Below are 54532 nucleotides of genomic sequence, written 5' to 3'. Positions count from 1 at the left end.
CTTGTCGCCCGGCAGGAAGCGCCCGGTGTGGATCTGCTGGATACCGTCCGCGACCTTCGGGTACACCTCGGCCGTGGTCGGCGTCGCGTCGGTGTAGGTCACCGCGTTGAGGCCGGACACGTTGAGCAGGCCCAGCTTGTTGGCCGCGTTGTTGTTGATGACGAACGCGTCGGCCTTGACCGCGTAGTCCGCCGCCAGGTCCGCGAGCAGGATCTGGTCCATGTTGATCGGCGACTGGTCCAGCAGCTGCTGCGCGACGACCTGCTGACCCGCGATCGTTGCCACGGCCGCGGTCACCGAGTTGGTGGTCGCGTCCGTGTTCTGCACTGCGGTGTTCTGGCTGGTCTGCTCCGCCGTGGCCGTACCGGTGGCGACGCGCGGCAGGCTGATGGAGTCGGTGCCCGGGGGCAGCGCCATCGGCCGGACCTGGTCGGCGATCACACGGCCGCCGCGGGCCAGCGCGATGTAGTCGTTGATCATCCACAGGGGCGGGACGAACTCGCCGCCGGCGCCGTCGGTGGTGGTCAGGGCGCGCGCCTCCATGCCCGCCATGGCCTCCTCTGCGCCGCGGGAGATCCGCTCCAGGTGGTCGGTCACCTCGCGGTCGTTGCGGGACAGGCGCTCGATGGCGGACGAGTCGCCCTTCATCTGGGCGCGGAACAGGTCGCGGAAGTAGGAGGTCTGTCCGCCCTTGCGGTACACCGCAGGCTCCGAAGTGACGGCCACACGCTCGCGCCGCTCACCGACCTGGCGGTACTGGGCGTGGTACTGGGCGGCGCGCAGCTCGCGCTGCTCGTCCTCCTCCAGCTCCTTGATCCGGCCGCCCAGCTCCTCGATCTCGCCGTCCTTCGCGCGGATCTCCGAGCGCTTGGCGTCGAACGCGGTCTGCTCGTCGGCAGACAGCTTCTCCCGGCCGGCATCCTCGGCGGTCTTCACGACGGCGTCGAGGTCGGTCTTCAGCGCGGCCCGGGCTTCGAGCGCGGCTGTCATCTGCTTGCGCAGGTAGGCGAGCATGGCTCGCTCCCTTCATGGGGTGATGGGTTGGGGTCGCGCCCGCGTGCCGTTCGGGTGGTGGCCCAGGTGGTGGCGCTCGTGCGGGCATGCCGACGAGCGCTCCGGCGTGGACTCCGGCGCGTCAGGTGGTGCAGGCGTCAGGTGTGGCTACAGGCCGATCAGGGCGGCCTGAGCCTGGAACAGCGACAGCGTCTGCGGCTCAGCCTCGGCAGGCTGGAACCGACGCTGCAGGCGCTCGTACAGCGCCCGCGCGTCCGTCTCGTCGAGACGGTCGAAGTCGGCCGCGCGCATCGCGCCGACCGAAGTAGCAGGGTTCGCACCGAAGTTGACGACGGACACGTCGCCGCGGTGCAGGTCCACTTCGAGGATGTCGCGCTGGTCGTAGTCCGGAGACCACTGCTGGCGGGTCACCCGGAACGCGAACGACATCTCGTCGACGGCCTGGTCCTCGATGGCCGTGACCATGTCGCCGACATCGGAGCGGGAGACGTTGACGTCGGCTTCCATGTGCAGGCCCGTCGTGTCCTCCGCCAGGCGCAGCGAGCCCGCCTTGGTGTACGCCATCGCCAGCCCGCCATGGTTCAGCAGCAGCTGCACCTGCGGGTTCTCGGTGAGGGTCTTGGCGAACGCGCCCGTGCGCACGACCTCGCTGTACGGGCCGAGCCAGTCCCACATCTCGAAGGGGGCCTCGGTGACCGAGGCGTAGCCCTCGATCGTGGACACGTTGCTGACGCCCTTCTTGGCGCGCACTTCGAGCTGCACCGGGAACGCGCGCCGCTCGGTCCCGGACATCTTCGCCCGGTCACTCTTGACGCTCACAGCGTCCCCTTCCTGTCATTCACTGAGCCGCACCTTCGGCGCGGTCTCCGCGATCGGGTCGTTGCCCCACGGCACAGGAGCCTGGTCTTCCAGCTCGCGCACCTCGTTGGGTACCGCCCACTTGTTCTGCAGGGACAGAGCGTGCGCCTTGAACCTGGTCAGCAGGTCGGTGCGGGCCAGCGCGGCACGGTTGATCTTCACGAACTGGCCGGGCGGCAGCAGCGCGGTGAACATGCGCTCGGTGCGCACCAGCCACCGGTCGAGGGAGTACGTCAGCAGGTCCAGCGACCGCTGCTCGACGTTGGCGTAGGTCATCGAGCCGCCGGTCTCGTAGCCGAGGATCTCCGGCACGCCCGGCCCGTAGATCCGCGCGCACTCTGCGGCCGTGTACTTCTGGGTCTCCAGGAACTGCGACTCTTCCGGGGCCACCTGGATGGCCTGGAACTTCCAGCCCTGCCCCAGCACCACCGGCTCGCGGGTGCCGCGCAGCGCGGCCATGAACCGCTCCTTCGCGGTCCGCGCCTGCTCCGGCTTCAGTGCCTGCTCGTTGGTCAGCATGCCCGAGGGGTGGGCGCCGTCCTCGAACCACTGCTGTCCGAAGCGTGCGGCCGCAATGCCGAGCCCGATCGTCGTGGCGTGGTGCGCGACCGGGGACAGGCCCATCAGCCGGCCGGGCACCGTGTAGGCCCGCTGGTGCCACATCTCCTCGTTCGGCACGGTCTCGCCGTACACGCGCCACTGCGGCAGACCTGACTTCAGGTCGCGCCAGCCCTGCACCTCGTCGGGATGGAACAGGACGATCTGGGTGGGGCTGCCGAGCCGGTCCCGGTCGGCGACCCGGCCGTTGGTGTTGCCGCGCAGCAGCAGCGACATCAAGTACTGGTAGATCCAGTCCGCAGTGCCGTAGCCCTCACCGGACGGATCCTCAAGAACCTTCGGCAGGGGCAGCTCACGGCGAGCCGATCCGGTGCCTTCGTAGACGTCGATGGGAAGGACCGACCCCAGGGAGGCGATCAGGTCCACGGCCGCCCACACGGCGACCTTCTGCAGGCTCGCCTCGGTCCGCGCGAGGTTGACCTTGTTGAACGTCCAGGCGCTGGACGGATGGGGGATCGGCGGCTCAGGGAAGATCCCGCGCTGCTCACGACGGCTGAAGAAGACGCTCACCGGCTATCCCTCCAGTCCATCCACAGGCAGAACGCGCCGGCCATCGCGAGCCCCGCAGGCGCGTACACCTGCCAGGCAGCGCAGGACACCAGCACCGCCCCCGCCACGCCGGGCGTCTTGCGTGCTGCCCAGCCGACCGCCGACGCCAGGGCGCCCAGCATCTTTGCCCTGGTCACAGGCCCTCCCTCACAGGATGTTGTCGAGCGGGTCCACGTCGTCCTCGACGTCGGCGCCGAGACCCCACTTGGCGAGCGTGGCGGCGACCAGCGGACTGATGTCCACCGAGACGATCCGCCGCGCCCACGCCCACGCATCGCCGAGAGGACGCTTCTGCGCACCCGCCAGCGCGGACGCGAGCGGCGCCTGGTCGAGGTGGCTGAGGGTCTGCTCGGTCACCGCGTCGTAGAACTGGCCGCAGGCTGCGGCGACTTCGCGCGTCTTCGGCGACACGACCTCGACGCCGAGACGTTCTTCCAGGTCGGCGATCAGTGAACCCGCGGGGCCGCCGGCGTCGACGACCCAACAGCGCGGCTTCCACTTCTCGTGGAGCTCGGCAGCCCGGTCGAGGATCCAGCCGGTACCCGGCCGGTGCTCGACCACCTCGACGTGCGTGCCGCCCCGCCACTCACCCGCCACGGCAATCGCCGCGTGCGAGCGCTCCGGGGTCATGTCGATCGCGAACGCCACCGGGTCCGACGGCGACGACTCCGCAGCCGCCAGTGCCCGCCACGCGTCCTCGCCGACGACCTGCCACGTATCGGCCGTGTCGGACGGGTACTCGCCCACACCGAGCCGCTCGCGGGCGTAGCCGTCCTTGCTGAGAGTGGACCGCTCGTTGGCGACCTTCTCCAGCGTCAGCCGGTAGCCGACACCGGGGTTGGACTTCAGGACCGCCTCGTCGGAGGCCGCGTCGTCGTGCGCGGTGCAGTCCTTCGGGCACTCGTCGACGTGCGGGTCGACCGACCATTCGAGGTACGTCAGCGACGGGTCCGACGTGCCGGCCTCGATCGCCGCCAGCGCGCGGCGGCGCAGGCGCCCCAGCTGCACGGACGGACCGCCGATGCCGGCCGATCCGAGGTACCAGATCTGCGGGTCCTGGACCGCCGCCATGGTGGGCAGCAGGGCGTCCATCTCGTTGTCGCCGAGGATCATGTCCTCGTCCATCACGTTGCAGTGGCCGGTGAAGCCACGGCCGGAGCCCTTGCTTCGGGCGATGAAGCGCAGCAGCTGCCCCGAGTAGAGCTCGATGCTCTCCTCGCCTGTGGTCTGCCAGTACCGTTTGACACGTCTGTGCAGGTCAGGGGTGGTGCGGATCAGTCGCTCGATCCGACGGAACGCGTTCTTCGCCGTCTTGAACTCGTGGGCCGAGTGGAGGATCAGTTCCTCGCCGCCGATGAACAGGCCCCACAGCTCGCGGGCCTCGATGATCCCGCCCTTGCCGTTCTGGCGCGGCACGTTCACCGCGACCTCGAACGATGCCCAGCTGCCGTCCACCTTCTCGCCCATGCCGACGCGCAGGATGTGCTGCTGCCACGGATCGAGGAGCAGGCCCGCGCGGGCCGCCAGGTCGATCGCCTCCTGGCCCGCGCTGGACGATGCCGGGGGCGTGACCTGGATCGGGGGTTCCTGCCAGCCGTACACGCGGCTGTCAGCCACCAGCGGCCTGCTCGCGGGCAGCTGCTCGGCGCTTCTCTCGCTGCTCAGCAATGTCATCGACGGCGTCCCCCTTCATCTCGACGGGGGCGAGCCTGCGGAGGTCGGCCATGATGGGCCGGAGCTTGTCGGCGACGACGGCCTTTGCGGTCGGCGCGTCCGAGTCGTCGATCGCCTTGGCGAGGGAGCGGGCGACGGCCGCCATGCCGGGCGACGTCTGATCCGCGCGAAGATGGTCAAGCTCTTCGGTGATCATTTCGTGAACGCTCATGATCACCCCCGGCCGTCACGTTGCGTCACGTCACGCAGGGTGACCGCCGCTAAAACGGTCGAACCGAGTTCGCGCGAATTGATCTTTCAAAATCGCCGCGCAAAAAACTGGGCGACAAGGGCGTTTGGGTCGCCCGGGAAGGTCACCAAAAACTGGGTCGGCCGCTCGGGATGATCATGTTCACCAGGTCCTCGATGTCTGCGGCATCGTGCCTGGTGACGCCTTGGGCCGGCCGTTGTACCAGCGGGCGGCGACGCGCTGCATGCCGGTGTCGCGCATGGCTGCGATGCGCTGCATGGTGACCTCGCGGCCGGGGTCGACGACCACGATGCGGGCGTCGAGCCGCTTGTACTTGGCCAGGGCCTTGGGGCTGGGCATGGTGTGGATCAGGTAGACGTCGACCTTGTCGCGCAGTGTGAACGCCTCGTCCATGGCCGCGTAGCGCGCACGGTGGGCGACCTGTAGCTGTAGCGGGTTCTGGTTCCACTGCGGTGCGCCTGGCCCGGTGAGTGCGCGGGTGATGCGGTCCAGGTCGATGACGATGTCGCGTGCTGTGGCGTGCGCGTCTATCCAGCTGGACTTGCCGGAGGCCGGAGGCCCGGTCACGACGTAGAGCACTCTGCGGTCACCGCCTCCGCCTGAGCGGCCTCAGCCGAACGGTGCCGCCCCGCTGCCTCGGATCTCAATGGAGTGAGATCCGCGTCCGGTCGCAATGAACAGGCACTCGTGCTCGCCGCCGTCGATGCGCAGTTTGGGCTGCTCGGCCTCGTAGATGTTCCCTGCCGCCTCGTCGCTCTGGGCCTGAAGAGTCCCGTGCCATTCGGCGAGACCCTTCATGGGTTGATGGCCTGGCACTGGTACCGATTCAACGGTGAGCACGAGCGAGGCTTCTACCTCGTACTCGGCCCCATCTGTGATGACAATCGCGGGTCCGTCGTAGGTGGCCATGAGGCCATTCTCTCGCGCCTTCTGTGTCACCGCCATTGGCGATGACGGCCACGGAGTCACCAGTTCCGTGAGGCGCGTTGGGGTGCGGGCTGCTGTGGTGCCGGCGTCCGGTTGCCCTTGGCCGAGTTGCATCGGCGGTGCATCGGGCGGGCGTTGTCGCGGTCGAGTAGGTCGCCGCCCTTGGACAGCGGCACGACGTGGTCGACGGTGAACGACAGCGGGTGCTTGGCGTCCAGCTCGTATCCGATGTTGTGGCCGCACCGTGCGCATGGGAGACGCTGGGCTCGGAGCCAGGCGCACAGCCTGCGGTAGGGGCGCCCGTTGCGCGGGTTGCCGGCCACGGGAGCCTCCTGCCGGTCCAGATGCCGGGCCATAGCCTCCGGCGTAGCCTGATCTTGGGGGAGCGGGAGGCTGAGATGGTTGATCTTGCCTTGGTTACGCTCGCGGGTCAGGTGTTGGCCGACGATGGTTGGGGATCTTGGTCCCTGGCGCGACAGGTCGTCACCGTCGTCTTGTGCATCCTCGCTGTGCTGCTTCCCGTGCTGTCCCTCTGGGCGGTCGGATTTGGTGACCTAGGTTCCGACTCGTGCTTCATGATGCTGTTCGCCCCGGGCATGACCCTGGTGGCTGAGGTGATCGCTTGGCAGTGGTTCCTGCAGGACTGGGTGCACAGCCTCTAGGGCTTGGAACGCAACGAAGCCCCAGCAGGGGGGATTGGCTGGGGCTTCGTGTGCGTCTGTGGTGCCGCGTGAGGGCACAGTTGTTCACCGAGATCGTTACACGCTGTCTGACCTGCGGTCAAGCGGCTGCGCGTTCTGCCCTCTTGGCGAGGAGTCCGGCGACGTCGTCGACGGCGTACCAGGGCTGCCGTGGTGTGCCGCCGGACCGCTTGAGCTGGCCGCGGTGGACGAGGAGGCGGACGCCTCCGAGGCTGATGCCGAGCTGCTTGGCGACTTGGTGGGCGGTGAGATGCCCGGGCCGGATGAACTGCGACTCCATGCGCCCAGTGTGGCGCATGGGTTGCGTCAGGAGAGGCGGCGTAACGGTCTCGGCTGAAGCCCGGTGGGGCGTTGGGGTCCTCTGCTTACCTGGGATGTGGCGTGCATGTCGCGCGCGGGTTGGGGGGAGTGCCGGTGAGCGGTAATGGCTCGGACAAGGGCGTGCTGGTGGTCGTGGGCTTTCTGGCTTGCGTCCTGCTGTATCTCTTCTGTGCCTTCTTGGTAGGCATCGGCTTCGTGTCGTGGACCGGAGCCCTCGTCTGTGCCGGGGTTGTCGTTGTCCTCGTTGCGCTGGGCGGGTTGGCGGGCCGGTAGCTCAGGGAGGGAGGCGGCGGAGGGGAGTCTCAAGGGCCGTTTGCGGAGGACAGGCTGTCCTCCGCAAGCTGCCTCCCTTGCCTCCCTAACCACTGTCTTCCCAGGTCACCCATAGGGAGGTGGGCAGGGAGGCGTGTGGGGAGAACTCCCTTAGTCTTCGGTGCCTCCCTCGTCGTCATCGTCCTCGTCGCGGGCGGCGATGGCGTCGAGGATCCGGTCGAGGCCGACGTGCATCTTGCCGCCGTTGGTCTTGTACTCGCCGTGTCCGGCGTCGTCCAGGACGGCCTTCAGGTCCCGGGGCGACCATGAGCCGTACTCGACGGGGTTGAGGTCCTTCAGGCCGTGCAGCACGTCCAGGGTGAGCATCTTCGTCGCGTGTCCGAGGACGACCGCGATGTCGGTGAGCGGGTCGGCCACGTCGAACGTGGGCACCTCCCATACGCCCTCGTCGTTCCTGTACGCCTTCATGGCGCGCTCGACGACCGGGGTCACCTCGTCGATGCCGGCCTCTTTCCGCACGTAGTAGGAGCGGATCAGCCCAGGCGTCTTCCCGAAGCCCGCGGCCATGGCGGTGCCGACGTCTTCACCTGCGACGAGGGTCGTCGCCGAGTACCCGTTCTTGTGCATGCCGGTGCCGAGGATCGCGTCGTTGCCCTGGTGGTCGTTGATCGCGAACGCGACCTTGTGGGACACGGTCTTGGCGATTCCGCGCGGCAGGCTCGCCGCATCCGCGTCCGGGGTGATCCACATCAGCATGATGGCCGTCTTCCTGGCCTTCTTGGTGACCTTCAGCGCCAGTTCCTTGGCCTCCTTGCCGTACTCCCGGTGTCCGAACAGCTCGTGGACCTCGTCGAACACGACGATCCGGGGCCGCATCGACGGGTCGCGTTCTGCCATCTCGCGGGTGACCTTGGTGTCCGTGCCGAGGCGTTCCAGCTCCTGCCCGCGTCGGGACACCTCGCCGGCGAGGGCGCGCAGCGTGTCCATGGCCGCAACGACGTGCTCGTCGTCGTCGCCCTTGACCAGGCTCCGCAGGCGGGGCCGCATCGGGTCGTAGTCGTTGTTGTACGCCAGGACGTGCACGTCGATCTCGACCAGCGGGTCGAGCATCGCGCCGAGCAGCAGGGCGACGACCAGGGACGACTTGCCGGAGCCCATGATCCCGGCGATCAGGTAGTTCGCAGCCATCAGCCGGCCGATGACCTGCTCGCCGCGGGCGTTGAGCGCAACAGGGACGCCCTTGAAGAAGTCGGTCGTTCCCTCCGTCAGGAGCGGCCAGGACGGTACCGGCTTGGTGAGGACACCGGGGTCGGCAACCCACAGGTCGAGCACGCCAGCCTGATCGCGCGGCTCGGTCGGCCACACCTCGATGGGCTTGCGCATCAGGTTGTGCGCGAGGATCTGCTTCTTGTCGGCGATCATCTCGACGGGAACGCCTTCGGGCAGCTGCAGCTGCGCGTGCCACCCGTTCCCGGACCGGGTCGACGGCTGCACCCACCGGGGCCGCCAGCCCTCCTTGATGGAGGCGTTCAGCGGCGGGATGCCGAGCTTGCCGAGCGCCCGCATGATGGCGTTCTCATCAGGTACGACGTCCCGCTCGTCGCCGTCTGCGGGCAGGGCCCAGGTGGGCGCGGTCCGCTGGTTGCGGCCGACGGCCCAGGCGCCGGCCATGGCGAGGAGTGGCATCGAGTACAGGAACGGGTCCCAGATGACGCTGACCAGGAACCCCAGCCACGCCACCAGTTGGATGACGGCATCGAGCGGACCGAGCACGTCGGCCACATCGTGGTTGTGCCAGGCGATGAGGATGCCCAACAGCAGCAGTACGCCCGTACCGGCAACGACCGTGGTGAACACGGCCTTCGGGAGGCTGATGGCCATCTGCAGCATGTCCATACGCCGCTTGTGCCTGGCGAACCGGTAGGCGTAGGCGCGCTGCTCCCACTTCTGCACCATCTCCTCGTTGCCTGACGCCTCGGCGATGCGCATCATGCGGTGATGCATGGCCGTGGTGCGGGCCTCCCACGCGCGGCGGGTGAGGACGCGGATGCCGCCCCATGTGTAGGCGCCGTGGCGGACGGCGATCCGGTAGGCGGGGTTCTGGCGGTACTCGACGACGATGCGGCGGATCCCTGCGAGCCGGTTGGACGGCTTCGCGTCTTGGGTGGGACGCGGTACGTCCTTGGCGTCCTCGGTCGTCGGGGTGGCGTCCTTGGTGAGGTTGACGGTGTCGCTCATGCGCGGCCTCCCCGGTAGTCGCGCCATACGGAGCGCAGGATGAGGAAGCAGCCGGTGGCGCAGGTCGCGCCGATGGCGACGGCGACGGCCGCCAGGGCGAAAGCGAGCGCGAGGGCGCAGGCCACGCAGCCGCCGACGATGGTCAGGCCGCCGACCGTCCACCACCTCTTCGCGTCGAACGTCGACTTGGGCTCGTGGTGGTGACAGGCCGGTTGTTGGGCCTGGGCGGTCGCCGCGACCTTGGCCAGCTCGACGGCCGCGAGCGCCAGCTGTACGACGGCGGTGTTGGTCTGCGCCTCGGTGACGGCGGCCTCCGCCTTGGCGAGGGAATCGCTCATGTCGCCCACCCGCGGACCTTCCGAGCCATGGCCGGCCGCAGGGCGACACCTGCGGCGAAGGCGATGACGAGCGGGTTGGTGGCCAGGCCGAGAATGAGGGCGGGGCAGAGGACCAGGAGGAGGCCGAGCAGGGCGCCGGCGAGGATCCACTTCATGATCGGGCCTCCGTGGGGAGCTTGTCCGGGTGGAAGAGGTTGTGTCCGCGGCCCGTCTTGTCGTGGACTTCGAGGCGTCCGTCGGCGACCCAGCTGCGGACGGTGGAGGGGTCGACTCCGAAGCGCTCGGCGACGTCCTTGGACGTCAGCAGGACGGGCGTGTCTGCCATGGCAGACACCGCGTACTGGCCCGTCCCGGGCGGGAGTTCGGGCGTCCCGTCAGCGTCCTGCTCGTCGAGTCGGTCGAGGGTCACCTCGGCTTCTGACAGGGGTCCTTGCGGGACCTCTGTCGCTACCTCGGGGACGCTCGGGACGGCGTGGGACGCGGTGGCGTCCTGCGCGTCCTGGGCGAGCCGCTCGTGGAGTTGGCGCATGAGGGCGCCGAACGCAACGAGCGCTGCGGACGGCGGTACGGCAGCCACGACGTACTCCATCGGCTGTGCGCCGTATCCGACGCCGAACACGTTGAGCGCGATGGAGCCGAGGGACCCGAAGGCGGCGAGGGCGACGGCCCACCAGTCCATGCCGCTGCGGGCGAGTGAGGCCCGCAGCATGAGGAGTTCCCCGGCGATGATGAACAGGTCGACGGTGGCGGGCCAGGCCCAGGCGCGGGCGCCGTCGAGGCCACTGCCGCCGGCGATGTCGTGCAGGTGCTCATACGACAGCCAGAACGCTGCGGCGGTGAGCAGTACGGTCACGACGGCGGCGCCGATGGCAAGGCCGTCGCGGGCGTTGACGCGGTTCACCGGTGGTCACCTCGCAGGCGGGCGAGGCCGTCGAGGGCGCGGTCGAGGCGGACGGCGGCGAGGCGCAGGGCGCGGGACAGGTTGCGGCCGTCGGGGACGTCGAGGTCGCAGTGTTCGTCGAGCTCGACGTAGAGGACGGGGAACGGCTCGGGCGCCAGGGTCAGGTAGGGGGCGTGGCTGAGCTGGGCGGTCATGATGGTGGACGGCGCGCTGCGGGCGGTGACGAACGGGACGGTGATCTCTGCCCCGTTGTGGGAGATCTCGTCGAGGGTGCCGACCATGTCGCCGTCGTGCCCGGCGCACCAGGGCGGCTCGTCGATGGTGATCTCGCCGCGGTCGGTGGTCAGCAGGGTGACGGTGCCGTCGCCGTAGCGGGCGCTCTGCTGTGCCCGGTCGTCGGCGGTCCGGGTGTAGGCGCGGTTGATGGCCGCGTCGATGGTGGGGAGGATGCCCGCCTCGTTGACGCGGCGGACCACGGCTTCGGTTTCTCGGTAGAGGCTGATGGTTGCGGCGGCGGCGAGGTGGCCTTCGACTTCGCGGCGGATGTCGCGGACGGCCATGTCGTCGAGCGGGGGTGTGCCGTTGAGTTCGGCGTGGCCGATGGCGAGGGCCGTGCGCAGCTGGTCGCGGGACACTTCGACGGCGAGCCGGACGACGGCGAACGCCTCGCTGTTCTCGTCGCAGGGGAACGTCTCGGTGGGCCCGAACTGCTCCAGGTCGGAGGTCACTCGCCCTCACCCGCCTCGACGCCGAGGGCGCGCAGCAGGATGCGGAGGGATTCGGTGAGGTGCCCGTGGGCATGGCTGATGCCGTTGGGGTCGCCGAAGTCGGGCTGGCCGTACTTGGTGAGGCTGCGCCGTCCCAGGGCGATGGCGACGTCGAGGTCGCTCGGCTCGGGGGCGTGGACGCCGGCGGCGTAGGTCGGGAGCAGGTTGGGGACTGAGGCCCGCTCCTGCTGCCCCTTGGCGAGGTCCTCGCGGGCCAGGCGGTGCAGCTCGGCAACGCGGTCGGAACTTGCGGGCACGTCGGGGCGCGCGAAATGATCGGTCATGCCGACTCCTGGCTTCATCAGGTAGTTCGGTAGAGGGTCGGGCGGTGCGCGCGCCGGGTGCTCCAACACCCGTGCTGCCGTCCGGCCCTCGTGGTCTATTCGGTTGTGGAGGCGTCCGGTTCGGACGCCTTCTTTCGTTTGAGCTCGTCTCTCTTGAGCGCTTGGTCGACGGCCTGCCAGCTGCGCCCGAGTTCTCGGGCGACGTCGGCGACCGTGCCGAGTTCCGCTACGCCTTCGCGCAGGGCCTCGGCTCGTCGTGTGGCGGCATCCGAGACGAGTCCGTTCAGCTGCTCCAACAGCTTCTCTTCCCCGAGAATCCGGTCCCGCCAGGACATCGGTTCCATCCCCATGACAGTATCCAACATGGGTGTTGGATGCAAGGTGTTCACGTCGAGGGCTCGGACTTCTTCGCCCGCTGGAACGCAGCGTGGATCAGCCGCTGAGCCTCCGCCAAGTGCCGGGCGCAGATCAACAGTTCGGCGCCCGGGTCGACAGCCTCACCGGTGCACTGGTCGCTGAGACGGTTCAGGACGCGACAGCGCACGATGCGTCCAGTCACGACGCCCCCTCGGGCTGGAGTGTCCGCAGCATCAGGAAGTCGCCGGACGCGTACACGCAGGTGCACCACGGGCAGACGAGGGACGTCTCGCCGGAGCGGTGGCGCAGGACGGCCCCGCACACCACGCCGGACGCGTCCGCCGCGACGCACTGGCCGATGCGCCGGCCGCGGTCCGGCAGCGCGCCGACGATGGACAGGGCCGCGCCCTCCATCTCCCGTACCTCGCGCGCCAGGTCGCCGGCCGCCGGGTAGGAGGCGGCGATCCACTCCAGGCTCATCGAGAGCCAGCGCGCGGCGGCCAGTACGCGACGCTCGACGCTGCCCTCGATGGCGGGCTGCCCCCAGCCGCGCACGGCCTGGACGTCGGAGCGCCGGCCCTCCAGGACGAGGGCGATGCCGCCGTACCGGAGGTCGAGGACCGCCTCGTCGACGGGCAGGTTTGCCTCCGTCACCTTGACGGTCACAAACTCTGCGCCGCCGTGTACGGCCGGGGTGAGGAATCCGGCGAGCGCCTCATACAGCTTCGGCATGCGGTCGAGGCGCTCCGCCAGGGCGAGCGTGTCGCCCTGGCAGAGGTAGCCGTGCTCGAGGTCCCGCCCGCACGCTTCGCACTGGTTCACGTGCCGGCCTCCTCTCGCGTGGTCTCCAGCTTGGCGAGGGCGGCGCGTGCGGCCTTGCGGTCGCGGCGGTCGTCGAGGATGCCGAAGCCGACATGGATGAGCAGCATCAGGTCCATGCCCGCGGTGATGCCGAGGGCCAGCGTCTGAATGTCGTGGTCGCTCATCAGAACGGGGGCTCTTCCGGGTGGCCGACCGGCGCCGGGGCCGCGGCGGGCTGCTGCTGCGCGCCACCCCATCCGCCACCCTGCGCCTGGCCGTTGGCGGGCTGGGCTCCGGCCCACGGGTCATCCGTTGCCTTCTGAGCAACGGCTGCCTGCCCGCCGCCGCTCGGGTTCTTGACGACCTTGACGGTGGCGCGGGCGAGGGTCGGCCCGACCTCGTCGACGTCGATCTCGTAGACCGTGCGCTTGACGCCCTCGCGGTCCTCGTAGCTGCGCTGCTTCAACCGGCCCTGGACGATGACGCGGACGCCGCGCTGGAGGGACTCGGCAACGTTCTCTGCCGCCTGCCGCCACACCGAGCAGGTCAGGAACAGGGCGTCGCCGTCCTTCCACTCATTGGTCTCGCGGTTGAAGACGCGCGGGGTGGAGGCGATGCGGAACTTGGCGACTGCGACCCCGGCCGGGGTGAAGCGGAGTTCGGGATCGTCGACCAGGTTGCCGACGATCGTGATGACGGTCTCTCCGGACATCAGGGGGTCTCCTTGTTCGGGCGCTGGGTGGTGGAGCACCACGGGTCGTGGGCGATCTGCTGATAGGTGGGCGCGGTGCCGTTGCAGCCGTCGCAGAACGCCGCGTTCCGGCCCTGGTGCCGCAGCTTGGCGGCGTGCCGGATGGCGAGGCCGCGTTTGCGGGCGGCGGCGAACGCTGCGCGGCGCCGCTTGGCCGCCTCGGCACGGCGAGCGGCGGCGGCGATCTTCTCCGCCACGACGTCATCGACGTTCACGGCAGCCGTGCCGGGGGCAGAAGGGGCAGCCGCGTGCGCAAACTTTCGGCGGTACAGACAGAGCGACCGATCCGTGATCCGAATGCGGGGTAATGCCCGTTTCCGCTGATGTCCCTACAGGGAAACTTTCCGAAATTACCTGCCCCTTCTGCCCCCTGTGACAGATCAGTGCAGGTCAGAAAGGGTTTAGAGCGGGGGCAGATACGGCCTTTGGGCTGCCCCCAAGCTGCCCCCACCTGCCCCCTTGTTGCTGCCCCTACCTGCCCCAAAGCTGCCCCCTGTGGATAACTCCGTCCCGAGCCACGAAGGTGCAGGTCAGTGGCTGTGGAAAAGCGCAGCAGCAAGGGGACGGTGTGGGGCTGGGGGCAGCTGCTGGGGGCAGGTAGCTGCGTGGTGCTGAAGGGGGCAGCAGGACGCTGGCGCATCAACGCCCCCACCCTGCGGGCGCCATCTGCTTGGGGCCGATGGTGATGCCCGCGTAGCCGCGCGTGCCGCTGATCTTGGCTTGGCGGTAGGACACGTCGAGGCGTGCGTAGAACCTGGACGGGCGGAGCGGCTCGCGCATGGCGGACTCTTTGCACCACCGTTTGTATAGCTCGTACAGCTCGGTGCGCGGGGACCAGCCGCCCTCTTCGATGGTGAGGAAGTCGTCCTCGGCGAACTCGCCGACGAACGCGGTGACGCCGTCGGCGGTGGACCGGAACCGCTCGCCGGCCTGGACGACTTCGGGCGGCGGGGTGAGGCCGTCTCGCAGGTACAGGCGCAGGCCCTCCGCTGCCCACGCGAAGATGCCGTCGAGTTCGGCGTGCAGCTTCTCCTCAAGCCGCTCGTCGCGGTCGGGGTCTCCGGCGAGGAACTGGCGGAGGAACGGGACGACGCGGATGCGGGTCCAGATGGCGTCGTCGTCGCCGGTGACCTTCGGGTACTGGTTGGAGCACACCCAGATCACGCACTCGGGGGTCCAGCTGCGGTTGTTCTCGTACAGGGCGCGGGTGCGCTGGTCGTCGCGACCCGTGAGCCGCTTTACGAGGGCCTCGTCCATCTCTTCGCCGGGCCGTGACTCGGAGGTGGTGACGAATCTCTTGCCTGCCATGTCGTCGACGTCGTTGTTGATGGCGCCCTCGCGGCGGGGGCGGAGCGCGCCGTCGGAGGCGACCTGCCCGTACTCGCCGAACAGGCGGGTCATGACGCCCGTGAAGATGCTCTTGCCGGTGTCGGAGGGGCCGTACAGGTAGACGAGTGTCTTCTCGTTAGACAGGCCGGACAGGGTGTATCCGGCGGCTTTCTGCAGGTAGAGGCGGGTGTCCTCCTCGGGGAGGTTCATCGCCAGGAAGCGCTCCCATTGGGGCGCCTTGGCATTCGGGTTGTAGGGGATGCCGAACATCTTCGACAGCATCAGGTCGGGGTCGTGCGGGCGGAGTTGGACGCGGTCGGTGTCGAGGACGCCGTTGGGCAAGTTGAGGTACCGCCGGTCGCGGTCGAAGTCCTCGGTCTGTGCGTGCAGTTCGGGGAAGGACAGGGCGGAGGAGATGGCGCGGCCCATGGTGCGGTGATCGCGGAGCTTGGCGACGTATACGAGGAAGACGTCCCGGTCGCTGGGCAGTTGCTTGCCCTTGTCGTCGACGGGGTTGTCGGCGCTGTACTCCAGGGCTTCGGACTTGGGCAGGTCTTCGACGGTGAGGCGCATGAGGGTGCGGACGAGGGTGTCGCCGCCGTGGAACGCCCACCGGCGCCCGTCGTACACGGCCCACTCCCCACCCTTCTTGACGAGCACCCAGCGGACGATCGGCCCGTAACGGTCGATCAGGCGCTGGGCGTTGCCGATGTCGTCACGGGTCCGCATCGTCCGGGCGGCCCGCGGGGGTGGCGGGAAGGTGGTGACGGGGCGCAGCTTCGGTGCCGCGCCTGTCCACTCCTCGCCGCCCCACAGATCCTCGTCGGACGGAGAGCCGACATCGGCGGCCGAGGTCACGCTGCCTCCTGTCGCTGCTGGGTGTAGGTGAGGTAGGCGCCGGGCTGGCCCGGTACGGCGATCGGCGGCCACCCTGCCGCCGCCTGCAACTGGTGTGCCGGCTTGGGCTTGGCGGCGGCGTCGAGCTGGGCGCGGCTGCGGGTGTCGATGAGGTTGGGCGTCCGGCCCAGGTTCCTCAGCCAGGCGCTGAGTTCTTCCTCGTCGCCGTACTTCCGCCACATCTCGGCGGCCTCAAGCGCCCCGGCCAGGCGCCGGGGGTCGTCGGGGTTGAGGGCGACCCACTCGGGGCTGCCGTACTTGGGGAAGTCGCGGGACGACCATGCGATCTTGGCGTTTGCCCACAGCGCGGTCATGGCGTCCGGGTCCACGGCGGACGGCTCCGGGGCAGGGGTACTCACAATCTGAGTACCCTCGCCGCACCCGGTCGCGATGCAGTCGATGGGGTCGCGGTGTCCGCAGTCGAGCGGCTCGCAGCGGCTTGCCGCTTCACGGCGGTTCGCCAGCTGCGCTGCGGGGCCGAGGGAGTCGAGCCGGATCGCTGTGACCGGCTTCGGCTCGGGGGTGCTGTTCACGAACGGCTCTTCTCTTCGAGCTGGATCAAGTGTTCGCGGGGGTGCGGGCCGGGCACGTCGGGGGCGGTGTGCCCGGCCCGCGGTCATGCGGCCTTGCGGAGCGCCTGGGCGACTGCGTCTGCCATGGCGGTGATGTCGGCGCACCAGTGGCGGCCTGCGGCGAGGATGCTGCGAGCGCTGGGCTGGGCCTCAAGGTCCGTGCGGATCGCGTCGAGGGTCAGCTGCCGCTGGGCCCGTTCCGCGGCGTAGCGCAGACGCGTGTCGTCGGACGTGTCGGTCACGCCTGCCGCCCGAGGTGCTCGTGGCGGACGCGGACGAGCTCGGCGTGACGGATGCGCATCCCGTCGACGCGCTGCTGCAACTTGTCGATGACGATGGCGAGTCCGTCGTCGTCGAGGTCCTCGATGTAGTGGTCCTCGGTGACCTCGACGGCGGCGTGCGGGATCCGCTTCTCCTCGTCCGGGTGGACGGGGTAGGACTTGATGAGGACGCTGAGCGTGGCCCAGTCCTGCCCGTCGGTGGAGCCGCAGCCGATCGGCAGTTCGGTGGAGTTGGCCTGGTCGAAGTTGATGCACACGACGTCGTCGGCGTCCGCGGTGCCGCTGGTCATCTCGAAGTGCAGGCCGTGGCAGCCTTCCAGGCAGGTGCCCTTGAGCGGCATTCCGGTCTTGTTGTCGGCGATGAGCCAGGAACGGCGCGGGCCCGTCGGCGCCTGCTTCGTGGCGGCCTCGTAGTCGAGCGCGAGACGGACAGCCTTGGCGATGATGCGGTACTGCTCGGCGGCCTTGGCGATGACCTGGTCCGGGGTGACCACCTGAAGGTCACCCTGGCTGGGGTCGCTGCTACCGATCAGCATGGGCTGGCCGGACTCAAGGTCGTTCATGACCTCGACGTGGAAGGTGGCGCTGATGCTCTGCTCTGCGATGGCCGACGGCGCCGTTGCCGTCGCGGTTACTCTGTTCATGAGCGTGTTCCGTTTCTTACTTCGCGGTAGCTGCGGATTGCTCGACTGGAGAGGCCGGCTGGTACCCGGCCTCTTCGTCGTTTCCGGCGGACGCTCCGGCCTGGTACGTCGGAGCGGTGCCGTTCTCCTGGGGCAGGAGCCCGAGGAAGCGCTGGAGGTCTACGGACCGGGCGACGCGTCGGCGTCCCAGGGGGATGACCTCGATGGGCAGGCGGCCTTGGGCCGCGAGCTGGTACGTGGTGGATTCGGCGAGCCCGAGGGCCTTGCCGACGGTCGGCCACAGCGGGACGAGTGCGGGCTGGTCGAGGATCTCGGCGATGGACAGAGCCGACGCGGTCATGCGGCGCTCGCCAGCGAGTCGAGCCACGCGTCGACCTGCCTCCGGCGGGCACGAAGGTGCCTGCCCACACGGGTCCATTGAGGACCGATCCCTCTGGTCTTCCAGCCGTAGATCGTCGACTTCGGGATGCGAAGCTCTTCGGCCAAGTCTTCGACGGAGACCCAGGTGTGGTCGCAGTCCGTCCTCGCGGCGCTGGTCAGAGCGATGTCCTGAGTTGCCATTACTTGCCGTCCTGGAGAGTTTGGTGCCGGACGCTCCAGACTCTGCATCACCAGTCTCGACAGTGTCAAGCGTTCATGTCCAAGCGCTGCAAGATGTCCAGATCCCGCCTGGGGCGTCTGGCGCCAGTCGCTCCAGACCGCTTACGGTGAAGCTATGGCAACTGACGAAAACCCACGGCAACTGTCCGTGGTCATCGGCGAGGGTCTCCGGAAGTTCCGGGAGAGCCGCGGATTGAGACAAGAAGACATCGCCAACGCTGCGCGTGAGTACGGATTCAACTGGGGGCGCAGTAGCGTGGCGGGCCTGGAAGCCGGAAACAGGGATCTATCCATGAGCGAACTGCTAATGATCCCTTCCATCATCAAGAAACTGGGCGGCTGGGATGAGCCGCTGGTTCCGGCTGATGCGCGCTTGCAGATTAACGAATCACTATGGATGCCTGGATCCCAGATCGCCTCCCACGTATTTGCACTCCTTACGCCCACGGCGCTTCCCAAGCGACTTAATGAAGGGCCAGCCCCTGTTGCAGACGAAGTGCTGTTGCTCGGCAGCATTGAGAACGAGGAATACGGTCAGCCACGACGGGGCGTGATCATGAGGGTCAGCGTCTACGAGTACCTCTATCGAAAGATGTGGCCAGAGAGGGCGGAGACCCCTTGGGTGTCCCTGACGGTGTCCATGGAGGTGACGCGGAAGGTGGGCGACCGCATCACCACCCCTGATGGCAAGTCGGCCGATGTCGGGCTTGTGCAGGCATTCGCTTTGGGTATGTGGGGGCGCACCGTTGGCGATGAACGCGATGCTCGCGCTGAATCTCGTGGGGTCTACGAGACGAAGCGAGCACTTCAAAGCGCGCGCGGCCATGTTACTCGGGAGCTGATTGAAGAACTCCAGGAAGAGATCACAAAACGATGGACCGAAGTTCAGGAGCACATTCAATACACGCGAGAGAAGATCTCAACAGACGAAGGGATGGAGCAGTGGGATAATGAGGCGATGCGTCTGTTCCACCCCGATTGGGGTTCAGAAATGTCCGACGCGGCATCGGCGCACCTTGCGCGACGGGGCAAGTTCCTACGCAGGAAGTAATTGGAAGAGTTTGGAGGGTGATTAGGTGAAGGGCTCTACGTACCGCCGTTGCTATTGCCGCGGCGAGGACGGCAAGGCGCTTGGAAAGACGTGCCCGAACCTGTCGAGCCGCCGGCACGGGGTGTGGGCGGTACGTCAGGAACTCCCGCCGCGCGAGGACGCCACCCGCCGCTCGTTCTCCCGCTCCGGCTACGACACGGCCAAGGACGCGCAGGCCGACCTCGACAAGGTGCGCGCACTCCTCGACCTGCCTGACGGCGACGACGCCGAGGGCCAGGTCCGGATAGGCGACCTGCTCGAAGAGGTCTCCAAGAACAAGAAGGCGTCGCTGCCCGGCGTCGAGGAGACTCGCCGCCGGTTCCGCACTGGGCTGAAGCTGACGGACGTGATGACCGTGGCCGCCCTGCTCGACGAGTGGCTGGAGGCCAAGGAGAAGTCTCGCCGCGCGACGACCGTGAACGGCTACAAGTCGAGGGTCAACTACCACCTGCGCGACGGCGTCGGCCACCACCGCCTGGACCGTCTGACCGTCACACACGTGCAGGACTTCTTCGACGGGCTCGACGACCGCAACGAAGTGATCCGCGCGGAGAACGAGGCGCGGCACGAGCAGGTCGCCAGGGCCACGTGGGGCAAGCGGTCCCGGCCGCCGGCCGCGGAGGCGCAACGGCTGGCCGCCGAGCGGGCCGCGCTGGCGGAGATGCCGCCGTTCCGCCGGATCACCGGGCAGGCGACGAAGCACGACATCCGCCGGGCTCTGCGTACCGCGCTGAACTTCGCAATCGGCCGGCAGTACATCACCTTCAACCCGGCGGCCCACATCGACATCGGGTCGGCGAAACGGCCGAAGGGGATGCTGTGGACGGCTGAGCGCGTGGCGCGCTGGCGTGAGACCGGGGTGAAGCCGGGCCCGGTCATGGTGTGGACGCCCGCCCAACTGGGCGCGTTCCTCGACGAGGCCGAGCCGCACCGCCTCTACGCCTTCTACCACTTGGTCGCGCACCACGGGCTGCGCCGTGGTGAAGGGGTGGGCCAGGACTGGACGAACGTCGACTGGAAGGCCCGCACGATCGCCGTGGCGAAGGAGATCGTGACGGATGGCTGGACGCCCATCGAGACGGACCCGAAGACGGACGGGTCGGCGGCGGCCGTGAAGCTGGACCGCGAGACGGTGGCGGTCCTCCTGGCGCACCGCGAGCGTCAGGGCGGGGAGCGGGACGCCCGGCTGGAGAAGCGGCTGCCGTGGACGGACACGGGCAAGATCTTCGTCCAGGAGGACGGGACGTGGCTGCATCCGGAGATGGTCAGCGACGGGTTCCGCGAGATCGTGGCCGCCGCGGATCTGCCGCCCATCAACTTGCGGGACTTGAGGCACGGCGCGGCGGCGTTGGTAAAGGCCGGCGGCGGCGACATCCATGACGCGAAGGCGAAGCTGCGGCACTCGACGATCAGCTTGACCAGCGACACGTACATGGAGCTGTTCGAGGAGTACGAGGAAGACCTGGCGGAGCGGTCCGCTGCGGCTGTCCCCCGTGCCCGGAAGCCGGTCTCTGACACTGCCGCTCACGCATCGCTCACGCACGGGCCAGATGGCGAAGGGCAGGACGGGGGCGAAACTACCCCTGACCTGCCCTCTAGTTGAGCCCCCTGTCGGATTCGAACCGACGACCTACGCATTACAAGACCATGAGTGATCGTGTTGCGTGGTGTCTCCCCGTGCTGTGTAGTGACGTTTTTCCTGATCAGAGCATGTGCAGCAGGTTGACCCGTGCCACCCCGTGATGCACCGTCCAAAGGCGTCTGTCCACCAGCTGTCCACCGGAGGTGTTGTGGCCAGCCCACCAGCGAGCCTGGGGCCCGGCTCCTGACGACGCCGTAGCCGGTCGGCGGGGCGGACGGAAGTCGCTGTAGGACCTCTACAAGCGCCGCTTTGCTAAGGGCTTGCAGGGAATCAAAGTGTTACTTCCGTGCAAGCCCTTAGGAATCCTGTCGCGTCCCCGGTGTGAACCCCGGTTCGGTCAATAGGGAGATCTCATAGCCGCCGTCGCCCGACACTAGCGAGTCACTCTCCCAGTGCAGCTCAACCTCGCCCAGGCCCCTGTTCCGGATGAGCCAGTCGTAGTTCTTCAGCGCGGTGATCGTCTCTTCGGTCATGGGACCGAGGCTACTGAACTGGGCATTCAGACGCTGGTGTTCACCGGGATCGGGACCTGGCACCCCCCGGAAGCTGTGAGCACCCGATCGAGGGAAGTTTAGCGCCGCATCCCCGGCTCGTGCCGCTTCTTTGGATAACGTCCTGCACGGCAAGCCGCGTACTGCCGCTCACCACCGCTTCCGGGTCCACGCCGTACCGGATGCGGACGGTCAAGGTCTTTCGAGGCCCGCGTTCCGAGACTCCATTCGTCGTGTCAGCGGCAGTCGTATGAGTCGGTCCGGGGGCGTGGCCTGGTCGGCAGGGGATACGTCATGCCGAAGCACCAGTCCACCGACGCTCAGGCCGCACGCAAGGATGCCCGCGGCGGCGTCAAGTACACCTCCGCTCTCCGTACCCGTGAGGCGAAGACGATCGCCACGCCTGATGTCCATGTGCTGCAGTTCCTGGCCGAACGGTCGGGGAACCTGTACCAGCTGGTGGGCGGAGTTGCGGCGGCCCTGGCGCACAGCGGGCAACGTGTGCTGGTACTGCAGGAAGCCAGCGATAGCTGGGCATGGAACTTCGGCCGCCGCACCCGTAGGAAGCCGGAGCCGGTTACTCCGCCAGAGCCGGAGACCACCCCGGTGTGGGCGTCGGCCTCGGGCCCGGGCGCACTGGTGGCCCATACATGTGTGTGGGAGACCCGAGGGCCGGCGAGCAATCGGGGCTTCCCGGAGCGGGATCGAACCCTACTGGAAGCGACCGTGCACAAGGCGCGCTCCGACTACGACGTGATCACGTTCTTCTGCCGCGTCACGGGTGGGCCTACCCCAACCGGGAAATTGCCACGGCGTTTGTCGCCATCGGAGAAGTAAACGACTTCCCGCACACCGACTGCCGCGTCATGCTGCCCGGAACCCTTGAAGAGCAGGGCGTGCCCCTCAACCCCGAGCAGTGCTCCGCTGTCCTGCGTGAGCGCTGCCTGTCCTTCCTCTTCAACCACCTGGCCGTTCCCGTTGACGGGTTGATCTGGCAGCTGAACTGGAAACTGCCCGTAGACACGAAGTACTTGGCGGCCGTCGACAGCGACATGGACCGCGCCGGACTGCACACCCTCGGTTGGACGACCCAGGACAAGCCCGCCCTACACCAGCAGTTGCCTGAGGTTCACCAGCTCCAGGACCCGGACTTCGTCCAGCCGTACCAGCAGATCGCGGCACGCCTTCGCCTGGCTGTGGCGGCGTCAACTGGCTCCGCCACAGCCAGGCGTGGTTGATGTTCCACCTGCGCAGGGGTGTCTCGCGGCACGCCTGCTGTCATGAGGCGACGCATGACAACTGGGTGGGGCGGCTCCCTGCTCGCCAACTCCCGTGCCGACGACATGGATGCGGGCCAGAGCGACGCCCGAACCAACAGCTCGCTGACGACGACCTTGAACCGGCGGAATGACTCCAGCCGATAACTACAGGCGCAGTGCTTCAGCCGCGCCGTAACCTCTCGGACTATGAAGGTGTCTGAGAAGGGGTCAGAGGATATCTCCTACCTGGCCCCGCTCTTCAATGCGGCGGCAGCGTATCGGGCCGAAGACCATTTCATGCTGTTGCCCAAGCCCGCGGCTCGCAGCAGCCTGGCAGCGGACGACCGACCGTTGAAGTCGTGGAGCGCCGCCAAGTTCGTCCGTTCCTCCTTCACGGCCGGCCTGATACATGTCGAGGCCCTGACCAAGCTGGTGGTCGTCGCGAAGCAGATCGATCCGTACAGCCCGTGGACCCTGCTGCGCGGTGCCCAGGAGAACTTCGCCACGGCCGTGTGGCTGCTGGACGGTAAGGACCGAGCCGAGCGCCAGCACCGCGCGCTCACCTTGTGGGCCGAAGACTTTCGCAACCGCGCCCAGCATGAAGCCGATGTGCAGCACGTCGTCACGGGTCCCAAGGAGAAAACCGGCTGGCAACGTCATGAGGAGATCAAGCAGCTCGCTGACAACCTGGGTCTCCCCAAGTTGCCCAGGCCGAGCGCTGGAGACATCATCTTCGCTGCGGCCTCGGCTGCAGGGCTCAATCCCGAGCGAACCCGAGCATCGTGGCGGGTAGCCTCCGGCTTCGCCCACGGCCGCATCTGGCCCAACCTTCGCGCTTCCGAACCCCGCAGCGCCGCCCCCACAGCCGACGGCTACCTGATCGGCTTCGTGGTAGACGACGCACAGCTTGAAGCCCTGGCCAAGGCGTGCCTGAAGCTCCTGGAACACGCCGCTCGGCGGTACGAAGCCCGCAATACACCGTAGGGCAGCACTATTTCGCCCAGGTAGATGCGCTGCCGTTCGTTCAACAACTCCCAGGTCTTCAGTGCGGCTTACGAGGGATCCTGCTGCCGCTTGCCCGGGATCTGCGGCGCCGGCTCACCTGTAGGTGTGCACATCCAGGCGTCCATGACCATACGCACGGGCACGCCGTAGACCTTCGCGAGAGGAGCGAGCAACCTGCCGGTCGTCTGAACGTCCTTCCACCTCCCGCCACGCACCTCGCGACCGCTCTCCAGAGCCGCCACCTTGACTGCGGACACGCACAGCTCACGTCCGGCGGATGATGCTCGCAGCAGCTCGGCGACTCGGTCGAGGGGCAGTCCAGCGGCATAGCGAAGATCGATCAACGTCTCCGCACCGCGCTGAGCTCCGGTGAGCGCTCCAGAGTCGCACCCCAAAGCCTTAGCCAGCTGGTCCAACCGGGCCGGAGTGGGCGAGTGCCTTCCCTCCTCGTAGAAGAAGATCATCCTCTCCAACACCCCAGCCCGAGCCGCCAGCTCCGCTCGTGTCAGCCCCAACTCGTCGCGCCGGGCCGCCAGGCGGCTCGGCGCGATTCTGCGAAGGGGCGCGGGCATAACTCCATAAGAGCCAGGCTGAAGACTTCATTGCAACCGTGCCTCTGTTGTCGGCCCTACCGCCGGCACGGATCAACACTGACACCGGCGAGCCGTCCCCTGAACGGTGCGCGCCGCCTGACCGCTCCGTCATCCTTGGGTCTGCACAGTCTCCGGAGGTAAACGGTGCAGCTTCACCGCAGGAACCGCACTCTGACGGCATCTCTGTGACACCAGCCTCGCTCCACCCCTGATCGAATGATCATTCTCCGAGCGCATCAGTCGACGCGACACTTTCGCCGAGCACCGAGAGGAGCCGCTCCCTCATCCGAAGTCTGCGCCCCTCGTAGAAGTCGAGGAACCCGACGGGCTCGCTGGGGAGGAGGTCGAGGTCGTTGCGAGTGACGTACTCCTCTCGGGTCTGCACGGTCGGGAAATGCGGCCCGCCAAGCCACTCCCATGGCCAGGCATCGCTTTTCTCGACATTCGGCGTGCCGGCGAGTAGCTGGAGGTTGGGCAGGCCGTTGGCCCTGACGAGGTATTCCTCGATCTTCTCGGCGGGTATCCCCATCCGGGTCAAGGCACTCCGCCTGAACCGGGAACGCGGGAAGATGTGGTCCTCGTGGACGTCCTGACTGAGATTCAGGCCCGGGTACAGCAACGCCAGCACGGCGAAGGTACGAGCCTTGGAGTACTGCAGGTCGAGGAGTTCCTCGACCTCCTCGGGCCCGAACTGCAAGGACTTGCCGCGCGCGGCCATCGCTGACTCGATGTCAGCTGCAGGGAAGCCGTCACTGGGCGGAGATTGGCGGATGACGGTGCAGATGCGGTTGAGCAGTGTGTCCAGTCCGGAGCCCCACACCCCGCGTTTGAGGAGACTGCGGAAGACCCACGATCGGACGGCTTCACGGTCCTTGGAGTGTGCACTTGAGACGATGTAGGCGTCGTCGTGGCCGTGTGAGTGCAGGTAGTAGGCAAGTGGGATAACGACGCTGTCTGCGGTCAGCGTGCGCTCGGAGAGACCGAAGGTGGCCAGGAGCCTGGCGGAACGCAAGAGGCTGGCGCGCATTTGAGGCCACGCCTTCTCCAGTCGCTCCATGTTGGCTTGGGTGAAGTTCGATATCTTGAAGCGGAAGTCGGGCGCTTCGGTCAATACCAGGCCCGCTTTTAGTACCAGGTCCTTACTGAAGGCGAACGGGCGTCCCTGCTCCTGGTTGAGTTCGGTGACCAGTGACCGAATTTCTTCTCGGGCATCCAATTCGCGCCATTGATTGGTGGCCATGGACAGCAACAGGTCAGAGTTCGAGAGTTTGGTGCCGCCGCTGTTGACCCTGACGAAGATGTCCAGCACTCGATCAGCGTCCGTCGATTCCTCGAGATACGCATTGATGGCTGTCTTCGTCCGGACCCCCTCGTACAAGTTGTACAAGGTGTTGAAAGGCTGAGAGCCGGACAGTCTGTGCTGTTCGAGCGCCGCCATCATCGCTGGCCCGCTGTTCTCCAGTTGGAGTATATCGGCAACCTTGAACCAGGGACATTGGCCGTCCAGCTCGGACTCCGCCTCCTGCTCGGTCAGGAACTGGAGGTCGTAGGTGAGGCCGAGTTCCTCGTCTCCAGTTCTGCTGAGCAGGTTCAGATACAAGCGCTTGCGCGGATAGGCATCAGGGTTGGCGGCCCACTTACGTGGCAGGCGTTCCGCGTAGCTACCGTAGAGGCCGATATTGAGCGAGGTGAACCGCTGCTGGCCGTCGAGCACGGCTGTCACGTTCCGGCCTGCCGAGATCTGGGCAACCCGCGCATAGGGGTTCTTCTCATGATAGTCAGCGAGAAAGTCGTAGAAGGTGAACTGGGCTGCCTGTTCTGGGACGACGTTCCAGAGCAGGAACGACCCAACCGGATAGCCGCGCATCAGACTGTCGAACAGCACACATATCTGGTCAGAGCCCCAGACGAATTCGCGCTGGATCGCCGGTAGCACCCATGACCGGATATGGATGTTCTTGAGCGCCTCGGCGACAGTCATGGGCGGCAGAAAACCCACAGTTCCCACCAATCATCGAAAATGAGGATGCGTCAGAAACGACGTGTCAAGCGTACCGGCTGCGGCGTGCACACGGAGAGCTGATGCTCCCTCGCCGATGCCCTGGTCCGGAGCAGAGACGCCTCATCCTTCCGGCCGGAATAGTGCAGTACCGCCACCGATTGATCCTCCTGTAGTGATCGCAGGAGGGGGACGCTGGTGACCGACCTGAAGCTGTTCCGGCTGGATGCCGATGACCGGGACGTCGAGCTGCGGGGTTCGACGGTGGCGCTGGAGGTGGAGCTTCAGCGTCGGATCGAGGCGGGGATGGAGACGATGCTCGGCATCCGTTTCCTAGCGTCCGAGTACCCGACAGGGCCCTGGCATCGGGGCCGGATCGACACGCTCGGGCTCGACGAGAACAACACGCCCGTCGTGATCGAATTCAAGAAGGGGGCGGACGCCGGGGTGCTGTCCCAGTCGGTCTCCTACCTGGCCTGGCTGGACTCGGCACACCACGAGTTCGAGGCGCTGGTCAAGGAGAAGCTGGGCATCAAGGCCGCTGAGTCGATCGACTGGCAGAACCCGCGAATGGTCTGCATCGCGGCCAGCTTCTCGCACCACGACCGGGTCGCGGTTCAGCACCTGCACGAGCGCATCGACCTGGTGCGCTACCGCATCTTCGACGGCGGGTTGCTGGGCCTGCTGTTGGTCGAGTCCGCACCGGGTTCTCCCCATCCCGCTCTGGCTCGGCATCAGCGACGGAAGAAGAAGACGCCCGGTGCTGGCGGAGGACACGGGAAGCCGTCGATACCGGTGGCCCCGGGCGTCGTTCCGGCTTGCCTACAGGACCTGTATGCCGAATTGGACGAGTCCCTCACCGCCTGGGGTGAAGTCGAGGTGGCTCCGCTTCTGCACTACATCGCCTACCGGCGGATGGTGAACCTTGCCGAGGTGATCTTCCGCCCGAAGCACGAGGTGATCGTGGTCTACCTCAGAGTCGACCCGGACACGATCGAGCTGGAGGAGGACTTCTCCCGCGATATGCGCGGGATCGGCCACCTCGGAACGGGCGATCTGGAGGTGCGCATCTCCTCGGCGGCCGACTTGGAGAAGGCCGGCCCGCTGATCCGGCGAGCGCTCGAGCCGGCCTAAGGCGTAGGCCAGCGCGCGGCGGCGTTCCAGGTCGGAGGTCTCCGGTGCGCCTCGCTTCGCATCCTAGGATTCTTGGGACGCAACCACAGCATCGAGAGACACGGAGCACCGCACGGACAGTTCAATGGGATCTGACCCCGAAGTGTCCGGGCTTTCCTATCGTTCGAACCGGAATCCGAAGAGCCCGCCCTCGTCGTAAGCATCTGTCAGCAGTGGCTCGATGATGTAGGGCGCCGGATCGAATCCGAGACTACGGGTCTGGGTGAGCTTGTCTTCGTTGATGGTGACGATGTACTGCATACCTTCTGCCTCGGTGATGTCCACCGCCGCCTCGAGCGCTCTCGTCACCTGACGGTCATCGACTCCGTCGAAGATGTGGCTGTCATGTACCAGGAAGTCAGGGGCGCGACCCTCACGATGACCGATTACGGCCATCGTGAGGTCGAAGCAGAAGATCGACATCTTGTTGATGCCCTGGCTGACGTCGCTGCTGATCTTCGGGGTGATCTTCAGACTGCTCTTCCCGGCCTCAACCGAGAGGTAGGCCGGCCGATCGTTGCCGTACAGCCTGCTAGCAAGTTCGTGAAACAGAACGGTCGCCTGGCCGATCTGCTGTTGCCTCTCCTGTAGATCAGTGTCGACCTCCCGAACGAGGTCGATGCGCGTCGCCTCAATCTCCCGGCTGCTCGCCTCCACCGTCTGGGCGACATCCAACCGGTGCTGCAGCGCCCCTAGCTTCGCCTCTTCCTGCGCCAGGATCTTCTGCAGCGCCGTAAGACGGTCGAGCGCCCCACCTTCACTGAGGTCCTTCAGGACAGCACTCAGCTCTGTGTCGAGTCGGGCTCGCTCAGCTTTCCGGACCTCGAGATTGCGTCGGGTCGCCTCGATCTCCTCACCGAGGTACGTACGCCGGTTTTTTACCACCGCTGTGTGGAAAGCTCGTACGTCCTCGAACCGCCGTAGAGCTTGCCCGGGCAGCATGAGGCCCAGCTCGCCGTAAACCTGCTCCAGGTACTGCACCTCGGGATCAACAGCCTCGGCCACCGCCTTTTCGAGGTGGTCGAGATTCCGCCGGTCGATCACATCCTGCGTACCAAGATCTTGGATCCGCCGACTCAGCTCGTCGGCGCGCTCCTTGAGCTCCTCATACTGGGGAACGACGCGGAATGCACTGATCTCTCTCTGGAGTTCAACGATCTTCGAGTCTCGAACGGCGATCTCACCACGAAGATCAGCGGTCTTGCCGATCACCTTGCCCCAGACGGGGTCGTCCACGGCCTTCTTCAGCTGGTCTCGGGTGGCCTTCTTCGCCGCGATGTCCTGGTACCGGGCGGCAAGGGCGGAATCGAGGCCGAGCAGGTAGGCCAGATTCGGCGTCGCCTTCGCCTCTGACTGGCGCGAGAAGCTGCGCACCGCTTCATTGAAGCCATGGTCGCCAACGCGGCGGATGAGGAAGGAGAGCAGCGCTCGACCGCTGACTCCAGGGTGCTCCCCGGTGAGACCGAAGAGCCCCTTCTCGATCAGTGCCTGCCACTCGGCCAGAGGGATCTTCTGCCCCTCGTCGGCTCCAAACAGAGACCGGTTGGATGAACCGCTCAACTCTGGTTGATCCAGGAGCGGCGGACGCAGCGTGACGTGCTTGACGTCAGTGCCAGACCGGCTGACGCTCAGCTCCTGGCTCAGGCCGGGCCAGTCCAGGCCGAGTGTGAAGGTCGTCTGACGCAGCTCTTTGCGGGCCGCCAGATGCTTGTTGTCCGCTCGTGCGCCCAGCAAGAAGTGCAGTAGCTCGATCATGCTCGACTTGCCTGAGCCGTTCCGGCTGTCGGTTGATCGAGAGACTGCGGTGGCCTCGGCCACTACGAGGTTGAGGCCCGACTGAAAAGTGACCGTCTTGAACCGCTCATTGTCAGCGCTGAGTCGGCGCAGCATGGGCGGCCTTTCTGGTGAGGAGGTCGTCTCTCATGTCAACGAGATCAAGGGCGTGCAGTAGGTCCAAGGCCAGAACGAACCAGCCAAAGGAGAGGGGCGCCGGATGATCGTGTCCTCGCCGCCAATCGCGGAGACGGGCCCATGCCTGGCTGACGGTCAGGGGGCGGTCCAGCTGCATGATGATCTGGGCGCCGACAGCCAATAGCGCGCGGTCGGGGGCGATTCCCTTGGTTGGGGTGATCATGCTGCGCCTCCGTCCGCTATGTGCATCGGTCTCCAGCCCGGTGGGGGGACTTCGAAGATGTCACATTCGTCGAAGAAGTATGCGAGGACAGCCTTTGCAGCTTCATCACGGTCCCACCGCGGAGCCTCCTGGCCCAGCACGAAGCGCTGCATCTGCCAGAGGATCTCGTCCGTGTCGTCGCCATACTCGTGCCGCATCCGGCCGTAGTACGCCTGGAATCCGGCAGCTGTCTCATCCCGCTCCATCTGGTCGAGCAGCTCGCGGTAGTACTGGTCGACGAGATAGACGTAGGGCCGACCGGCCTGGAGCACCGCCCGAGCCTGCTCCGAGAGGCCGTTGAAGTCGACCTTGTATGTGGTGGGCAACGGAACGGAGGCGTCGGGAACACGCTGGCGCGCCTCGGAAAGGTGCTTCAGCAGGGGCTCTATCTCGGCCAGCCCGATGCTGTAGACGACCTGCTCCACCGGGATCGTCTCCCCGAGCAGGTTCTCCATCTGTAAGCGATCGAGATACATCGCTTCGTTCCAGAGCTTCTGGGGTCCCATCTGCTGGAAGGCGATGGGAGGGAACCTCTGACCAGCCTCCATGAGCAGCCCCGATATGACGGGGTGGATGCCTCCACGCTGGTCGTTGTGGACGAAGACGAAGGTGTCGAACTGCTCCGGGCGCTGGATGATGGCGCTCTCTACGTCGCCGTGGAACTTGCTCTTGACGGAGAACACGTCAAAGCTCTCTGGCGCGTAGCAGGCGTACAGGGTCCGGCTTGAGGTTCGCAGGCCGTCACCGCCAAGGTCACCGATGTTGCCGGCGGTTCGAATCGGAACATAGTCGCCGTGGCGTAGCTCCATCAGGAGATGGAAGAGCTTCTCGAACTCGTTGCCCGAGCTGCCCGCGACCATCATCCGGAACTTGCTGTGCGCGTACTGCCTCTGGTGCGGGAGCACCGGCGCCTCCCCTGTGCTGTTCTCTCTCCACGCACAGTAACGGCTTACCGGCTCACTGAGTAGCCCGTTTCCCAGACAACTCATGGCTGAGCAGCCTACTTTGAGGAACTCACAGGTTCCGGGAGCCACAGGAGCGCGCCAAACTGATCTAGCTGGTCTCTCCTCTCGCGATAGTCCGGGAGGGCCCGGCCTACGAGGCTCCAGAACTCTGGGGAGTGGTCACGCTTGTGCAGGTGGGCTAGCTCGTGCACCAAGACGTAGTCGATCAACTTCGCGGGAAGTTGCATCGCGGCCCAGTGGATGTTGACCCCGCCTTCTCGATTGCAGGAGCCCCACCGGTAGCCGAGTCGGCGTACTGAGATGTTCTGGAATGGCGCGCGCATCCGTTGAGCCCATGGCTCAGCGCGGGCCGGCAACCAGACGTTCCCCCGACGGCGGTACCAAGTGATGAGGTCGTCCTGGGCGTGATCCAGACAGTCTCGCCGCAGGAGGAGCCGTCCACGCACCAATCCAACGGGCACAGGAGTCTCATCCACGATCTTCAGCCGGTAGCTACGGCCGAGGTAGTGGAAGCCCTCTCCCGTGACGAATTCCTTGTCCGGCCGAAGCGCTGCTTCCTCTGTGCGTTCGTCGAGCTTGTCGTAGATCCATCGTCGCCGACTTCGCACGACCGCGATCAGCCGAGCAGTGTCCAGTCCAGCCGGGACAGTCACGGTGATTCGTGCGTCGCGCTCCACCGTCAGCTTCACACCACTACGGTCCGGTACGACAACGACATCAATCTCCAAGCGGCCGACCTGCAACCGGCCCGAATGAACTGGACCCAGCTGCTCCTCCGCCACCACGACCGCGGCCACTTCAGCTACTCCTCTGGAGGGAATAGCGGTGGTGGCCAAGGATGTCGAGCAAGCTGTCGGCGAGGTGGTCGACCTGCGAGGGGTCCGCCACTCCGAGATCGATCAAGAGGCGGAAGACGGCCGCACGCAGGTCCCCCTGGGCCACAGGGTTGGACCAGAAATTCTTCTTGCGCACGTGTTTCACCGCCTCATCTTCGATCTTCTCCGCCACAAGGACGAGACGGTCGTGAACCTCCTGGGCCAGGACGCCGTCAGTGATCGTCTCGGACACCATCTCACCGTAAAGAGCCCGCTCCAGGGGCGACAGCGCCGCCAGCCTCTGATCCCCGTGGTCGCCGCTGCCTTCATGGACAGCGATGACCTTGCTGGTCAAGCCCTTGAAGAGCAACACCTGCTGGTCCCACTGATCGGCGTAATCCCGCAGGATCTCTTCCAACCGTTCCCGCAGCTTGGTGTACTCGGCGGGGTCCTCCCCAAGGTGCACCTCGATATGACGCCGGATGGCGTGCTCCATCGTAGATGCCTGCGCCTTTGCACCAGGCAGATCGTCGACCTTGTCCCGAAAGTCCCCCGCGGTGAGTTGCCTCGGCGGTATCACCTGCTTCACGCCCAGCGCGGCGATGTGCTGGTCGATGAGTTCGCGAACCTTCTCGCCGTAGAGGGAAGCGTCGAAGTCGCCGCTGTCCTGGTAGCGATCTCGCGCCCAGGTGCTGATTTCTGAGTACAGCCGAACGTCGGCGAGGTAGTCCTTGGCCTCCTGCCGGGGCATCACGGTCTCGACGGTGATGAGGAACTTCCGCAGCGCGCTGTCGAACTGGCTGCGCAGTTCGTCATCAGCCAGGAGCTGCACACACTCCTCAATCGTCTCCTTGTCGCCGACCGGGGTAACGCCGCGCTCGCTGAACAGCATCCGCAGACGGTTGCGTCGTGGTTCCAACCTGGCGATCTCCGCGCCGAAGTCGGTGGGCGCGCCTTCAGCGTCCTCAGCGGCATAAGCGTCCATGGCCGCCTGGAGATGCTTGGAGATACCCGCATAGTCCACGACGAATCCGGCAGCCTTGCCGTCAGCCGTGCGGTTGACCCGCGCGATGGCCTGCAGCAGATCCGCTTCCTTGATCCGCCGGTCCAGGTACATCACCTGCTCGATCGGAGCATCGAAGCCGGTCAGCAGCATGGTGCGAACAATCAGGAACGCGACGGGCTTCTCCCCGTGGGCCGACTCGTCGGGGAATGCCTTGAGGAACCGTTCGACGACGTCCTCGTGCCCCTTCGCATCGGTCCACTGGGCCATGTCCTCGTCTTGATTGTGGTCCCCTGAAATGACCGGTACGAAGTCAATGGCCCTGAGTAGCTCCAACTGCCGGCGCGCGGCAACAGTGATCGCCTGCTTTGCAGTGAGCCGCTCGGCAGGCTTTTCCAAGACCACTGACGACAGTCTCTCGGCCTCGGCGACCAACTCGTCGCGGGCATGCAGCAGCGCGTCCCGGTACCGTACGGCGACCTTCCGGGAGTGGGCGACGACCTGGCCCTTGAAGCCATTCGGCATCACGCTGGAGACGTAGTGAGCCAGCATGTCCCGGGCCTTCTTCAGGATCAGGCTGTCGGCGCTGAGTACGTCACTGGTCGTGGCGTACCGCTGCTGGAGCTTGTCGTACTCCTCCTCCGTCAGTTCGGGAAAGTACGAGGCAAAGGCGTCATCAAGATCCTCGGCGTCTGTTATGGCGGCCTTAGCGATTCGGCCCTCGTAGACGATCGGAACGATCGCCCCGTCCTCCTCAGCGTCGGCGAGCCGATACTGATCGATGAACGTGCCAAAGATGTCCGCAGTGCGGTTCTTCGCCCGCATGATGATCGGCGTTCCGGTGAAGCCGATCCGGACAGCGTTCGGCAGAGACGCCATCAGGTTCTGGTGCAGCTTGGAGCCGTGAGAGCGGTGGGCCTCATCCACCAGGATCAAGACCGACTCTCCGTCATTGAGTTCGCCCCAGCCGACGGCCCGGTCGTGGGTGAGGGCATCCGCTGCAGCGGCCTGTTTCGACCTGGCGGCATCCACCTGCTTCTGCAGCATCACGAAGGCCAGGCCAGCGCCCTTCTTACGCAGCGCGGCCGGCACACCGGTTGAACGCTTCACGACGTCGGGCTTCTCGCCAGTGAGTACCGCTGTCTTCGACAACTGGGTCTGCAGTTGGGTCCGGTCCGTGACCAGCACGATCTTGAACTGGCTCAACCCCGGCGTCGACCTCATCTTGCGCACCAAGAACACCATGGTCAGCGACTTGCCAGAGCCCTGAGTGTGCCAGACGATCCCGCCCCGCCGGTCGTCCTTGCCATCCTGTCGCTTGGTCTTGCCGGTCAGCAGGCGCTCCACGGCACGGTTGACAGCACGGTACTGCTGATAGCGGGGGGCGATCTTGACCCGCCGAGTGCCGCCCTCGTCGGTGGCGACGTCCATGAAGACTACGAAGTTCTTCACGACGTCGAGTAGTTGGGCAGGTCGCAGTACACCAGCAGCGAGGATCTCCTGTGCCCACAGGGCGTCTTTACTCTTGCTGAGTTCGGCAGCAAGATCAGCCTTGGACAGGGGATACGGATCGCGCCAGACGGCGTAGTGATCGGCATGCGAGGTGTACGTGCCGAGCATGGCCTTGTCACCCGTGGTCGCCACAGTGAGCTGGACAGTCCGGAAGAGCGGCTCGCTGCCCTCGCCGTGCGTCTTGGCCCCGCGCTGGTTTGCGTAGCGGCGCAGCTGGTCGATCGCCGGGGAGAGGGAGCCACCGTGCATGGCAGGTTTCTTGCACTCGATGACAACCAGCGGGATGCCATTGACGAACAGCACCAGGTCCGGGACGACGGACTTCTGCCCCGACGTCCCCGGGACGTCCATACGGAACTGTGAGATGACGAGGAAGTCGTTCCGCTCCGGGTGCGCCCAGTCGATGTACTGCACCCGCTGGTCACGGCCACTATCCCAGGCAGGCAATCCATCGACGGTGAGGCCCATCAAAAGGAGGTCGGTGGAGTCAGTGTTGGCTTCCAGCAGGGTGGTTGAGGAGAGCCGCGTTAAGGCATTGACTGCCTGCGCAATGCGTGTCTCGTCCAGCCACTCGTTGCCGTCGACGTCGACGTTCAGCTCACGAAGCTTGCGTCGCAGGAGCCGCTCAAGAACCGGCTCCGCGAAGGAGCCCCGGAGAGATGCCCCAGGGTCCCTCGGTTCCGCTGCGCCGGGTGTGCCTCCCCGCTCGTGCCGCCACCCCATCGCCTCGAGCTGCGCGATGAGCGGCTCCTCGACGAGCAGGTACTCCAGCCCCGACTCCGACACGATGTTCTCCATCTCCCCCGGCGCGTCACCTGGTCGGTCGAGGCTACCGCTCGGCACTGACAGGCACCCGTACACGGCCGATGAGGAGGTCGTCCATGAGTGCCTGCTTTTGCGCGCGAATCTTCCTCAGTTCACGTTGAGCTACAGCTCTCTGAACTTCAAATTCATCCCAAATGGAAACAACTCTGCGTTGGGTCCCCAAATCAACTCGCGGAATCTTCAGAGGTCGGATATCCTGCAAGTTAATGTTCTTCTGCGCGCTCTGTGGAGCCAGTCTCTCCAAAACATGCCGCGCCCTATTAATGCACCTCTCCAAAAAGCGGGGCTCAAAGCCATCCCGAGCGACGACACCCACCACACTGTCAGGGAAACACATCTTCTCTCCCAGAATCGCTGTCGCACCGACAGTTGCGGCAATTGTCACAGCGACCGTCCCCTTCGGGAATTCTCGGCTCGCCGACAGGCCACGCTGGTTGAGGGTCTGGGCAGCGTCCTCAATCAGCCCTCCCTGCGCCCTCACTACGTCACCCGTCTGAATGAAAAAATGTGGCCCTCCATAGTAATCTGGATCATTACGGGGACGGATCGAGAACCGGCCACGCTCAACTGAAGCAACCTCTTCGAGCCGAGCACGCGGCGCGAACTCAAGGGCTTCGAAAAGCAATTTTTCAATTACTTGATCGCGGATGGCCGCAATCTTTGGCAACACTGCCTCACAGTGAGAGATGTGCCGGTCTACAGTAGCGAGGACCTCCGCGATTTTCCGCTGTTCGACAATATCAGGAAGCGATAGCTCCAGCGAGAAGAAGTCCTTAACTCTTACATTGAGAAGGCCATGGTTTCGTGCTCCCTCTTTCGCGATATTCAGGATTGCGTCGTTCAAGATTCCTGACTCGAAATAGTATGAAACGAAATCTGGATCTGCGATGCCAGGATCCACGCGGAAGCAGATGTAGAGCGGGGAGACCACCCCCGAATCATGCAGTTCAAGCTGCCGCACCACACCAGCGGGGTAACCGGCCGAGTAGCTCTTATTGTAGGCAAAGTCTCCACGATGAAGATGATAATATTGCGAAAGGTCTACGCTCGCTACCTGCCTGTTAAAGAAATCATCTTGACTCACGAGACCATCTTTGGCCGAGATCGTCAATACGTTTCGATCATTGCTGAAATTGCGCTGGGTGATGCGCGATGAAAAGCTACCGAGGCTGCGCATCGTCCGGCCATTCACCTCCGCGACAGGCGTCCGGTCACGCATATCCCAGCTCCTTCAGATATCCTGCCAGTCGCTCAGAGGAAGCATCACGTTGCTGCTCCAGGTTCGCGAGCGTGACCGCGTACTTGCTGCCCCAGTTTCGATACGCCACGATCAATTCCTGACGTCCCTGCGCCACGAGACGGTCCACCCTTGACCGCAAGTCGTCGTCCAGGAAGGCGAGAACCATTTCTTGCGCTTCCCCGACTGAAAGCGCTGCCGCCGCCTTCTTCAATTTATCAATGAAAGCGGCCCGCAGTTGCTTCACCTCCTCCTTGGCAGTCTTCAATTCAGCCCGAAGTTTACGTAGCTCCATCCCGCTGAGAATCTCTTCCGGGTCCTGCTCCGGATCGTCGCCTTCGTCGCCGCCAGCGGTCGCCTTCTTGGGTGTACCGGTCTTGATTTTGGCATCCAGTCTGGCGACCAGCGCCTCTCCGGCTTCTAGCTGCTCCACGTATTCGGGGATCAATGCTGGCACCAGCCGGTGGCCTCTCGCTTTGCGCTGGCCAGCTCGTAGACGCGCCAGCGTTTTGGCGTCCGCATCTTCCGGCTCCTCAAAGGCTGACTCAATATTAGCCACCCAACGCTCAACGACTCCTTGGAACCCTTGTCCGACCAAACTCTTGAGGTCGTACTGGACCTCGAACCACCAAGTAGCGATCACGCCGGAGAGTTGGAAACGATTGAGCACACCTACCGGCAGCAGGTCTCTAGTGAAGGTCGTTAGCAGTTCGGCGCGCGTCCTCATCAGCTCGCCGCTCTTATCCAAGACGAGCTCGGGTTCCCTCCCTAGGGCTACAAGGTGCTTCGCGTGCGCGCCCCACCATTCGCTGTATGCCTCCCAGAGTCCTCGCTCGTGTTGTGCCGCAAGCGATGAGATGTCGCCGACCGTCATCTCAAGTCCGGCATCCGGGAAATCGTAGTACTCGGCATCCCGCTCCTTGAAGAGCTTCGCCATATCAACGCCATACGCCTCGAACAACTTGGCCTTGGCTGCGACCTCTGCCTTCGGTACACCGCCGTGCAGATGGGCCCGTACGTCCTGCGGTTCTCTCGGCGGGGAGTTGTCCACGTAGCGGCGGATGTTGAGGTCGTAGCCGTTATCTTTCAGTTCTTTATAGGGGACGACACGAGCGAAACCTTCGATATCCTTTCGCTCACGGAAGGCGGTCTCGATCTTCTCCTCGTGCTGTGGGTCGACGGTGTTCTGGGCACGTCCCGACGTGAACTCACGGTCAGCGTTGATGAATAGCACACCGCCGCGCTTGTTCTCAGGCAGACCGTCCGAGCCGCGCAACACCAGAATGCAGGCGGGGATGGTCGTGCCGTAGAAGATGTTCGGGCCGACGCCGATCACCGCTTCCAGGCGGTGCTTCTCGATCATCTGCTGCCGGATCTTGGCTTCCTCGCCATCCCGGAACAGCACTCCATGAGGCATGACGGAGGCCGCAACGCCATCTGGTTCGAGCACCGTCAGCACGTGCTGGATGAACATCAAGTCGGCCTTCTTGCCCGATTCTGGAGCCCATCCATATGCCATGCGTTCGGGGTGCGGCATGCCCTTGCGCCTGTAATTCTGCGCGAAGGGCGGGTTGGTGAGAACGCGGTCGAAGCGAAGGAGTTCGCCCTGCGCATCCTCGTGCTTGGGATCGGCGAGAGTGTCGCCGTGCGCGATGCCCTCGCCAGTCATGCCGTGGAGGAGCATGTTCATCCGGGCCATCGCCCAGGCGCTCCCGTTCTCCTCCTGCCCGTACACAGCAAGCGTCGATGCGTCCTGGCCGTGCTCCTCGACGTACTCCTTAGCGAGGATCAGCATGCCGCCAGAGCCACAGCACGGGTCATAGACCGAGTGACCCTCCTGAGGCTCCACGAGGCGGACCATCATGCGGATCACGGACCGGGGTGTGTAAAACTGGCCCCCCTTCTTGCCGCCCTCATCAGCGAACTCGCGAATGAGGTACTCGTAAGCATGGCCCAGCAGGTCGGGGAACTCGAAGTCCTCGTTGCGTAGCTGGTAGCGGCCAAAGTGGTCGATCAGATCCCGCACCGCGGTGGCACTGAGCGGTGAGTTGCCGACTTTGCGGGTGAAGTCGATGTGATCCAGCACTCCGCCAAGGGCGAGCGAGTTGTGATCTCCCAACTCGCCGAGGGCCTTGTTCAGCAGGTCGCCGGGGTTCGCCTCGCGAGCATGATCGGCGATGTAGGACCACCGGGAGCGCTCTGGAACGAAGAACTGATTGCTGGGGTAATATCCCTTCGCCTCAGCAACCATCTCCGCCCTGCTCCGAGAGTCGCCGGCACGCAACCGCTGCTCAATGACCTGGGCGTGGACGACATCGAACTGGTCGGATGCGCGCTTCAGGAACAGCATCCCGAAGATGTATTCCTGGTACTGCGCAGCGTCCATCTTGCCCCGCAAAATGTCCGCCGCTGCGAACAGGTGCCGCTCCAACTGGGGCAGGGTCAGTCGTGCCACCCGCGCCTCCCTCTCATCGTTCGAGTCGCACAGGTCGAAGGCCGCTGGCCTGCGGATCCTTACGCGCTCTGGATTGCCACTACCGTCTTACCGCATCGCACTTACGACACCAGGCCATTATCCCGTAGCAATACCGCCGAATGTGTCGGCTCGAAGTGGCCAGGCGATCGTGCCAGAGTCCTCCAAGACCGTTGATGAACTAGTGAGCGCACTCATCGCGCTACGTCGGGCACAGATAGACAACCGCCGAACTCTCACAAACCACTGCTCGTGCTGTGGCTTCGTGGAATGGCTCATCACGTCCGGGAGCTCCGCAGTCCGCCTTGGGGATCAGGTGTCCCAGCGATACGCGGCCCGTAGTGTAGCTGGAGAGGCGACAAACGCCTCACACGGCCAGCCACGGCGCCCCCCTCGACCCAAAATCCGTCGTCTGGCACGGCCAGCGAGTCTTTACGCGCCGCGGCACGAACGCGGTTTGTCAGCGGCCACGTCGGCGCTGAAGGGACACGGGCATGACGTTCGCGTTCTCGTTCAGAGTAACCTCGTGAAGGGTCGCGATCTGGCACTCGAGCGCCTTGACGTTCTCTGCGGAGTTGACTGAGGCGACCCCCTGGACAGTGACGGCTGGAGCTGTCCCGTATGTGCTGGTCACACAACGTCCTTCTCGGTGCAGAGTTGCAGAACGACCACCAATGGGCGAGCGTCGTCGAGACGCCGCTGGAGGAGTGCATTGACGCTTCCGTCTTGAGACTGGCCGGTGATCTCCTGCAAGCGTAGCCGGATCGCGGCGCACTCAGCGTGAGGTCGGGGCTCTCGTCGCAGCAGACCTTCTGCCTGCAGCACGTCCTCATCAGCCCATCTCTCCGACCAAGTCCTCACGCCGCACGAGGAGAAGGTACAGCGATGGGTGGCCGGAGCGTCGGCGAGTCCGATGCTCCGGCCACCCATCGGTATGCGCTCTGCCAGGCCCGCTCTTCTGGAGCTCATGCTCACGCCTCCGGTCCGGCCAGGACGAAGTCCTCCTGGGTCAACTCCGCCTGGAGCCTCCGCTCGGCGACGGCGGCGTAGTGCGACGACAGCTCGACCCCCACGAACCGTCGGCCCTCGCGCAGGGCCGCGACTCCCGTGGAGCCGCTGCCGGTGAACGGATCAAGGACGGTGCCGCCCTCGGGACAGATTTGCACGAGCTGCTGCATCACCTCGCCCGGCTTCTGAGTGATGTGCATCCGGTCCTTGCGGGGCTGGGAGGCGATGAAGTGACCGGGGAGATACAGGTCGCGGTCCTTGGCCAGACTGCCCTTGACGCCCCAGGTGATGAACTCGGCCGACTGCTTGAACCCGCCCTTGCGAGGCCGACTGGCGGGCTTGATCCACGGGATGGTGCCGCTCCAGGTCCAGCCCGCCATCTGCAGGGCGTCGGACGTGGTCGGCTCCTGGCGCCAGTCCGAGAAGACGACGGCGACCGCGTGTTCGGTGGAGGCCCGGTACGCCTCGGTGAGCAGGGCGGTCAGCCAGCTCCGGTAACTCCGCTGGTCGCGGTTCTCCCCGGGGAAGTTCTGCAGGTCGTGCGCGCTGTTGCTGGTGACGTACTTGGCGCGCGCCGTACGGCCGGTGCGGTCCGAACTCGTGCGCCCGCCGGAGTTGTAGGGCGGGTCGGTGATGACGGCGTTGACGCTCTCGTCCGGGAGGGTCTTGAGCACGGTGAGGGCGTCGCCTCGGTGCAGCGTGTAGCTCATGGGGAGGGCCTCTTTCAGGGCACGGCGGGACTCGACCCACTCCGGACCGCGCTCAACAGCGTTCGTTCGGGGCGGGGTTGCGCCGGACGGTAGCCGCGATTTCCGGCCGCGCCCAAAGAACCACTCCCCGCTCCGGGGCCGAGCCTGAGAGCTGTTTGGTGCGGCCGGAATCCCCGTCTACTGTCTCGCCAAGTCACCCGGACGGAGCCCTGCTCCGCCTCCGCTGACCTGTGCTTATCCGTGTCGTCTCGTCCAACAGAGCTACGCGGAAGGCATGTTGGGCTCTTCGTTCCGCAAGCCGTGAGGAGACCGGTGTACCACCTGAGATTACGAGCGCGGCCGGCTGCCGCGCGTGACCCGAGACCGGTGTCCGGGAGCTACCAACTCCCCTGACCCGGGCCCGCCCTGGAGGCGGATTCACATCGGCGCGGTGCCGACGGCCTTGCACGAGAAGTCGGCACCGCGCCTCCTGCGAACCACGAGGAGCCACTGCGATGCAGCATGCCCTGATACCCCCGCGTCCCGACCCAGCACCACGGCCCGGCCGACATCACCGTCTCGGTGAACGGCGGCGGTGATGAAGAAGACCACCGGGGCCGTCGTCGGTCTCATCGGGTCCGGTTCGCTGCTGCTGACCGTTCCGATCCTCGCCGTCGGCGCCGGAACGGCTTCGGCCTCCTGCTCGACCAGCGGCGCACAGACTGTGGACACCTCGGCCGTCGCCGCTCAGGTGAAGGCGATCCTGGACGGCGACACACAGGAGACCGTCTCCGTGGCGGGACTGGACGATCCGGCCGAGCAGGTGCCCAACGCCAAGACGATCCAGGCCACCGGCGTCGCGATGAACATCCCGACCCGCGGGCAGATCGTCGCCCTGGCCACCGCGCTCCAGGAGAGCCGCCTGCGCAACCTCACCTACGGCGACCGTGATTCGCTGGGATTGTTCCAGCAGCGTCCGTCGCAGGGCTGGGGCACCGCGAACGAGATCCTCGACCCAGTGCATTCCGCGACGAAGTTCTACGAGGCGCTGGAGAAGGTCTCGGGCTGGCAGTCCCTCTCGGTCACCCAGGCCGCCCAGGCGGTGCAGAGGTCCGGCTTCCGGGATGCGTACGCCAAGTGGGAGCCCCTGGCCACCGCCTTGCAGCAGGCCATCGCGCCCCTGCTGCCGACGGCCAGCGGCGCGTCAGCGAACGCGTCGGCATCCGCCTCGGCCGACACCGGCAGCAATTCGCCCACTACCGCAGGCAGTTGCACGGCTGACGGAGACGGGACCGACTTCGGAACCATCCCCGCCGGCGCGGTGCCGGCCGACTACAAGATCCCCGCCGACGCCCCGGCGAAGGTCCGGACGGCGATCCGCTGGGCACTGGGCCAGCTCAACACTCCGTATCAGTGGGGCGGGAGCTGCACCAACTCCCACGGGTCGAACCCCATGGGCCGCTGCGACTGTTCCTCCCTGATGCAGCAGTCGTACAAGGCCGCCGGGCTCACCCTGACGCGGACGACGTACACACAGGTCAAGGAGGGCAAGCCGGTATCCGTCGACGCCCTTGAGCCGGGCGACCTCGTCTTCACTGAGGGAACGGCCCAAGTCCCCGAGCACGTCGGCATGTTCATCGGCCAGGGCCTGATCATCAACGCCCCGCACACCGGCGACGTGGTCCGTATCGCGACCCTCGCGTCCTGGAAGCCGCAGATTCTCGCGGCCCGCCGAGTCGTCTGACCGGCACTTCCCCTCCCCCTTTTCTCTTACCGCCGCTTTGCCCTCGCGGGCTTTGGCATGCATTGAATCGAACTGGAGTTCTGAATGTTTCTCGCCGACAAGGTCGTCCAGCTCGCCTACGACCCCGGGATCAAGCCGAACGAGGGCGGGCTGCCGGGCCTTTCCGTCCTCAAGCAGGTGATCGGTTCGGTCAACCTGTTCGGGATCATCGCCGTGGTCGGCGCGCTCGCCGTGAGCGCGGGCGTGTGGGCAGGGGGCCACTACACCGGCGGTCACCAGGCCGAGGCCAACGGCAAGAAGGGCGTGCTGGTGTGCGCCCTCGCCGCCCTCTTGCTGGGTGCCGCGAACGGCGTGGTCGCGTTCTTCAGCACGCTGGGGACGCAGGTCCACTGATGCCTGCCCACTCCGCGAACCCCGGCGGCGCCTCCCGCGTGCGCCGCCGGGCGCTGCTCGGCACCGCCGTCCTGGTGGTCCTCGTCGCCCTCGCCGGCCTGGCCGCCTACCTCACCCGTGACAGCAGGGAGACCTCCAACTCCCCTGCCACGCAGGCGCATTCGGCCGCTCCCTCTTCCTCGGCCGCTTCGCTGTCCGGGTCGTCCTCCCCGAGCGCGCACCAGCACGTCCTCCCGGTCCCGCCGGAGACCCGCGATCCGGTCGTGTTCGGGAAGGCCGCCGCCGTAGCGCTGTGGTCCTACGACACCCGCACGTACTCCCGGGCTGAGCTGCTGGCCGCGCTGCACGGGTGGCTGACCTCCGAGTCCCGGTACTCCGATGCCGCTTCGGTCGACGCGGTCGTTCCCTCGGCCGTGCTGTGGAAGGAGATGGCCGCCAACGGCCAGTTCGCCACCGCCGCCGTGAACGAGGGGCACTTCCCGGACTCTTTCACCCAGGCACTCCAGGCGGACCCCGGAACGATCACGCAGGCGTACGTCTACGCCGTGACCGTCTCCGGCAAGCAGTCGATCGCCTGGAACGGCTCGCCCGCCGGCGGTGCGGAGAGCCGTGTCACCACGCTCGCGGTCCAGTGCCGTCCCTCCCGTTCCTGCGCCCTGGCCGGCGTCATGCCGTCCGTCGCGCCCTGACCCCTATTTCCGGAAAGGAGGTAGCGCCATGAGCGTCTGCGACTACCCGCTGATGGACAAGGTGTGCGGTGCTGTCGACTTCGCCACCAACCCCGCCGGGACCGTCACCGACGGCATCGGAGCATGGATCGCGAAGTCGGCGGGCCAACTCGCCGCCAGCGCTGCGGATCTCGCCGCGAAGGCCGTCGACGAGACCACCGCCATCGATCTCAACGCCGGCTGGTTCCGGGACAACTACGAACTCCTGCTGCCCATCGGGCTCGCGCTGACCGTCGGCACGTTCTGCATCCAGTTGATGTCCGCGGCCTGGCGGCGCGACGAACGCGCCCTCGCCCAGGCGGCGATCGGCACGATGACCGGGGTCCTGTTCTCGTTCTGCGCCGTCGCCTTCACCTCCGTCGCGGTCACCGTGGTCGACGCTCTGTCCGACGGTCTGTTCCAGGCGGCCAACACCTCGGTCGACGACGCGGTCCGGCGTGTGGTGAAGGTCAGCGAACTGGGGGCGATGTACAGCCTGGGCTGGGGCGTGCCCTCCCTGGTCGCCCTCGGGTGTGCGATCGGCGGGTTCATGTACTGGGGGGTGATGGTCGCCCGGAAGGTCGGTGTCCTGGTCCTGGTCGCGCTCGCGGTGTTCGCCGGATCGGGCGGCGGCTGGGAGGTCGCCAAGCGATGGCGGCGCGGCTGGATCGAGGCCACCGCCACGCTGGTCGTCTCGAAACTCCTGATGACCGTCGTCTTCCTGATCGGCGTCTCGGCGATGGGCAAGTCCGATGCGAGCGATGGCATGGCCGCGCTGTCCGACGCGATGGCGGGCATCGTCGTGATGGTGCTGGTCCTGCTGTGCCCGTACGCCACCTACAAGTTCGTCCACTGGGCCAGCGACGGCGGCGGCCACGACGACGTGCACCGCACCGGCGTGGCCGGCCTGGCGGTCGCCGCCGGAGCCGCGAAGACCGCCAGCACTCTGGCGATGCAGACGAGGACCGGCGCCCCTGCTCCGCAGGGTCCCAGTGAGGTCCCCGGCGCGGGCAGCGACGGTGTCGCCTCCGGGATCAACCCCTCCGGCGGCAACCTCAGCAGGGAGGGCATCGACGGCGGTCCGCCCAAGCCGCAGACCCGGTTCCGGTACGGGGAGGACCCCAACGCCTCCGGCGACAAGGGCCGAGCCCTGATCCAGCGCCCCGGCATCCCGCCGCTCATCACCCGCCCCGGCGGGGACGACTCCGGAGGGTCCGAAGGAGGCGCCCCGGACGGTCAGTTCGCCGACGCGTCGGCTCCGAGCGGCAGCATGACCCGCGCCGGAAGCGCGTCGCCTGCCCCACCGCCGCCCTCCGCCGATCCGTCGGCAGCTGGTTCACCGACACCGACGAACTGGGTGTACCCCACCCAGCCGCCGTCGGAGTCCTGACCAACTCACCGACAGGGGGCGGGCTGCACTCACAGCCCGCCCCCTCACCCCGCACCGCCGATCACCAGATACGGAGTCCTGCCATGACCTCCACCACCAGAAGAGCGCCGCGCGCCTCGCTCCCCGCCCGCTCCCACCGTCTGGAACCACCATGCCCGACAAGCCCCAAGTCACCACGGCCACCGTGAAGTTCCCGCACCGCAGCAGGCGCGGCATCCTGCTCGGCCTCACCGCCCCGCAACTGATCGCCGTCACTCTCACCGGCCTCCTCCTGCTCGCCGTGATCCTCACCCGAGGCGTGGCCGGCGCTCTCGAACTCATCCCCCTCTGGGCCGCCATCGCCCTGTTCGTCTTCGTCCGCCACCGAGGCCGCACCCTGGCCGACTGGGCCCCGATCGCCACCCGCTACGTCCTACGCCGGATGCGCGGCCAGCTCATCTGGCTCACCCGGCCCTCCCGCCGCCCGGTCCGCGAAGGGCTCCTCCACCTGCCCGGTACTGCGGCCAGCCTGCGGGTGGTCACCGCCCCCGACCGCCGCTACGGCGCCGTCCACAACCCCCACACCGGCACCCTGACCGCCGTCGTCAAGGTCTCCGCCCGCGCCTACGCGCTCCTTGACCCGGGCACCCAGAACGCCAACGTCGCCGGCTGGGGACGGGCGCTGGCCGCGCTGGCCCGCACCGGCCACATCGCCCGGATCCAGGTGATCGAGCGCACCGTCCCGGACTCCGGCGACGCCCTGCGCCGCTACTGGGAGGGACACGGCCGACCCAACGCCCCGATGGCAGGCGGGATTTACAGCGAGCTGATCCAGAGTGCGGGCCCCGCGGCGGCACCGCACGAGGCCTACGTCGCGATCTCGCTGGACGCGAAGGCCGCACGGCGTCTGATCAACCAGGCCGGCGGCGGCCTGACCGGGTCCTTCAGCGTCCTGGCGCAGCTGACCTCGACCTTCGACCAGGCCGCACGCACCGCCGGGCTCAACCCCACCGGCTGGCTCACCGCCCGCGAGATCGCGGCCGTCGTACGGACGGCGTACGACCCCAAGTCCCTTGCCGCCCTGGACCGTTGGTCCACCGCCGGGCGTCCCGAGGCCGAGCCCGCCGCTGCCGGACCCGTCGTGGTCGTCGAGAAGGCGGACCACATCGCGACCGACTCGGCCGTCCACGCCACGTACTGGGTGGAGAACTGGCCCCGCACCGAGACCTCGGCAGGCTTCCTGCACCAGCTCCTGTTCACCGCCGGGATCCGGCGCACGCTCTCGCTGTCGTACGAACCGAAGGGACTGGACGCCGCCCTACGAGACGTCCAGCGCAAGAAGGCCAGCGTCATCGCGGACGCCGCCGAGCGCGCCCGGCGCGGCCAGGTCGACTCCGAGGCCGACTCGATCGAGTACCAGGACATCAAGTCCCGGGAGCGCCAGCTCATCGCGGGCCACGCGGACGTCGCCCTGACCGGCCTGCTGACCGTCTCCGCCGACAACGAGGACGAACTGCGTTCCGCCTGCGCGGTCGTGGAGACCGCGGCCGTCGGCGCCCAGCTCGACCTGCGGCCGCTCACCTGGCAGCAGGCCGAAGCGTTCACCGCCGCCGCCCTGCCGCTCGCCCTCGCCGCCTGACAGCGCGCTTCCCTCCCTCGGAAAGAGCACCCCTCCCATGTCCCGCACCGCCGGCCCGACCACGCAGGACTTCGTGCCCTTCGCCACCGCCGCGCTCGACTTCCACCGCGCGCTCAACATCCCGGGCGGGCCCCTCGTCACCACGCGCGCCGAACTGGACGCCCTGCACGCCCACCTCGTCTCACTGCACGGTCTCCTCGACGCCCACACTTGCCGCACCGGACACCTCGTCCCGGCCGAGGGCGACCACCTCCACGCCGCCCGCACGCGCGTCTGGCAGGCCGCCGACCACGTCCACACCGCCTACCACTCGGCACCCCGGCCGGACTCCGGCAAGGCTCCCGACCGCGAGGCGTGGCAGGCCCAACTGCCCGAAGGAGCACCGGAGTTGACCATCTGCCAGCGCCACCAGCGCGCCGCGCACCTGGTACGCCGCCGCACCACCCCGGCCGACCTGCAAACACCGTTCACCGGCCTCGTCCGCCACTGACCCGCCTTTTTCCGTCTGGAGAATCGTTCATGCCCCGCACCCGCGCCAGCGCCTCCCACCTGTTCGTCCCCCGCAAGGCAACACGCGCCGAACAGCGGGCCGCCCGCGCCGGTTTCGCCGCCGCCCGTCACAAGGCCCGCCGCGCCACCGCCCCGCCGAAGCACCGCGCCGAGGACACCCTCGACCCGCAACTGCGGACCACCTACCCGCCGTCGGGACGCCCCGGCTCCTCCTCCGCCCGCGGCGGCAAGCTCAACCTGCCCGCCCACCGGATGACCACCGCCACCGTGTCCGGGGCCTACCCCTTCCTCGCCGAGGGCGGCCTGGGCGCGGAAGGCATCTTCATCGGCAGGGACGTGCACGCCGAAGCCGCCTTCTGCTACGACCCGTTCTCCCTCTACAGCAGCGGCCGGATCGATGGCTTCACCAACCCCAACGCCGTCCTGGCCGGAATCATCGGCATGGGCAAGAGTGCGCTGGCCAAGTCCATCGCCACCCGGGCCATCGCCCACGACTACCGGGTCTACGTCCCCTGCGATCCCAAGGGCGAGTGGACGCCCGTCGCCCAGGCCCTCGGCGGATACAGCATCGCCCTCGGCCCAGGACTCCCCGGCAGGCTCAACCCCCTCGACGCCCCAACCCGGCCCACCTCGGTGAGCGAGAGCGACTGGTCGACCGAGGTCCGCAAGCGCCGCCTCCTGCTCCTGGCGGCCCTGGCCCGTACCGTGCTGAAGCGCGATCTGATGCCGATGGAGCACACCGCCCTGGATCTCGCGCTTGATCTGGTCGTCGCCGAGGCCGACACCAGGAACACGGTGCCGCTGCTCGGCGATATCGCGCACGCCCTCGGCTCACCCGAGCGTCTCGACCGAGCCCTCGGGGATGAGGCCGGACGCATGGGGCTCGCCGCGCAGGATCTCGCGCACGCCCTGCGCCGCCTGGTGCACGGCGACCTGAGTGGCATGTTCGACGCTCCCTCGACGGTGGCCTTCGACCCGGCCACCCCGATGCTGTCCATCGACCTGTCCCGTCTCGGCGGCTCCGGCGACGACACCGCCTTGGTCTTGGCGATGACCTGCGCGAGCGCGTGGATGGAGTCCGCGCTCGCCGACCCGGACGGTGGCCGACGCTGGGTGATCTACGACGAGGCCTGGCGGGTGATGCGGCACGTCGGCCTGCTGGAGCGCATGCAGTCCCAGTGGAAGCTCTCCCGGGGTCTCGGCATCGCCAACCTCATGGTCATCCACCGCCTCAGCGACCTGCTCAGCGCGGGCGACGCCGGCTCACGCGGCCGGGTACTGGCCGAGGGCCTCCTGGCCGACTGCTCCACCCGCATCATCTACCGCCAGGAACCCGACCAACTCGCCGCTGCCGCCTCCCTGTTGGGCCTGACCGGCGTCGAGACCCAAGCCGTCTCCGCCCTGACCAAGGGCCGGGGCTTGTGGAAGGTCGCAGGCCGCAGCTTCATCACCCAGCACATCCTTCACCCGGCCGAACGCGAACTGTTCGACACCGACGCCCGTATGGCTGCCTAACCCAACATGCCTGCTACTGAAGGGAGTTGGGGCATGACATCACCCGTACCGCGAGCAGACCAGCGAGCCCCGGCCGTGAGTCAGGGAACCGCCGCACCGGCCGCCGACTGGAACGAGCGTCTCGCCACCGCCCGGCCCCAGGAGTTCGCCGAGCTGTTCCACGAGGCGATCACAGAGGACTTCGGAGCGGTGGCCCGGCTGCACAAGATGCTCGAAACCGCCTCACAGTGGTGCCGCACCCACGACGCCCGCGGCAGTGCCGTCGAGCTGGACGTCCTCACCGACCGCCTGACCGACCTCGGCGAGGAACTGCACCTCGTAGCGCAGGACGTAGGCCACGAGATCCACTCCCGCTCGCGTCGAACGGCAGCAGCCGCCCGCCTCTCCCCCGCCGTGTCGGTCCACGGGACTCCCATCGGCCGACAGAGCGAGGCCCCCGCTCCCCTCTCACCCAACGCCGCCCGCTCACAGCCGCGTTCGCGGTGAACACCGCCACAGGAACGAGGACAACCGTGCCCACCCCTCCCGCTTCCCACGAAACCCAGCCGTCGGCGAGCACCGACCACCTGGCCTGGCGCCAGCACATCCCGGCACTGGCCTCCGCCGCTGTCGGCATCAGGCAGGCGTCCGATGCCTGGGACGCGGTCTCGGACTCCTTCTGCGACCACGACGGCTGGCCCACCTACGAGGAGGAGTATGCGGACGGCAAAGTGAAACGTGACGCCGAGGCGTGGAAACACGTCGAGGTCTTCCTCGCCCACGGCCCCGAGATACTGGCCGGCATCCGCGCCGCCGCCAATGGTGCCGACTACGTCGAAGGACCGATCAGCGACGACCTCCGGCGGCTGCGCGGAATCGACACCACCCTCGAACGAGCAGGCCAGATCCAACACGAGTGGGACCAGGTCATGGCACTCATGGAGGGCTCGCAACCCGGCTCACTGCAGCTCTACGAGAGCCGGGCCAAGGAGATCCGCAACTCCGAAGGCTGGCACCACGCGGACGAGCTGTCCTTCCAAGGCCTGGCACTCGTTCGGGCAGCCGACTACCTGGCCAACCGGATGGATGCCGACCGGCTTTCGCAGACCGACCGTGCCCAGGTCGCCCTCGCTCGATCCGACTCCGGCAACCGCGCGGTCCTGCCCGCTTCCCCGTCCGCGCCCGCAGTGCCGAATCCGCCGGTCCCCCGCCGGTCCCGCTGACGTTATTAGCACCGATCTGCGACGCGGCCGAACCAGCCGATCACCGGATCCCCGTGGGACGCCGCTACCCCGACCCGCCCCACGCGCCCGCGCCTCATGCCGTCAACCGCTGGAACGCCTGGCCACGGAGAACACTCATGCACGCTGATCTGCCCCTGGTCACCATCCAGCAGGAGGGCCCACACGTCACTGCCTGGGCCAACGGACCTTCTCTCCCTCACACCGCCGACGACGTTCCGGAACGGGAGCACGGGTACAGCCACCTCACCACGCCCCTTCGCCGGCGCGGCCTGGAGTGCACCATCGAGTACGGCCTCAGCGACTACATCATCCACGCCCAACTCCCCGACGAGAGTTCGCTGATCATCTCGCCACCCCAGGAACCACCGACCGAGCACCCACCCGGATACCCCGAGAGCTGGTTGGTGACCCGCAGTCATCCTGACGACTCCGCCGTCCACGAAGTCGTCTACGACTCGGAACCCGACGGCCCCCACGCCCAACACGGAGGCAGCGTCCCAAGCGTGCTCGCCGCCATCGACGCGCGCCTGGACCAACTCGGCCTGCCACCACGACCGGAGCCGAAACGATTCGCTCAGGAGAGCGTCGCCGACGAGGTGCTCCACCGTGCGGGCTTCGTTCCTGCCGTGGTGTTCGGTGAGCACTACCACCGGCTGCCCTCGGCCATGACCGACCCGGCCGAGCAACGGCGGGCGGTAACCCGGGCCTTCGCCATGCTGCAGTCCGAGGGCTTCGAGGTTTCCTGCGACCCCGTTTTGCTGGACTCGGGCCTGTCTCCCAGCCGGGCCTACGAAATGGGCCTCGGCGACCGGCTCGGACATCTGGCCCAGTCCATCCAGGCATCGACGCACACGAGCGAGGTAGTCGCCTCGCTGAGCGAACTGACAGCCCCCGCCGATGGCGTTCTCCAGCGGGTCGTGGAGATCCTCGATACGACGGCCGAGTGGTGGGAGGGGTTCGGCGACACGGCTGATCGCCACTACGCGGACCGTCTGCGCTACCTCGCCGAGCAGCTCGACTCCTACGCGATCGAGGTTCGAGCGATACGCGGCGACCTGGCCGACCGCCATACCGCCCGCCCCGACACAGCTCAGGTCCGGGCAGCCCAGGCCGCCCCGCCGACTGCTTCCTCGTCACGAGTGAGTGTGGCTCTGTCGCTCTCGCCGACGGCGGCACAGCGCACAGTCCCGGCACACCTGCCAGCGGCCTCGGCCTCACGCCCCGCGTTGCTGTCCACCCGTCCCCCATCCGTGCCCGGTCGCTGACCGCCTTTTCGCCTCGGAGTACGCCATGTCCCGCACCAGCAGAACCATCCCGGCCCTCGACCACCCCGCTCCCCGCACCCGCACCCGCACCCGCACCGGATGGATCAGCCATGCCCGCCCCCGATCACGACTCGCGTCCCGACATCGCAGTCGGCCACCACCCCGACTACGGCATCGTCGCCGCGAACCCCAAGCAACTCGCCGCCAGCACATGGATGTTGAAGCGTCTCGACTTCCATCCCGTCCCGGGCCACCCGACGCTGCACGCACTGGCCGACCAACAGCGCGACAGCCAGGGCCGCGCCACCCGGGCCGTCGCACTGCTACAAAAAGTCGGCTACCAAGTCGACGTGGACGCCGCGTTCGACCCCGCACTGGCCTCCGGCGCGGCTCCCGCCCATGATCGGCACCCGCGCACAGAACCCGACGTCGCGTTGGCCGAACATCCGCAGCTCGGCATCATCGCGGCCACAGGGGACCGCTCCTCCGCGCTCGGCGGCCCACTCATCCTGGAAGAACACGGCTGGCGGCATCAACCGGACCTGGGCATCTACACGCTGCCCGTCACCACCGACCGCGACGAGGCCCTGGGAAAGGTCGCCAACGCCACGTTGTCGATGCACCGATCCGACCTCCGGGTCGCAGTGCAGCCCCGCCTCGCCCAGGACGTAGCAGCACGTCGGCCCCCTGCACCCGTGACAGCCGCACGCCACGAGCACAGTCAGGGCGTCATCAACGGCAAGTTCCCCATCAGCGCCGCCGCGCTCGCCGCCAGCCCAGCTCGCGCCAGCCTCCCAGGCAAGGCGCCGGTTCCCGCTCCCGCCGCCTCCGCTCCGGTGACCCGGCCGGTCGACCCGCGCATCGCGTTCTCCCGCAACCACTAACCCAACTCCCGTAAGGAGCAGTTCACATGGCCGTGAAGACCATCTGGCAGATCACCCACTCCTGCGGCCACCAGGCCGAGCGCGGCCTGTCCGACCGGGCGGCCGATCGTCGCGCGGGCTTCGCCGAGTGGCTCGCCAAGCAGGAGTGCACCGGCTGCTGGCGGGCCGCGAGGGAAGGCGACGAGCAGGACAAGGCCGCCTGGCTGGAGGCCAGGCGAGCCGAAGAGCAGGCCGAATCCGAAGCCTGGTCGGAGCAATACCGGATGCCGCCTCTGGAGGGCAGCGAGCGGGCCGTCGCCTGGAGTGTGCGCTGTCGCCACCAGGTCCTGACCGCCGCTTACACCGCCCTGGTCCTCGAAGGCGAGACCACGGAGACGGAGTGGGCGGAGGCCGAGGAGGCCGCTCGCATCATCACCCGCGCCGGGTGGTGGATCGACCAGCGCTCCTCTGAACCCGACGACCTCACCGAGCTGCTCCAGGCCGCCACCGAAGCCGACCGGCCGACTGAGAACCCCCACTTCTGACCACCTGGTGTCCCACCGAAGCGGGGCACCAACTCTTGTCAAACTGCCACAGCGCACGCTCTCGGCCAAGGCGGCTACGAAGACGGCGCCCGCCGAGAAGACTGCCTCGAAGACCCTGAAGAAGGCGGCGCCGAGGAAGCCCGGGCGCAATGCCTGCTCCTGGAAGACGCCGGGCTCGGCGCCCCGGTGGGCTCCAGAGTTGAGAGTGCGCGCAGGTGGACATGTGGTTCGTTCCGGCTACGCCAGCGGTCCGAGTGCGACATCCGCCCCGCACTCGGTACAGGGCACAGCGCCAGGGCGGCGCAGTACCTCAAGCGCGGCGAATACGTCCAGCTCCTCAGCGTCCCGGGGCGCCTCCTCACAGTCCCAGACGTGCACGATGTGCGCGGCGGGTCGACCTCCTATGGCCGGGGTCCACTGGATCTTCCACGCCCACCGGTCGGCTGCCTGAGCTGTTGGCTCCTCGCGGCGCAACGGGTAGGTGGGGACGGCGTCGTACCGAACACCGTCGATGGGGGACGCCTGGTCAGGGGTGAGCCAGACGCGGTACTCGCGCGGCTCGACGGTCTCGGCGTCGGGGTCATCGGCCCACATGGGCAGGGCTACCCAGTACATCCACCCTGCCCTGGCGAACTGTCCTCGGGCGTGCAGCCGACCTCGTAGCTCCTGCCCATCAGGCAGGAACACCCGAACCTGGGGTGGTGGTTCAGCAAACGGCATGCGGGCCCGCTAGCTCGTGGACCGGGGACCGCCGTCCGATCCCGTCCCGACGACGCGCCCCCGCTCCCAGGCCATAAGGACACGTTCGTCCCCGTCAGCGTCCTCGGTCAGTCGGATGACAACCTTCTCGTCGCTGCCGTAGAGCCCGACCCAGTCCCGCCAGGTCCGGCGGGCTGTCGCACCGTCGGCCCACACCCCGGAAACCGCCGGCCCGCCGGTCGCGAACTGGAGTCGGACCAGGTGTGTCACGGCAGCCGCCCCAGAGCCCGGGCCTGGCGCCGCAGCTCTACCCGCGCGCCGGGCAACCGGCGGGGGCTGGACCAGTACGGGTGAAACAGCAATTGACCGGACAGCGCGTGCAAGCGGCGGCGCAGTTCGGTGGCGTGCGCGGGGCGCGGCACGGCGAGCGCCGCGTATGTGCGCTGCCAGTGCGCCTGGAGTTCGATCAGGTCGGGCGGAAGAGGGGCGTGCTCCATGACAGCAATTAGGCCATATGTTCGATTTTCTCGCCAAGCTGACGCACCCGACCTCTGGGCCCCTGGTGTCCTGTGCCATCGAAACTTGAGCGGGACCCGACTGTGAGGCGGGAGCGAGCGGAGGCGGGGCCGCGGAACGTCCGCGTCAGATCGTGCGCCGCGCCAGCCGCTGGCGTGCGGCTGATAGTCGGCGGCATCCTCACCCAAACAGTCGATGCCAGAGCGTCGCGGCTCCGGCCACATGATCGTTGATGGAATAGACCATCACCAAGGTGATGCCACCCGTAATACTGAGGCACATCATCCCCTTCTTGGTCATCTCGCCTACATCGTCATAGCCACACACATTCATGACCAAGGCCACACTGAGGATGACCAGCCCCAGCGCGACCAGGAGAAGCAGTCGAGCCGCTGCGTACGGCGTCCCCTCCGTCAGTAGGGAGGTCACTACGACGCCGCTCGCGGTGACTAGCAGCTCGACTCCCACCGCCCAGTCTCCCCACGCAGCCCGCGCTGGCTTCATCAGAACTTTCCAAGCGACTGTCCCGCAGATAAGGAGGACCGAGAAGCCAAGAAATGCGAAGAACTCGGACATGCAGGCCACACTAGTGATCAAATCGCCGAGTGCTCGGCCGCGCCCCAGGTGGCTTTTCGCAGATTGGGACGCATGATGGGGGCAAGGAGTGGAGGTGGCCCATGCCCAAGGCGCCCAAGGTGCGTGACGTGATGCGAAGGGGTTCTGCCACCGTCGACGCCCATGCTTCGCTGGTCGAGGCCTCCGAAATGCTCCGGGCGCTTCAGGTAGGCGCGCTGGCGATCTCAACCCAGACACTGATAACAGGGTTCATCACGGACCGCGAGATCGTGAACGCCATCGCCGAGGGGCGGGACCCCAGCAGCGTGGAAGTGGCTGAGCTCGCGGGTGAGATGCCAACCGTTGACGCAAGTGAAGATGTGGCTGAGGTTAGACGCCACATTGAGAGCTCGGGCGCGAGTGGGGCGGTTGTCCTGGATCAGGGGCGCCCAGTAGGCGTCGTCACCGACGTGGACCTGCGAGGTGCCGCCAGACGCTCGAACGAGCCCGTGATGCACGCCTTCAGGGCTCGTAGAGCAGTCATCAGAGCGACGATGGAGGTCTCCTCTCGGGCTGACCGCAAGGTCGAGATTGTGCTCGGCCGTAAGCCCTACCGCCGCAGGGTGGCCATCGGGCGCGTGGCAGTCCTCTCTCTCGGCCTGGTAGCCGTGCTGTTCCTCCTCGCCACCCTGCTGCTTATGGCGCTGGACGGCGATGTCACTCCCCTTGTTGCAACAGCTGTTATGCCGATCCTTGCCGTGGCAATCCCTCTCGGCTTGAGGGCTGCCCATGGCCGATGGGTCCAGCAGTAGTGCGAGGTGATTGGTCCTCTACGCCCTACCCGCTCACTGCGTTGATCAGCATCCCGAGGGCTTGGCGCACGATCTGACGCGGACGTTCCGCGCCCCACCTCCCCTCGCCCCCGCCTCACAGTCGGGTTCCCGCTCAAGATTCGGTGGCACAGGACACCTGGTGACTGAGTGCTTCAGTTGGCCGCTGTCCCGTCTCTGTCGACCTGACCCCCGTCTCAAGTGATCTGGTCTGATTCGCTCGTCATCTCAGATGATCTGGTTCACCGCGAGCGGCGGTGTC

Annotated in this window: 63 protein-coding genes (1 of these 63 cut by a window edge); 20 read left to right on the top strand and 43 right to left on the bottom strand. The window is 66.9% G+C overall.

Annotated features, from left to right (window positions below; all coding sequences use genetic code 11):
* The 9 genes from ACFWP5_RS25320 to ACFWP5_RS25280 all read right to left on the bottom strand — a co-directional run.
* Window positions 1-1014 carry the 5' portion of a phage major capsid protein gene (locus tag ACFWP5_RS25320; RefSeq protein ID WP_384160788.1) on the bottom strand. 408 nt of this gene lie to the left of the window's left edge, so the window shows 1014 of its 1422 coding nt (coding positions 1-1014); the start codon lies at window positions 1012-1014; the stop codon falls past the left edge of the window.
* A 147-nt stretch (window positions 1015-1161) separates the two neighbouring features.
* Window positions 1162-1833: an HK97 family phage prohead protease gene (locus ACFWP5_RS25315; RefSeq protein WP_384160785.1), complete on the bottom strand. Its 672-nt coding sequence runs from the start codon at window positions 1831-1833 to the stop codon at window positions 1162-1164.
* Between the two features lie 15 nt (window positions 1834-1848).
* Entirely contained in the window at window positions 1849-3000 is a 1152-nt protein-coding gene (locus tag ACFWP5_RS25310) for a phage portal protein (protein WP_384160782.1), read from the bottom strand.
* On the bottom strand, window positions 2997-3176 hold the full coding sequence (locus ACFWP5_RS25305; protein WP_384160779.1) for a hypothetical protein: 180 nt from the start codon (window positions 3174-3176) through the stop codon (window positions 2997-2999). The genes ACFWP5_RS25310 and ACFWP5_RS25305 overlap by 4 nt, the downstream gene beginning before the upstream one ends.
* A 10-nt stretch (window positions 3177-3186) precedes the next feature.
* A complete protein-coding gene (locus tag ACFWP5_RS25300) occupies window positions 3187-4656 on the bottom strand; it encodes a terminase (RefSeq protein ID WP_384160776.1) in 1470 nt (489 codons plus the stop codon).
* Window positions 4649-4924, bottom strand: a complete 276-nt coding sequence (locus ACFWP5_RS25295) for a hypothetical protein (RefSeq protein ID WP_384160773.1) — start codon at window positions 4922-4924, stop codon at window positions 4649-4651. The genes ACFWP5_RS25300 and ACFWP5_RS25295 overlap by 8 nt, the downstream gene beginning before the upstream one ends.
* 180 nt (window positions 4925-5104) lie before the next feature.
* Window positions 5105-5530 carry an AAA family ATPase gene (locus ACFWP5_RS25290; RefSeq protein WP_384160770.1) on the bottom strand — a complete coding sequence of 142 codons (426 nt, stop codon included), beginning with the start codon at window positions 5528-5530 and terminating at the stop codon, window positions 5105-5107.
* 42 nt (window positions 5531-5572) lie between these two features.
* Entirely contained in the window at window positions 5573-5872 is a 300-nt protein-coding gene (locus ACFWP5_RS25285; protein WP_384160767.1) for a hypothetical protein, read from the bottom strand.
* Between the two features lie 56 nt (window positions 5873-5928).
* Window positions 5929-6246, bottom strand: a complete 318-nt coding sequence (locus ACFWP5_RS25280) for an HNH endonuclease signature motif containing protein (protein ID WP_384160764.1) — start codon at window positions 6244-6246, stop codon at window positions 5929-5931.
* 42 nt (window positions 6247-6288) lie between these two features.
* Here ACFWP5_RS25280 and ACFWP5_RS25275 point away from each other — a divergent pair, with 42 nt between their 5' ends.
* On the top strand, window positions 6289-6552 hold the full coding sequence (locus tag ACFWP5_RS25275; RefSeq protein ID WP_384160761.1) for a hypothetical protein: 264 nt from the start codon (window positions 6289-6291) through the stop codon (window positions 6550-6552).
* Between the two features lie 118 nt (window positions 6553-6670).
* Here ACFWP5_RS25275 and ACFWP5_RS25270 read toward each other — a convergent pair whose 3' ends face one another.
* The 19 genes from ACFWP5_RS25270 to ACFWP5_RS25180 all read right to left on the bottom strand — a co-directional run bounded on the left by ACFWP5_RS25270 (window position 6671) and on the right by ACFWP5_RS25180 (window position 17906).
* Entirely contained in the window at window positions 6671-6871 is a 201-nt protein-coding gene (locus tag ACFWP5_RS25270) for a hypothetical protein (RefSeq protein WP_384160758.1), read from the bottom strand.
* Window positions 6872-7335: 464 nt separating this feature from the next.
* Entirely contained in the window at window positions 7336-9423 is a 2088-nt protein-coding gene (locus ACFWP5_RS25265; RefSeq protein ID WP_384160755.1) for a cell division protein FtsK, read from the bottom strand.
* Window positions 9420-9761 (bottom strand): hypothetical protein, encoded by a 342-nt coding sequence (locus tag ACFWP5_RS25260; protein WP_384160752.1) that lies wholly within the window; start codon window positions 9759-9761, stop codon window positions 9420-9422. Before ACFWP5_RS25260 ends, ACFWP5_RS25265 begins: the two co-directional genes overlap by 4 nt.
* Window positions 9758-9916, bottom strand: a complete 159-nt coding sequence (locus ACFWP5_RS25255; protein WP_384160749.1) for a hypothetical protein — start codon at window positions 9914-9916, stop codon at window positions 9758-9760. The genes ACFWP5_RS25260 and ACFWP5_RS25255 overlap by 4 nt, the downstream gene beginning before the upstream one ends.
* Entirely contained in the window at window positions 9913-10662 is a 750-nt protein-coding gene (locus tag ACFWP5_RS25250) for a DUF2637 domain-containing protein (RefSeq protein ID WP_384160746.1), read from the bottom strand. Before ACFWP5_RS25250 ends, ACFWP5_RS25255 begins: the two co-directional genes overlap by 4 nt.
* Entirely contained in the window at window positions 10659-11390 is a 732-nt protein-coding gene (locus tag ACFWP5_RS25245; RefSeq protein ID WP_384160743.1) for a DUF6907 domain-containing protein, read from the bottom strand. Before ACFWP5_RS25245 ends, ACFWP5_RS25250 begins: the two co-directional genes overlap by 4 nt.
* Entirely contained in the window at window positions 11387-11713 is a 327-nt protein-coding gene (locus ACFWP5_RS25240) for a hypothetical protein (protein WP_384160740.1), read from the bottom strand. The genes ACFWP5_RS25245 and ACFWP5_RS25240 overlap by 4 nt, the downstream gene beginning before the upstream one ends.
* Before the next feature lie 95 nt (window positions 11714-11808).
* Window positions 11809-12057 (bottom strand): hypothetical protein, encoded by a 249-nt coding sequence (locus ACFWP5_RS25235; RefSeq protein ID WP_384160737.1) that lies wholly within the window; start codon window positions 12055-12057, stop codon window positions 11809-11811.
* 41 nt (window positions 12058-12098) lie between these two features.
* Window positions 12099-12272: a hypothetical protein gene (locus tag ACFWP5_RS25230; protein ID WP_384160734.1), complete on the bottom strand. Its 174-nt coding sequence runs from the start codon at window positions 12270-12272 to the stop codon at window positions 12099-12101.
* Complete coding sequence (locus ACFWP5_RS25225; protein ID WP_384160731.1) at window positions 12269-12892, bottom strand: hypothetical protein; 624 nt, start codon at window positions 12890-12892, stop codon at window positions 12269-12271. Before ACFWP5_RS25225 ends, ACFWP5_RS25230 begins: the two co-directional genes overlap by 4 nt.
* A complete protein-coding gene (locus ACFWP5_RS25220; protein WP_384160728.1) occupies window positions 12889-13056 on the bottom strand; it encodes a hypothetical protein in 168 nt (55 codons plus the stop codon). The genes ACFWP5_RS25225 and ACFWP5_RS25220 overlap by 4 nt, the downstream gene beginning before the upstream one ends.
* Window positions 13056-13583 (bottom strand): single-stranded DNA-binding protein, encoded by a 528-nt coding sequence (locus ACFWP5_RS25215; RefSeq protein WP_384160726.1) that lies wholly within the window; start codon window positions 13581-13583, stop codon window positions 13056-13058. Before ACFWP5_RS25215 ends, ACFWP5_RS25220 begins: the two co-directional genes overlap by 1 nt.
* Window positions 13583-13837 (bottom strand): hypothetical protein, encoded by a 255-nt coding sequence (locus ACFWP5_RS25210; RefSeq protein WP_384160723.1) that lies wholly within the window; start codon window positions 13835-13837, stop codon window positions 13583-13585. The genes ACFWP5_RS25215 and ACFWP5_RS25210 overlap by 1 nt, the downstream gene beginning before the upstream one ends.
* Before the next feature lie 424 nt (window positions 13838-14261).
* Complete coding sequence (locus tag ACFWP5_RS25205) at window positions 14262-15809, bottom strand: phage/plasmid primase, P4 family (protein WP_384160720.1); 1548 nt, start codon at window positions 15807-15809, stop codon at window positions 14262-14264.
* Window positions 15806-16381, bottom strand: coding sequence for a hypothetical protein (locus ACFWP5_RS25200; RefSeq protein WP_384160717.1), 576 nt, complete (start codon window positions 16379-16381; stop codon window positions 15806-15808). Before ACFWP5_RS25200 ends, ACFWP5_RS25205 begins: the two co-directional genes overlap by 4 nt.
* Before the next feature lie 83 nt (window positions 16382-16464).
* The gene (locus ACFWP5_RS25195) at window positions 16465-16662 is read right to left on the bottom strand and encodes a hypothetical protein (RefSeq protein WP_384160714.1); all 198 of its coding nucleotides are present in this window, start codon (window positions 16660-16662) and stop codon (window positions 16465-16467) included.
* Window positions 16659-17345, bottom strand: a complete 687-nt coding sequence (locus ACFWP5_RS25190; protein WP_384160711.1) for a DUF6907 domain-containing protein — start codon at window positions 17343-17345, stop codon at window positions 16659-16661. The genes ACFWP5_RS25195 and ACFWP5_RS25190 overlap by 4 nt, the downstream gene beginning before the upstream one ends.
* 16 nt (window positions 17346-17361) lie before the next feature.
* On the bottom strand, window positions 17362-17712 hold the full coding sequence (locus tag ACFWP5_RS25185; protein ID WP_384160708.1) for a DNA-binding protein: 351 nt from the start codon (window positions 17710-17712) through the stop codon (window positions 17362-17364).
* Window positions 17682-17906 (bottom strand): helix-turn-helix transcriptional regulator, encoded by a 225-nt coding sequence (locus ACFWP5_RS25180; protein WP_384160705.1) that lies wholly within the window; start codon window positions 17904-17906, stop codon window positions 17682-17684. Before ACFWP5_RS25180 ends, ACFWP5_RS25185 begins: the two co-directional genes overlap by 31 nt.
* 154 nt (window positions 17907-18060) lie before the next feature.
* Between ACFWP5_RS25180 and ACFWP5_RS25175 the strand changes: the two genes are divergently transcribed.
* The gene (locus tag ACFWP5_RS25175; RefSeq protein WP_384160702.1) at window positions 18061-18996 is read left to right on the top strand and encodes a helix-turn-helix domain-containing protein; all 936 of its coding nucleotides are present in this window, start codon (window positions 18061-18063) and stop codon (window positions 18994-18996) included.
* Between the two features lie 25 nt (window positions 18997-19021).
* Complete coding sequence (gene xerC / locus ACFWP5_RS25170) at window positions 19022-20638, top strand: tyrosine recombinase XerC (RefSeq protein ID WP_384160699.1); 1617 nt, start codon at window positions 19022-19024, stop codon at window positions 20636-20638.
* 335 nt (window positions 20639-20973) lie between these two features.
* Here the strand turns inward: xerC and ACFWP5_RS25165 are convergent, their stop codons facing one another.
* Window positions 20974-21150 carry a hypothetical protein gene (locus tag ACFWP5_RS25165; RefSeq protein WP_384160696.1) on the bottom strand — a complete coding sequence of 59 codons (177 nt, stop codon included), beginning with the start codon at window positions 21148-21150 and terminating at the stop codon, window positions 20974-20976.
* A 312-nt stretch (window positions 21151-21462) separates the two neighbouring features.
* Here ACFWP5_RS25165 and ACFWP5_RS25160 point away from each other — a divergent pair, with 312 nt between their 5' ends.
* From ACFWP5_RS25160 to ACFWP5_RS25150, 3 genes are all read left to right on the top strand, one after another.
* A complete protein-coding gene (locus ACFWP5_RS25160; protein WP_384160693.1) occupies window positions 21463-22005 on the top strand; it encodes a hypothetical protein in 543 nt (180 codons plus the stop codon).
* A gap of 29 nt (window positions 22006-22034) precedes the next feature.
* Window positions 22035-22406 (top strand): hypothetical protein, encoded by a 372-nt coding sequence (locus tag ACFWP5_RS25155; protein ID WP_384160691.1) that lies wholly within the window; start codon window positions 22035-22037, stop codon window positions 22404-22406.
* Between the two features lie 228 nt (window positions 22407-22634).
* A complete protein-coding gene (locus ACFWP5_RS25150; protein ID WP_384160688.1) occupies window positions 22635-23411 on the top strand; it encodes a hypothetical protein in 777 nt (258 codons plus the stop codon).
* A gap of 68 nt (window positions 23412-23479) precedes the next feature.
* Here the strand turns inward: ACFWP5_RS25150 and ACFWP5_RS25145 are convergent, their stop codons facing one another.
* Together ACFWP5_RS25145 and ACFWP5_RS25140 are read right to left on the bottom strand one after the other, a co-directional pair.
* Window positions 23480-24004 (bottom strand): helix-turn-helix domain-containing protein, encoded by a 525-nt coding sequence (locus ACFWP5_RS25145; RefSeq protein ID WP_384160685.1) that lies wholly within the window; start codon window positions 24002-24004, stop codon window positions 23480-23482.
* Between the two features lie 241 nt (window positions 24005-24245).
* Complete coding sequence (locus ACFWP5_RS25140; protein ID WP_384160682.1) at window positions 24246-26006, bottom strand: DUF262 domain-containing protein; 1761 nt, start codon at window positions 26004-26006, stop codon at window positions 24246-24248.
* A 216-nt stretch (window positions 26007-26222) separates the two neighbouring features.
* Between ACFWP5_RS25140 and ACFWP5_RS25135 the strand changes: the two genes are divergently transcribed.
* Window positions 26223-27158 (top strand): hypothetical protein, encoded by a 936-nt coding sequence (locus ACFWP5_RS25135; RefSeq protein ID WP_384160679.1) that lies wholly within the window; start codon window positions 26223-26225, stop codon window positions 27156-27158.
* Window positions 27159-27314: 156 nt separating this feature from the next.
* Here the strand turns inward: ACFWP5_RS25135 and ACFWP5_RS25130 are convergent, their stop codons facing one another.
* From ACFWP5_RS25130 to ACFWP5_RS25095, 8 genes are all read right to left on the bottom strand, one after another.
* A complete protein-coding gene (locus ACFWP5_RS25130) occupies window positions 27315-29087 on the bottom strand; it encodes an ABC-three component system protein (protein ID WP_384160676.1) in 1773 nt (590 codons plus the stop codon).
* Window positions 29065-29331, bottom strand: coding sequence for an ABC-three component system middle component 6 (locus tag ACFWP5_RS25125; RefSeq protein ID WP_384160673.1), 267 nt, complete (start codon window positions 29329-29331; stop codon window positions 29065-29067). Before ACFWP5_RS25125 ends, ACFWP5_RS25130 begins: the two co-directional genes overlap by 23 nt.
* Complete coding sequence (locus tag ACFWP5_RS25120) at window positions 29328-30275, bottom strand: ABC-three component system protein (RefSeq protein ID WP_384160670.1); 948 nt, start codon at window positions 30273-30275, stop codon at window positions 29328-29330. Before ACFWP5_RS25120 ends, ACFWP5_RS25125 begins: the two co-directional genes overlap by 4 nt.
* 95 nt (window positions 30276-30370) lie before the next feature.
* On the bottom strand, window positions 30371-31132 hold the full coding sequence (locus ACFWP5_RS25115) for a M48 family metallopeptidase (RefSeq protein WP_384160668.1): 762 nt from the start codon (window positions 31130-31132) through the stop codon (window positions 30371-30373).
* A 1-nt stretch (window position 31133) separates the two neighbouring features.
* Complete coding sequence (locus ACFWP5_RS25110; protein WP_384160665.1) at window positions 31134-34463, bottom strand: type I restriction endonuclease subunit R; 3330 nt, start codon at window positions 34461-34463, stop codon at window positions 31134-31136.
* A gap of 31 nt (window positions 34464-34494) precedes the next feature.
* Complete coding sequence (locus ACFWP5_RS25105; protein WP_384160662.1) at window positions 34495-35709, bottom strand: restriction endonuclease subunit S; 1215 nt, start codon at window positions 35707-35709, stop codon at window positions 34495-34497.
* Complete coding sequence (locus tag ACFWP5_RS25100) at window positions 35702-38182, bottom strand: N-6 DNA methylase (protein WP_384160659.1); 2481 nt, start codon at window positions 38180-38182, stop codon at window positions 35702-35704. Before ACFWP5_RS25100 ends, ACFWP5_RS25105 begins: the two co-directional genes overlap by 8 nt.
* A gap of 989 nt (window positions 38183-39171) precedes the next feature.
* Window positions 39172-39918, bottom strand: a complete 747-nt coding sequence (locus ACFWP5_RS25095; RefSeq protein WP_384160656.1) for a DNA-methyltransferase — start codon at window positions 39916-39918, stop codon at window positions 39172-39174.
* Window positions 39919-40495: 577 nt separating this feature from the next.
* Here ACFWP5_RS25095 and ACFWP5_RS25090 point away from each other — a divergent pair.
* The 12 genes from ACFWP5_RS25090 (at window position 40496) to ACFWP5_RS25035 (ending at window position 51670) form a co-directional block, all read left to right on the top strand.
* Window positions 40496-41641 carry a C40 family peptidase gene (locus tag ACFWP5_RS25090; RefSeq protein WP_384160653.1) on the top strand — a complete coding sequence of 382 codons (1146 nt, stop codon included), beginning with the start codon at window positions 40496-40498 and terminating at the stop codon, window positions 41639-41641.
* 84 nt (window positions 41642-41725) lie between these two features.
* On the top strand, window positions 41726-42034 hold the full coding sequence (locus ACFWP5_RS25085; protein ID WP_384160650.1) for a DUF6112 family protein: 309 nt from the start codon (window positions 41726-41728) through the stop codon (window positions 42032-42034).
* The gene (locus ACFWP5_RS25080) at window positions 42034-42723 is read left to right on the top strand and encodes a hypothetical protein (protein WP_384160647.1); all 690 of its coding nucleotides are present in this window, start codon (window positions 42034-42036) and stop codon (window positions 42721-42723) included. Before ACFWP5_RS25085 ends, ACFWP5_RS25080 begins: the two co-directional genes overlap by 1 nt.
* A gap of 28 nt (window positions 42724-42751) precedes the next feature.
* The gene (locus tag ACFWP5_RS25075; protein ID WP_384160644.1) at window positions 42752-44131 is read left to right on the top strand and encodes an ATP-binding protein; all 1380 of its coding nucleotides are present in this window, start codon (window positions 42752-42754) and stop codon (window positions 44129-44131) included.
* A 151-nt stretch (window positions 44132-44282) separates the two neighbouring features.
* Window positions 44283-45749: an SCO6880 family protein gene (locus ACFWP5_RS25070; RefSeq protein WP_384160642.1), complete on the top strand. Its 1467-nt coding sequence runs from the start codon at window positions 44283-44285 to the stop codon at window positions 45747-45749.
* Between the two features lie 37 nt (window positions 45750-45786).
* The gene (locus tag ACFWP5_RS25065) at window positions 45787-46239 is read left to right on the top strand and encodes a DUF6238 family protein (RefSeq protein WP_384160639.1); all 453 of its coding nucleotides are present in this window, start codon (window positions 45787-45789) and stop codon (window positions 46237-46239) included.
* 29 nt (window positions 46240-46268) lie between these two features.
* Window positions 46269-47774: an ATP-binding protein gene (locus ACFWP5_RS25060; RefSeq protein WP_384160636.1), complete on the top strand. Its 1506-nt coding sequence runs from the start codon at window positions 46269-46271 to the stop codon at window positions 47772-47774.
* A gap of 75 nt (window positions 47775-47849) precedes the next feature.
* Entirely contained in the window at window positions 47850-48260 is a 411-nt protein-coding gene (locus tag ACFWP5_RS25055) for a hypothetical protein (RefSeq protein ID WP_384160633.1), read from the top strand.
* 26 nt (window positions 48261-48286) lie between these two features.
* Window positions 48287-48976, top strand: coding sequence for a hypothetical protein (locus tag ACFWP5_RS25050; protein WP_384160630.1), 690 nt, complete (start codon window positions 48287-48289; stop codon window positions 48974-48976).
* Window positions 48977-49113: 137 nt separating this feature from the next.
* Window positions 49114-50262 carry a hypothetical protein gene (locus ACFWP5_RS25045; protein ID WP_384160626.1) on the top strand — a complete coding sequence of 383 codons (1149 nt, stop codon included), beginning with the start codon at window positions 49114-49116 and terminating at the stop codon, window positions 50260-50262.
* 110 nt (window positions 50263-50372) lie between these two features.
* Entirely contained in the window at window positions 50373-51146 is a 774-nt protein-coding gene (locus ACFWP5_RS25040; RefSeq protein ID WP_384160625.1) for a hypothetical protein, read from the top strand.
* Between the two features lie 26 nt (window positions 51147-51172).
* Window positions 51173-51670, top strand: a complete 498-nt coding sequence (locus ACFWP5_RS25035) for a hypothetical protein (protein ID WP_384160622.1) — start codon at window positions 51173-51175, stop codon at window positions 51668-51670.
* Window positions 51671-51907: 237 nt separating this feature from the next.
* Here ACFWP5_RS25035 and ACFWP5_RS25030 read toward each other — a convergent pair whose 3' ends face one another.
* The 4 genes from ACFWP5_RS25030 to ACFWP5_RS25015 form a co-directional block, all read right to left on the bottom strand.
* Window positions 51908-52285 carry a DUF6233 domain-containing protein gene (locus ACFWP5_RS25030; RefSeq protein ID WP_384160619.1) on the bottom strand — a complete coding sequence of 126 codons (378 nt, stop codon included), beginning with the start codon at window positions 52283-52285 and terminating at the stop codon, window positions 51908-51910.
* A 114-nt stretch (window positions 52286-52399) separates the two neighbouring features.
* Window positions 52400-52639, bottom strand: a complete 240-nt coding sequence (locus ACFWP5_RS25025; protein WP_384160616.1) for a hypothetical protein — start codon at window positions 52637-52639, stop codon at window positions 52400-52402.
* On the bottom strand, window positions 52636-52866 hold the full coding sequence (locus ACFWP5_RS25020) for a hypothetical protein (RefSeq protein WP_384160615.1): 231 nt from the start codon (window positions 52864-52866) through the stop codon (window positions 52636-52638). The genes ACFWP5_RS25025 and ACFWP5_RS25020 overlap by 4 nt, the downstream gene beginning before the upstream one ends.
* Window positions 52867-53065: 199 nt before the next feature.
* Window positions 53066-53461: a hypothetical protein gene (locus ACFWP5_RS25015; protein ID WP_384160612.1), complete on the bottom strand. Its 396-nt coding sequence runs from the start codon at window positions 53459-53461 to the stop codon at window positions 53066-53068.
* 101 nt (window positions 53462-53562) lie between these two features.
* Between ACFWP5_RS25015 and ACFWP5_RS25010 the strand changes: the two genes are divergently transcribed.
* Window positions 53563-54252: a cyclic nucleotide-binding/CBS domain-containing protein gene (locus tag ACFWP5_RS25010; RefSeq protein ID WP_384160609.1), complete on the top strand. Its 690-nt coding sequence runs from the start codon at window positions 53563-53565 to the stop codon at window positions 54250-54252.
* Window positions 54253-54532 lie beyond the last annotated feature (280 nt).

Source organism: Streptomyces sp. NPDC058469 (genome assembly GCF_042721125.1).
Classification (GTDB): Bacteria; Actinomycetota; Actinomycetes; order Streptomycetales; family Streptomycetaceae; genus Streptomyces.
This window is presented reverse-complemented; position numbering and strand designations above follow the sequence as displayed.

Coding starts and splice junctions, on each gene's coding strand:
- ACFWP5_RS25295 (WP_384160773.1), bottom strand. CDS start 4,924: ATGAGCGTTCACGAAATGATCACCGAAGAGCTTGACCATCTTCGCGCG.
- ACFWP5_RS25285 (WP_384160767.1), bottom strand. CDS start 5,872: ATGGCCACCTACGACGGACCCGCGATTGTCATCACAGATGGGGCCGAG.
- ACFWP5_RS25280 (WP_384160764.1), bottom strand. CDS start 6,246: ATGGCCCGGCATCTGGACCGGCAGGAGGCTCCCGTGGCCGGCAACCCG.
- ACFWP5_RS25275 (WP_384160761.1), top strand. CDS start 6,289: ATGGTTGATCTTGCCTTGGTTACGCTCGCGGGTCAGGTGTTGGCCGAC.
- ACFWP5_RS25270 (WP_384160758.1), bottom strand. CDS start 6,871: ATGGAGTCGCAGTTCATCCGGCCCGGGCATCTCACCGCCCACCAAGTC.
- ACFWP5_RS25265 (WP_384160755.1), bottom strand. CDS start 9,423: ATGAGCGACACCGTCAACCTCACCAAGGACGCCACCCCGACGACCGAG.
- ACFWP5_RS25260 (WP_384160752.1), bottom strand. CDS start 9,761: ATGAGCGATTCCCTCGCCAAGGCGGAGGCCGCCGTCACCGAGGCGCAG.
- ACFWP5_RS25255 (WP_384160749.1), bottom strand. CDS start 9,916: ATGAAGTGGATCCTCGCCGGCGCCCTGCTCGGCCTCCTCCTGGTCCTC.
- ACFWP5_RS25240 (WP_384160740.1), bottom strand. CDS start 11,713: ATGACCGATCATTTCGCGCGCCCCGACGTGCCCGCAAGTTCCGACCGC.
- ACFWP5_RS25235 (WP_384160737.1), bottom strand. CDS start 12,057: ATGGAACCGATGTCCTGGCGGGACCGGATTCTCGGGGAAGAGAAGCTG.
- ACFWP5_RS25220 (WP_384160728.1), bottom strand. CDS start 13,056: ATGAGCGACCACGACATTCAGACGCTGGCCCTCGGCATCACCGCGGGC.
- ACFWP5_RS25215 (WP_384160726.1), bottom strand. CDS start 13,583: ATGTCCGGAGAGACCGTCATCACGATCGTCGGCAACCTGGTCGACGAT.
- ACFWP5_RS25190 (WP_384160711.1), bottom strand. CDS start 17,345: ATGAACAGAGTAACCGCGACGGCAACGGCGCCGTCGGCCATCGCAGAG.
- ACFWP5_RS25180 (WP_384160705.1), bottom strand. CDS start 17,906: ATGGCAACTCAGGACATCGCTCTGACCAGCGCCGCGAGGACGGACTGC.
- ACFWP5_RS25175 (WP_384160702.1), top strand. CDS start 18,061: ATGGCAACTGACGAAAACCCACGGCAACTGTCCGTGGTCATCGGCGAG.
- ACFWP5_RS25165 (WP_384160696.1), bottom strand. CDS start 21,150: ATGACCGAAGAGACGATCACCGCGCTGAAGAACTACGACTGGCTCATC.
- ACFWP5_RS25160 (WP_384160693.1), top strand. CDS start 21,463: ATGCCGAAGCACCAGTCCACCGACGCTCAGGCCGCACGCAAGGATGCC.
- ACFWP5_RS25155 (WP_384160691.1), top strand. CDS start 22,035: ATGCTGCCCGGAACCCTTGAAGAGCAGGGCGTGCCCCTCAACCCCGAG.
- ACFWP5_RS25150 (WP_384160688.1), top strand. CDS start 22,635: ATGAAGGTGTCTGAGAAGGGGTCAGAGGATATCTCCTACCTGGCCCCG.
- ACFWP5_RS25145 (WP_384160685.1), bottom strand. CDS start 24,004: ATGCCCGCGCCCCTTCGCAGAATCGCGCCGAGCCGCCTGGCGGCCCGG.
- ACFWP5_RS25140 (WP_384160682.1), bottom strand. CDS start 26,006: ATGACTGTCGCCGAGGCGCTCAAGAACATCCATATCCGGTCATGGGTG.
- ACFWP5_RS25130 (WP_384160676.1), bottom strand. CDS start 29,087: ATGCTGCGCCGACTCAGCGCTGACAATGAGCGGTTCAAGACGGTCACT.
- ACFWP5_RS25125 (WP_384160673.1), bottom strand. CDS start 29,331: ATGATCACCCCAACCAAGGGAATCGCCCCCGACCGCGCGCTATTGGCT.
- ACFWP5_RS25110 (WP_384160665.1), bottom strand. CDS start 34,463: ATGGAGAACATCGTGTCGGAGTCGGGGCTGGAGTACCTGCTCGTCGAG.
- ACFWP5_RS25105 (WP_384160662.1), bottom strand. CDS start 35,709: ATGCGTGACCGGACGCCTGTCGCGGAGGTGAATGGCCGGACGATGCGC.
- ACFWP5_RS25095 (WP_384160656.1), bottom strand. CDS start 39,918: ATGAGCTACACGCTGCACCGAGGCGACGCCCTCACCGTGCTCAAGACC.
- ACFWP5_RS25090 (WP_384160653.1), top strand. CDS start 40,496: ATGAAGAAGACCACCGGGGCCGTCGTCGGTCTCATCGGGTCCGGTTCG.
- ACFWP5_RS25085 (WP_384160650.1), top strand. CDS start 41,726: ATGTTTCTCGCCGACAAGGTCGTCCAGCTCGCCTACGACCCCGGGATC.
- ACFWP5_RS25080 (WP_384160647.1), top strand. CDS start 42,034: ATGCCTGCCCACTCCGCGAACCCCGGCGGCGCCTCCCGCGTGCGCCGC.
- ACFWP5_RS25075 (WP_384160644.1), top strand. CDS start 42,752: ATGAGCGTCTGCGACTACCCGCTGATGGACAAGGTGTGCGGTGCTGTC.
- ACFWP5_RS25070 (WP_384160642.1), top strand. CDS start 44,283: ATGCCCGACAAGCCCCAAGTCACCACGGCCACCGTGAAGTTCCCGCAC.
- ACFWP5_RS25065 (WP_384160639.1), top strand. CDS start 45,787: ATGTCCCGCACCGCCGGCCCGACCACGCAGGACTTCGTGCCCTTCGCC.
- ACFWP5_RS25060 (WP_384160636.1), top strand. CDS start 46,269: ATGCCCCGCACCCGCGCCAGCGCCTCCCACCTGTTCGTCCCCCGCAAG.
- ACFWP5_RS25045 (WP_384160626.1), top strand. CDS start 49,114: ATGCACGCTGATCTGCCCCTGGTCACCATCCAGCAGGAGGGCCCACAC.
- ACFWP5_RS25040 (WP_384160625.1), top strand. CDS start 50,373: ATGCCCGCCCCCGATCACGACTCGCGTCCCGACATCGCAGTCGGCCAC.
- ACFWP5_RS25035 (WP_384160622.1), top strand. CDS start 51,173: ATGGCCGTGAAGACCATCTGGCAGATCACCCACTCCTGCGGCCACCAG.
- ACFWP5_RS25030 (WP_384160619.1), bottom strand. CDS start 52,285: ATGTACTGGGTAGCCCTGCCCATGTGGGCCGATGACCCCGACGCCGAG.
- ACFWP5_RS25020 (WP_384160615.1), bottom strand. CDS start 52,866: ATGGAGCACGCCCCTCTTCCGCCCGACCTGATCGAACTCCAGGCGCAC.
- ACFWP5_RS25015 (WP_384160612.1), bottom strand. CDS start 53,461: ATGTCCGAGTTCTTCGCATTTCTTGGCTTCTCGGTCCTCCTTATCTGC.
- ACFWP5_RS25010 (WP_384160609.1), top strand. CDS start 53,563: ATGCCCAAGGCGCCCAAGGTGCGTGACGTGATGCGAAGGGGTTCTGCC.